Below are 57,671 nucleotides of genomic sequence, written 5' to 3'. Positions count from 1 at the left end.
CGCGTTTCCCAGATGCCTTCGTCGGGTTCCTGCCAGATCTTCTCGAGGTGGTCGAGCAGCGCGCACTGCACGGACCAGACCGTGTCGTCGGCCTGCAGGCCGCCTACGCGCGCGAGGTGCAGCGCGGCCATCACCTCGCCGAACACGTCGAGCTGGAGCTGGTTCGCGGCGCCGTTGCCGACGCGCACCGGCTTCGAATCCTGGTAGCCGGGCAGCCAGTCGAGCTCCATTTCCGGCAGCCGGCGCTCGCCGGCGATCCCGTACATGATCTGGATCTGCTCGGGCGAGCCGGCCATCACGCGACCGAGCCACGTGCGCCATGCGCGCGCCTCGTCGTAGTAGCCGCCGCGCATCAGCGCGAGCAGCGTGATCGTCGCGTCGCGCAGCCAGCAGTAGCGGTAGTCCCAGTTGCGGTTGCCGCCGATCTTTTCGGGCAGCGACGTGGTCGGCGCGGCGACGATGCCGCCGGTCGGTTCGTACGCGAGCGCCTTCAGCGTGATCAGCGAGCGGCGCACGGCGGCCGCGTAGCGGCCCTGCACCTGGCAGCGGCCCGACCATTCGAGCCAGTAGTTCTCGGTGCGCGCGAGCATCGACAGCGGGTCGCGCGCCGGCGGCAGCCGCATGTGCGACGCCGCGTAGCCGAGCGAGAACGGCACGCGCTCGTCGGCGTTGACCGTGAATTCCGCGAGCGTATGGAGGTTCTTGCCGGTGAGCGGCACCGGCGTACGCAGCACGACGGTATCGGGGCCGGCGATGGCCTTCATGCCGTCCTCGCGGGTCAGTTGCGTGACCCACGGAATCGAGAAACCGTAGTCGAAGCGCAACACGAGCTCCATGCGCATCTTCATCGTGCCGTGGCGGCCGACGACGATCCGCACCAGTTCGGACCAGCCGTTGCCGGGCGGCATGAAGTCGATCACGGTGACGGCACCGTCGGCGCTTTCGTAATCGGTTTCGAGAATCAGCGTGTCGCCGCGATAGCGGCGGGTCGTGTGCGTGATCGTGGCGTCGGCGGCCGGAGCAAGCAGCCAGCGGCCGTGCTCGGGCGTGCCGAGCAGCGCCGCGAAGCAGGCGCCCGAATCGAAGCGGGGCCAGCACAGCCAGTCGACGGAGCCGTCTTTTGCGATCAGCGCGGCCGTGTGGCCGTCGCCGACGAGGGCGTAGTCTTCGATCAGGGCGGGCATGGGCAGGCGATCCTTGGGTATTCGAGTTCACAATGCGGACGTCGGCGGCCCGGACTTCACGCCCGGGCGCCGCGCCCCGTATACTCGGCCGGGCGGCGGAGCGCATGAACGGCCGGCGTTTCGTCCTATCTCAACACTTGAAGCGACTCGATGCAAGGAGGATTCAATGCCCAACCGTTTACGCGAGCGTGACGCACGCGCTTCGACACGAGGGTTCCCGCTTAGGCTCGCTCACTGGATGAAAGGTTTCGCGATCGTGCTTTCCCTGTCCGCGACCCACGCATTCGCGCAGCAATCGTCCGCCCCGGCCGACGGCGTCTACAACCTGCTCGTCGGCACCTATACGGGCGGCGGCAGCGACGGGATCTACGTTTACCGCTTCGATACGAAGACGGGCAGCGTCGCGCCGGTGTCGTCGGCGAAGACCGAGAATCCGTCGTATCTGTTGCCGAGCCGCGACGGTCGCACCGTGTACGCGGTCAACGAGCTGCCCGGCGACAACGGGCCGGCGACGCAGCGCGGCGGCGTCAGCGCGTTCGGCTTCGACGCGAAGACGGGCGCCCTCACGTTCATCGACCGCGTGTCGTCGGAAGGGAACGATCCTTGCTATCTCGCGCTGTCGCCGGACGGCAAGTACCTCGTCACCGCCAACTACTCGGTGGCGGCCGATCCGGGCGGCAGCTTCGCGGTGTTCCCGATCCGCGACGGCGGCGCCGTCGGCCCGGCCGTGCTGACGGTCCATCACGAGGGCACGGGGCCCGTGAAGGGCCGCCAGGACGGCGCGCACGTGCATTCGACGGTATTTTCGCCGGACGGCCGCTACCTGTTCGTGCAGGATCTCGGCGCGGACAAGATCTACGGCTACCGCTACACGGTGGACGGCAGCCGCGGGCTGATCAGCCCGACCGACACGCGCTACACGCCGGTGAAGGCCGGCTCGGGCCCGCGTCACATGGTGTTCGGCGCCGACGGCCGCTTCGCGTACGTGACGAGCGAGCTCAACGCGTCGGTCGAGGTGTTCGGCTATCACGACGGCAAGCTGACGCCGGTCGAGACGGTGCCGATGACGGCCCCGGGCTTCAAGGGCAAGGTCGGCGGCGGCGCGATCCACCTGTCGCCGGACGGGCGCTTCCTGTACGTGAGCAACCGCGGCGACGCGAACGACCTCGTGATCTACGCGGTGAACAAGGCGGACGGCCGGCTGAAGCGCGTCGGCCGCCAGTCGAGCCTCGGCAAGACGCCGCGCGAGTTCCTGATCGATCCGACCGGCAAGTGGCTGATCGTCGGCAACCAGGACAGCGACACGTTCTACGTGTTCAGTCGCGACGTCGAAACGGGGCAGCTCGGCGCGAATCCGCAGAAGGTCGCGGTCGGCAAGCCGGTCGATTTCAAGCTGGTGCCGGTGCAGTAAACGAGAAAGGCGCTGCCGAGGCAGCGCCTTTTTTTGCGGACGGCCCGTTGCGCGGCGCGCCCGTGGCGATGAATCGCGGCCGGCGGGCCGCCCGCTTCACTCGGCCGCGGCCGGCACGAGCACCTCGCGGCTGCCGTTGATGCCCATCGCCGATACGAGGCCGGCCGCTTCCATCTGCTCGACGAGGCGTGCCGCACGGTTGTAGCCGATGCGCAACTGACGCTGCACCGACGAGATCGACGCGCGTCGCGTGCGCACGACGAACGCGACGGCTTCGTCGTACAGCGGATCGGCTTCCGCGTCCGGCGCATCGCCGAACAGGTCCTGCGTCGCGCCGTCGGTGGCCGGGCCGTCGAGAATCCCTTCCTCGTACTGCGGCTCGCCGAACTGCTTCAGATACTCGACGATCCGGTGCACTTCCTCGTCGGCGACGAACGCGCCGTGCACGCGCTGCGGATAACCGGTGCCCGGCGGCAGGAACAGCATGTCGCCCATCCCGAGCAGCGACTCCGCGCCCATCTGGTCGAGGATCGTGCGCGAATCGATCTTCGACGACACCTGGAACGCGACGCGCGTCGGAATGTTCGCCTTGATGAGGCCGGTGATCACGTCGACCGACGGCCGCTGGGTCGCGAGGATCAGGTGGATGCCGGCCGCGCGCGCCTTCTGCGCGAGGCGGGCGATCAACTCCTCGATCTTCTTGCCGGCGACCATCATCAGGTCGGCCAGCTCGTCGATCACGACGACGATCAGCGGCAGCTTCGACAGCGGCTCCGGGTCGTCGGGCGTCAGCGAGAACGGGTTGCCGATCTTCTTTTCCTTCGCTTCCGCGTCGCGGATCTTCTGGTTGAAGCCCGCGAGGTTGCGCACGCCGACGGCCGACATCAGCCGGTAGCGCTTCTCCATTTCGCCGACGCACCAGTTCAGCGCGTTCGCCGCGAGCTTCATGTCGGTGACGACCGGCGCAAGCAGGTGCGGGATGCCTTCGTAGACCGACAGCTCCAGCATCTTCGGGTCGATCATGATGAGCCGCACGTCTTCCGGCGTCGCCTTGTACAGCAGCGACAGGATCATCGCGTTGATCGCGACCGACTTGCCCGAACCCGTCGTGCCCGCCACGAGCATGTGCGGGGCCTTCGCGAGATCGGTGACGACCGGGTGGCCGGTGATGTCCTTGCCCATCGCGATCGTCAGTTGCGACGGCGAATGCTGGTACGGGCGCGATTCGAGGATCTCCGACAGGCGGATCATCTGGCGCTTCGCGTTCGGCAGTTCGAGGCCCATGCAGGTCTTGCCGGGGATCGTCTCGACGACGCGGATCGACGTGAGGCCGAGGCCGCGCGACAGGTCCTTCATCAGGCCGACGATCTGGCTGCCGCGCACGCCGAGCGCGGGTTCGATCTCGAAGCGCGTGATCACCGGGCCGGCCGATGCGCCGACCACCGTCACCGGCACCTTGAATTCCTGCAGCCGCTGTTCGATCACCTGCGCGGTTTGCGCGAGGTGTTCCTCGGTGATCGTTTCGACGTCGTCGGATGCGGGCTCGAGCAGGTCGAGCGTCGGCAGTTCGACGCTGAACGACGCGGGTGCGTGGAATTCGAACGCGTTCGGGCGCGGTGGGCGGGCGGGGGCGACCGGGGCCGGTTCGGCTGCCTCGATGGCTTCGGCGGCGTCGGCGGCCGGTGCGCCGATCGACGGGGTAGCGGGCAATGTCGGCGCGGAAAACGCGGCTGCCGGCGTGGGCGAGAGGTTCGCGGCGGGGAGGGGCGTCGCTTGCGGTGTCGCGGTCGGCGTTGCGCCCGCGTCATGCGACATCGACCCGCTTGCCGACGGCGCGGCAGGGGCGGGCTGTGTCGTCGACGTCTGGGCTGCAGCTGCGGCGGGGACGAACGCGATCGACGGAGCCTGCGTCGCAGCGGTCGCGCCCATCGAGGTCGGCGATCCGGCGGCAGCGGCAGGCGAGCCCGCGATCGAGTGGGCCGGCGTGGCGGCGGCCGTGGTCGTCGACGCGATCGTGCTGAAGGACGGCGACGTCGGGGCGGACGCGGTGGGCGACGCGAGCAGGCCGCTTGCCGGCTGCGGACTGACTGCGCTCGATGAACCCGATGTCGCGAAAGTCGTGGTGCCGGTCGACGGGGTTGCCGTGTCGACCGGAAGCGTCGATGCCGGCGCGTAAGACGGTGCGGCGACGGGCGCGGACGCGAAAGTCGCGGGCGTCACGGTGGCGGGTGCCGGCGTTGTAGGCGCCTGCGCAGTCGAACCGAACGACGAACCCGATGCGCCGGTCGCCGATGGCGTCACGGCGGGCGCATCGATCGATGCGGGCGTCGAAGTGCGCGAAAGCGAACCGTAGGTCAGGCCCGTCACACTGGCCGGCGACGCCGACGCGGCGGAAGTAGCGGGTGGTATCGACGCGGTCGGTTGCGACGGCGACGCGGACGCCGTGCCGGTTACGCCGACCGACGAAACTGCGGCGGCGACGGGCGCGATGCTCGATGTGGAGGCGAGTGCGGACGCGTGTGCAGTCGAACCGTCAGCCGTGCCGGCCAGCGGCGACGCAGCGGCGGTCGAAGCCGCCGAGGTGGCGGCAAACGGCTGAACCGCCGGTGATTTCGGCAATTCGGCGGAGACGGTCGACGAGGCCGCGGTGGGCTGCACCGTCGAAGGTGTCCAATACGTGGCGGCGGGCGTCGCGCGTGGAGCGACAGCCGGCAACGGCGCCGCAGGTTCCACCTCGACCGGCTTGGCAGCGTCCGGTGCGGGATGCGATACGGCCGGTGCGGACGTTGCCGCAATCGACGAAGCGGGCAGGGCAGCGAACGAAACGATGCTGTCGGCCGGCGGCTTCACGTCGGCGTGCGGATCGGCAGCCGCTTGACGCAAGTGGACCGGTGCCGCGCGATCGATTGCAGGCGCCGGTCGTGCGTCGTCCTCGTCGTCGACATCGACGGATGCGGTCGGCTTGCCGGCGCCGAGATCGTGAGCCGCTGCATTGCCTGCTTGCGCGAACGCCGAATGAGCGGACTCCGATCCCGTGGCGTGCGCGGGCACATCGGCCATCGGGTTTTCGGTCGGCACGTCGAGCGCGGAAACCGGCGGGCTGACGACGTCGTCCCAAGGCGCGACGTCGAGGGGTGCGTCGAACGACGGCGCAGCGGCCGCATCGTCCACACGACGGATTTCGTCGTCGGCGCGATGCGCGAACGCGCGATCGTCGATGCCGGTATCCGGCGGCGTGGGCGGTGCGGCGTCGTCGAGCGCCCGGGTGGGCGAATCGACACGCGGGGCCTGCGCGATACCGGATTGCACCGGCATGAAGGCGTCGAGCACGATCGGCGCGCCGTCGTCGCGAGCAGGCGCGGCATCGTGTGCGGCCGGGACATCGCCGTCCTGGGCTGCGATGTCCTGCGCCGCGGGGACGAACGCGTTCGACGCGGCCGCGGATGCCGGCGCGGCCGCGCTGCCTGCCGTCGCGGCGACGCCGGCCACGGCGGCGGCAGCGGTCGCCGCGCGCGTGGCATCGGCCGATTGCGCGCCGCCCAGCGACGCCCATTGCGCGGTGCTGGCCTCGATCGAACGCAGCGTGTCGTGAACGCTCGGCGCCGGCGTGATCGGCGCGGCTGGCTGCTCGTTCCATGCATAGAGCGGTGCACGCGCCGGCGCGGGCGGCGTCGGGCGACGTCGTGCCGCGTCCGACGGGCCGGCGGCCGCCGTGCCCGCGACCGGCCGCACCGGCGGACGCTGCGGCGGCGTACCGGCCGGGCGCGGGGTGACCGTCGCGCGCGGCGCCGTCTGCGTCAGCGCGGCGGTGGCCGGTCGCGCGGCGGTCGGACGCGGCCGGACGGGTTCGAATCCGACCGGAAGCGGTGCGGGCGCGGGGCGCGGCACTTGCGCGTTCGCCGCGGCGCGCGCGAGGCTGGCGGTGCTGCCGGTCGTCGGAGGCGGCATCGCGCTGGCCGGGATCGGCGCGGGCGGCGCGGGCGTGCGCGGCGGGGCGGTCGGCTTCAGCCAGCCCGACGGCGCGACGGGCTCCGCGAGCGGGCGGGGCGGCGTCTTGCTGCGCGGCTTCGGGCGCGCCTGCGGATCGGGTTTCCACACCGTCGGGCGCGAATACCGGCCGTTCTGGCGCGGCGCCATCGAATTGACGGTGTGCGCGGTGGTCGGCTGCACGACGTCGTCGTCGCGATGCAGCGCGCTGCGCGGCAGGTCGGCGATCCCGCGCGCGTCGTCGTCGCCGCCGTCGCGCGACAGCTTGACGCCGAACGACGTGTCGACCCACGCGGCGAACTGCCGCCAGCCGATGCCGGTCAGCCACGGCAAGCCGGCGAACAACAACACGACCATCGCGACCGGCGTGCCGATCGGGCCGAGCACATGGGCGAAGCCGGCCGAGCACGCATGGCCGAGCGCGTTCGTGTCGGGGCCCGACAGCGGGCTCGTCAGCGTGCAGCTTGCGACGAATACCGCGGCGAAGCCGAGCCACAGGCGGATCGAGCCGCGGCCGGCGAGCCCGCCGCCGCCGGGCAGCATCGCCTGCACGAGACGCCAGAAGAGAAGGAGAAACCAGACGGCGGAGATGCCGAACCAGCCGAAGACAACCGTGTGCATGCTTTGAAACAGGAGTGGGGCGGGGCGCGCGGGGCGCGACCCGCCGAGTTTAACCGGCCGGCGAACAAGACTCTGACGCGGCGTGATTCCGATTCATGCCGCGCGACGCACGTGGGTGGCACGTGCGCGTGGCGCGCCGCGCGAAGGCGGTCGGTCGGCCTTCGCGCGCGCCGTCCATCAGGGGCTCCGTTGCGTGAACGTCAGCGTCGCGCCGGCTTGGGTCACGATCTGCAATTGCTGCGGCGCGCGCATCTGCACGCCGGTTTTCTCGATGTGGGCGAGCGCGTCGAGGTACGCGGATTCGAGCTGGCCGCCGAGCGTGTTCGGGCACGCCATTCGCGTGCCGGCGAGCGGGCCGAAGCTCAGCAGGCCGTTCTTGATCGCGTAGGTGCCCATGTAGCGGTTGCAGCCCGAGAACCCGCTCGCGCGGCGGATGCCCGAGTCGGTCGACAGCGCGAGCTTGATCGGCTCGCCGTTGTCGCCGTGCGGGATCGCGCGCGGCGTGCCGTCGGCGTTCACCCAGCTGGTGAGCTCCCAGCTCGTGTCGTCGAGCAGCTGGACGGCGGCCGGGTTGTACGGGTCGGGTGCGGGGGCGGCGGAATCGGGATGGGTCGGCATCGCGCAGGCGGCGAGAAGCGTGGCAAGCGTCAACGCGCAAAGCGGCGCGCGCAACGGGCGAAGCAGGCCGGTGCGTGCGCGTGCGGCCGCGGACAGGTGGGACATGAGCCTCGTTCCTCTTCGGATTCTGATCAAGGCGTAAGAGTAACGCACCCGCCCCGCGGCAGGCGAGCCGACACTTCGCGCGCGAAAACGTTCGCGGCCCGCCCGCGGGCCTCGCGCGACCACGCGCGGGCGCGGCCAAACCGCCCAAACCGGCGCGGATGCCCGTGTTAACATCGAAGCCGTTTTCGTCCTCCAACAGAACCAGCGGGAAATCACATGCAGATCGGTCAGCGGCTCGGTACGCCGCTTTCACCCTCGGCCACGCGCGTCATGCTGCTCGGCGCCGGCGAACTCGGCAAGGAAGTCATCATCGCGTTGCAGCGTCTCGGCGTCGAAGTCGTCGCGGTCGATCGCTATCCGGACGCGCCGGGCCACCAGGTCGCGCATCGCGCGCACGTGATCGACATGACGGACCCGGCCGCGCTGCAGGCCATCGTCGAAGCCGAACGGCCGCACCTGATCGTCCCCGAGATCGAGGCGATTGCCACCGACGCGCTCGCGGCGATCGAGGCGGCCGGCCTCGCCGAGGTGATCCCGACCGCGCGCGCGACGCAGCTCACGATGAATCGCGAAGGGATCCGCCGGCTCGCAGCCGAGGAACTCGGCCTGCCGACTTCCCCGTATGCGTTCGCGGATTCGTTCGAGGCCTTCGGCGCGGCCGTCGCGACGATCGGCATGCCGTGCGTCGTGAAGCCCGTGATGTCGTCGTCGGGCAAGGGGCAGTCGGTCGTGAAGACCGACGCCGACGTGAAACCCGCGTGGGACTACGCGATGGCGGGCGGGCGCGTGAACCACGGCCGCGTGATCGTCGAGGGCTTCGTCGATTTCGACTACGAGATCACGCAGTTGACCGTGCGCGCGATCGACCCGGCGACGCTCGACACGCGCACCTATTTCTGCGAACCGGTCGGCCACGTGCAGGTGGCGGGCGACTATGTCGAATCGTGGCAGCCGCAGCCGATGAGCGCGGCGGCGCTCGAGAAATCGCGCGAGATCGCGCACAAGGTGACCGAGGCGCTCGGCGGGCGCGGGCTGTTCGGCGTCGAGCTGTTCGTGCGCGGCGACGACGTATGGTTCTCCGAGGTGAGCCCGCGGCCGCACGATACGGGCCTCGTCACGCTCGCCTCGCAGCGCCAGTCGGAATTCGAGCTGCACGCACGCGCGATTCTCGGCCTGCCGGTCGATCCGGCGCTCGGCACGCCGGCCGCGTCGGCGGTGATCTACGGCGGGCTCGACGAGCGCGGGATCGCGTTCGAAGGCGTGCGCGACGCGCTCGCGGTGCCGGGCGCGGACCTGCGCCTGTTCGGCAAGCCGGAAAGTTTCGCGAAGCGGCGCATGGGCGTCGCGCTGGCGACCGGCGCGACCGTCGACGAAGCCCGCGAACGCGCGAAGCGCGCTGCCGCGGCCGTCCGGCCCGTGTCGGCGCGCTGACGGAACGAGGAGAGGACGATGGCGTCGCGATGGTTGCGTATCGGAAAGCTGGGCGCCGCGCTGGCGCTCGTCGCGAGTCTCGCCGGCTGCGGCGTCGCGGCCGCGCCGTGCCGGGTGGCGTCGGCCGGACTCAAGATCGTGCCGCTCGTCGGCCATCTCGCCGCGGCGCCGACCGATGCGTGCGCAGACGTGATCGATCCCTGATTCTGGCGATCGGCGCGATTTCCCGCCGGTCCCGCAAACACTAACCGCGCGTCCCGCAAGGGCGCGTTTCCACCGTCTCGTGAGAGGACCTGCATGATTCGCCACACCCTCGCCGCGCTTGCGCTCGCCGGCACCGCCGTTTCGGTCGCGCACGCCGCGCAACTGACCGTCGAGGAGATCGACGCCGACGCGCGCCAGCAAACCCTCTACCAGTGCGCGAACCACAAGCAGCCGGTGCGCGTGTCGTACTGGCTCGCGGGCAACGGCCAGAGCTTCGCGCTCGTGCCGGTGGACGGCAAGCAGATGCTGTTCGTCGATACGGTGTCGGCGTCGGGCGCGCGCTACCAGGCCGGCCGCTATACCTGGTGGACGAAGGGCAAGGAAGCGACGCTGCGCGACGAGATCGCCGACCCGCAGTCGCCGCCGCTGCTGGGCGACTGCGTGCAGGTCGAGAAGAATAAGAAGAAGGGCTGAGCGGCGGACGCGCGCGCAGCGCGTATTCGCCTGCGTGACCTGCCGTCGGGTTGACGGCCGGGCGCACGGGCAGGCGGCGGGCAGGCCGGTGTGGGATTCCAGGATCGAGCCCCTAATATGGTTCGCTGGCCGATACGGATAGTCCGATCGGCCAATCGCCCGGTCGCGCGGGGCGGACGGGCATGCCGCGCGAACCGCGGTCGCGGCCGTTCGCGGCGTTGTCACGGACAGATGCGCGCACGGTGCTACAATACGGCCCTTTCCGCCGGCATTCGCGCCGAACGGAGTCCGCACGGCCTGGCGTCCGGCGTTCGCATCGAACCGGTCCCAAGCGCCAGAGCGGCGCCGCGCGGCGCGCCGCGGCTCCGTCTATTTCCGAATTGTGATGAGCGCAGGCCCGGCCGGCCTGACGCACGATGTCCCCGCCGCGCCTTTTGAGCGAAACGCCACCATGTCCGATTCTGTCGCCAAGCCCGTCGACGCAACCTTCGACCAATTCGGCCTTGCCGCCGATATCCTGAAAGCCATTGCGGAGCAGGGCTATACGACGCCGACGCCGATTCAGGCTCAGGCCATTCCGGTCGTGCTCGCCGGCCGCGACGTCATGGGCGCCGCGCAAACGGGCACCGGCAAGACCGCGAGCTTCTCGCTGCCGATCATCCAGCGTCTGCTGCCGCAAGCCAACACGAGCGCGTCCCCGGCGCGCCATCCCGTGCGGGCGCTGATCCTCACGCCGACGCGCGAACTCGCCGACCAGGTCGCCGCGAACGTGCACGCGTATGCGAAGCACACGCCGCTGCGCAGCGCGGTGGTGTTCGGCGGCGTCGACATGAACCCGCAATCGGCCGAACTGCGCCGCGGCGTCGAGATCCTGATCGCGACGCCGGGCCGCCTGCTCGACCACGTGCAGCAAAAGACGGCGAACCTCGGCCAGGTCCAGATCCTCGTGCTCGACGAAGCCGACCGGATGCTCGACATGGGCTTCCTGCCCGATCTGCAGCGCATCCTGAACCTGCTGCCGAAGGAGCGTCAGACGCTGCTGTTCTCGGCCACGTTCTCGGGCGAAATCAAGAAGCTCGCGTCGACCTACCTGCGCAACCCGCAGACGATCGAAGTCGCGCGCAGCAATTCGACGAACGCGAACGTCACGCAGATCGTCTACGACGTCGCCGAAGGCGACAAGCAGGCGGCCGTCGTGCAATTGCTGCGCGATCGCGGCCTCAAGCAGGTGATCGTGTTCTGCAACAGCAAGATCGGCGCGAGCCGCCTCGCGCGCAATCTCGAGCGCGACGGCGTGGTCGCGTCGGCGATTCACGGCGACAAGACGCAGATCGAGCGGATGCAGGCGCTCGACGCGTTCAAGCGCGGCGAAATCGAGGCGCTGGTCGCGACCGACGTGGCCGCGCGCGGTCTCGACATTGCCGAGCTGCCGGCCGTGATCAACTTCGACCTGCCGTTCAGCGCGGAAGACTACGTGCACCGGATCGGCCGTACCGGTCGCGCCGGGGCGACGGGTGACGCGCTGTCGCTGTGCAGCCCGAACGAGCGCAAGCAGCTCGCCGATATCGAGAAGCTGATCAAGCGTCCGCTCGACGTGCAGACGCTCAAGCTCGACAAGCCCGCGCGCCAGCGTCACGACGAGCGCGGCGGCGAGCGCAGCAGCGAGCGCGGTGGCGAACGGGGTGGCCGGCGCGAGCGCGACGAGCATCGCGGTGCAGCGGGTCGCCGCTCGGGCAGTTCCGAGCGTGGTGGCCATCATCGCCGCCACGAAGCGCCGGTCGACGATTTCTTCCTGAAACCGTACGAGCCGTCGGCGCCGGCGAAGCAGCCGGACGACACGCAGGCCGCGCAGCAGCCCGAGAAGAAAGGGCCGAAGCGTCAGGTCGCCGCGCTGCTCGGCGGGTTCGGAATGCCGCGCAAGCCGTCGGCGTAAGCCGGGCGAAGCGGCAGGGCGGCGCGGGAGCGCTGCCGGACAGGCGGGTACATGCGACGAGCATGTGCCCGTTTTTCATTGGGCGAGCGGTCGGGACGGGGCGTGCGTGCGCGGGCAATTGAGTGCCGTGCCGGGGCGGATATTTCGATGCGATGCCGTTGCGCATTGCGCAACGACGGTAGCGGACGGGGCGCTCAGGCCTGCGTCACGCTTTCATGCGATCGGATTCGACGCCGACGGATGCAGGAACGTCGTCGGCATGGGCCGGAGTCCTGCCGGCGATTCAACCGGCGCGCGGCCCGAAGCGACGCGCCCACGCATCGGTGGCGGCCGCGTAGAACGCGTCGATCGTATCGCCCGGCAGCTCGCCATCGTTCGACAGTCCGAGATGCGCGGCCGCGGCCCGCAGCGCCGGCAGCGGATCGTTGCGTTCGAGCGCCGTCGCGCCGGTCTGCTTGCTGAGCTTTTCGCCGTTGGCGTCGACGACGACCGGCACGTGCAGGTACGCGGGAGTCGGCACGCCGATGCAGCGCTGCAGATGGATCTGGCGCGCGGTCGAATCGAGCAGGTCGGCGCCGCGCACGACGTGCGTGATGCCGGCGTCGGCATCGTCGACGACGACCGCGAGCTGATACGCCCATTGGCCGTCCGCGCGTTTGAGCACGAAATCGCCGACTTCGGTCGCGAGGTTCTGCGATTGCGTGCGCTGCCAGCGATCGTCGAACGCGATGAGCGCGTCGTCGCCGTCCGGCACGCGCAGCCGCCATGCGCGCGCGGGTTTGCCGTGCAGGCCGTTGCGGCAGGTGCCCGGATACGCGAGCGTCGTGTGGCGTTCGTGGGCGGCGCGCAGCGAATCGGCGATTTCCTTGCGCGTGCAGCCGCACGGATACACGAGCCCCGCCGCGACGAGCCGCTCGAGCGCGGCCGTGTAGGCCGCGTCGCGCGTACTCTGCCAGACGGGCCGCTCGTCGGGCGTCATGCCGAAATGCGCGAGCGTCGCGAGGATGTCGTCGGCCGCGCCGGGCACCGCGCGCGGGCCGTCGAGATCCTCGATGCGCACGAGCCAGGTGCCGCCGTGCGCGCGTGCGTCGAGCCAGCTCGCGAGCGCGCCGACCAGCGAGCCGAAGTGCAGCGGGCCGGTGGGCGACGGCGCGAAGCGGCCGCGATAGCCGTGGTTCATCGGCGGAGCGCGGTGCGACGTACGGTTACGCGGCGGCGCTGGCGGCCGTTGCGCAGGCCGGGCACGACTTGCCGGGCACGTAGTGCGGCGATTGTTGCGCTTCCGCCGTGACGACCGCGCGGCACGCGAAGCACGTGACGTTGTCGGTGGGCTGGAGCTGCGGGTTCAGCGCGGTGCGGTAGTCGAACACGAAGCAGTCGCCGTGATAGTGCGCGCCGCCGACTTCCTCGAAGTACTTCAGGATCCCGCCTTCGAGCTGGTACACGTTCTCGATGCCGATTTCCTTCATGTGGATCGCGGCCTTCTCGCAGCGGATGCCGCCGGTGCAGAACGACACGACCGTCTTGCCCTCGAGGTCGGCGCGATGCGCGTCGATCACTTCCGGGAATTCGCTGAACTTGTCGATCCGGTAGTCGAGCGCGTTGTCGAACGTGCCGACGTCGACTTCGAACGCGTTACGCGTGTCGAGCATCACGACCGGGCGGCCCGTATCGTCGTGACCGCGGTCGAGCCACGTCTTCAGCGTGCGGGCGTCGACGAACGGCGCACGGCCGAGTTCCGGCTTGATCGCGGGCTTCTTCATCGTGATGATCTCGCGCTTCAGGCGCACGAGCATGCGGCGGAACGGCTGCGAGTCGGACAGGCTTTCCTTGAACTGCAGCGTCGCGAACTTGCCTTCGAACAGCGGATCGTGGCGGATGTACGCGATGAACGCGTCGGTGGCTTCGCGCGTGCCGGCGATGAACAGGTTGATGCCTTCCGGCGCAAGCAGGATCGTGCCGCGCAGCCCGAGTTCGTTGCAGCGGGCGGTGACGAGCGGGCGCCATTGTTCGTTCGCGTCGAGCGAGACGAAGTGGTAGGCGGCGAGGTTGACGATGGTCATGATGGTCCGACGGGAAAACGGCCGCACGGCGGCCCGCAAAAAAGGGTGCGAAGCCGGGGCGTTGATTCGAAAAACCGTATTATCCCGCAAACGGCGGGCGCATCGGTACCCGGCCGATCGGCCAACCGCGCGGCGCGTCGCCGCGTGCATCGGCCGAACGGCCGAAGCGGGCATTTTTTGGGCAGCCTGCGCGGCGACGCGGCTACAATAGCGCCCATGTCAGATCCTCGCTTCGTCCATCTTCGCGTTCACTCCGAATTCTCGATCGCCGACGGCATCGTGCGCATTGACGACATCGTCAAGGCGGCGGCCGCGGACGGTCAGGGTGCGCTCGCGCTCACCGATCTCGGCAACGCATTCGGTCTCGTCCGTTTCTACCAGGAAGCCCGCGGCAAGGGCATCAAGCCGATCGCCGGCTGCGACGTCTGGATTGCCAATCCCGACGACCGCGACAAGCCGTCGCGGTTGCTGCTGCTGGTCAAGGACAAGGTCGGTTACCTGAATCTCTGCGAGCTGCTGTCGAAGGCGTGGCTCACGAACCAGTACCGCGGCCGCGCGGAACTCGACGCGAGCTGGCTCGACGGCGAGCGCGCGCAGGGGCTGCTCGCGCTGTCGGGCGCGCAGCAGGGCGATATCGGGCTCGCGCTGGCCGCGGGCAACGAAGACGCCGCGCGCCGTCACGCCGAGCGCTGGGCGCGGGTGTTTCCGGGCGGCTTCTACATCGAACTGCAGCGTTACGGCCAGCCGGGCGCCGAGGCGTACATCCAGCAGGCCGCGACGCTCGCCGCGTCGCTGAAGCTGCCGGTCGTCGCGACGCACCCGACGCAGTTCATGACCGACGACGATTTCACCGCGCACGAGGCGCGCGTGTGCATCTCGGAAGGCGACATCCTCGCGAACCCGCGGCGCCAGAAGCGTTTCACGACCGACCAGTATTTCCGCACGCAGGACGACATGGTCGCGCTGTTCGCCGACCTGCCGTCGGCGATCGCGAACACGGTCGAGATCGCGAAGCGCTGCAACCTGAAGCTCGAACTCGGCAAGCCGAAACTGCCGCTGTTTCCGACGCCGGACGGCATGTCGCTCGACGACTACCTCGTCCAGCTGTCGAAGGAAGGGCTCGAGACGCGCCTCGCGCAGTTGTATCCGGTCGAAGCCGAGCGCGACGCACAGCGCGACACGTACTACAAGCGCCTCGAATTCGAGTGCGGGACCATCACGAAGATGGGCTTCCCCGGCTACTTCCTGATCGTCGCGGACTTCATCAACTGGGCGAAGAACAACGGCGTGCCGGTCGGGCCGGGCCGCGGCTCGGGCGCCGGCTCGCTGGTCGCGTACGCGCTCGGCATTACCGATCTCGATCCGCTGCGCTACAACCTGCTGTTCGAGCGCTTCCTGAACCCGGAACGCGTGTCGATGCCCGACTTCGACATCGACTTCTGCCAGCACGGCCGCGATCGCGTGATCCAGTACGTGAAGGAGAAATACGGCGCGGACGCCGTATCGCAGATCGCCACGTTCGGCACGATGGCCGCGAAGGCGGCCGTGCGCGACATCGGCCGCGTGCTCGACCTCGGCTACATGTTCACCGACGGCGTCGCGAAGCTGATCCCGTTCAAGCCCGGCAAGCACGTGACGATTGCCGACGCGATGAAGGAAGAGCCGCAGTTGCAGGAGCGCTACGACCACGAGGACGAAGTGCACCAGCTGCTCGATCTCGCGCAGCGCGTCGAGGGCCTCACGCGTAACGTCGGGATGCACGCGGGCGGCGTGCTGATCGCGCCCGGCAAGCTGACCGATTTCTGCCCGCTGTACACGCAGGGCGACGACGGCGGCGTGGTCAGCCAGTACGACAAGGACGACGTCGAAGCCGTCGGCCTCGTGAAGTTCGACTTTCTGGGTCTCACGACGCTGACGATCCTCGACTGGGCCGAGCGCTACATCCGCCGCCTCGATCCGTCGAAGGCCGACTGGTCGCTCGCGCAGGTGCCGCTCGACGATCCGGCCTCGTTCCAGATCCTGAAGAAGGCCAACACGGTCGCGGTGTTCCAGCTGGAAAGCCGCGGGATGCAGGGCATGCTGAAGGATGCGCAGCCCGACCGCTTCGAGGACATCATCGCGCTCGTGTCGTTGTACCGTCCGGGCCCGATGGACCTGATCCCGAGCTTCTGCGCGCGCAAGCACGGGCGCGAGAAGGTCGACTATCCGGATCCGCGCGTCGAACCCGTCCTGAAAGAGACCTACGGCATCATGGTCTATCAGGAGCAGGTGATGCAGATGGCGCAGATCATCGGCGGCTACTCGCTCGGCGGTGCGGACTTGCTGCGTCGCGCGATGGGCAAGAAGAAGCCCGAGGAGATGGCCAAGCATCGCGAGATCTTCGCCGAGGGTGCGGCGAAGAACGGCCTCACGCGCGAGAAGTCCGACGAGATCTTCGACTTGATGGAGAAGTTCGCGGGCTACGGCTTCAACAAGTCGCACGCTGCCGCGTATGCGCTGCTCGCGTATTACACCGCGTGGCTGAAGGCGCACCATCCGGCCGAATTCATGGCGGCCAACATGACGCTCGCGATGGACGACACCGACAAGGTGAAGATCCTGTTCGACGATTGCATCGTGAACAACCTCGTCGTGCTGCCGCCGGACATCAACCAGTCGCATTACCGGTTCGAGCCGGTCGCGCAAGCCGACGGCAAGCGCTCGCGCACGATCCGCTACGGTCTCGGCGCGGTGAAGGGCAGCGGCCAGAACGCGATCGAGGAAATCCTGCGCGCCCGCGAGGAAAAGGCGTTCACCGACCTGTTCGACTTCTGCGAGCGGATCGACCGGCGCATCGTCAACCGCCGCACGGTCGAGGCGCTGATTCGCGCCGGCGCGTTCGATTCGCTGAACCCGAACCGGGCGCAATTGATCGCGTCGGTGCCGCTCGCGATGGAGGCGGCCGAGCAGGCCGAAGCGAATGCGATGCAGGCCGGCCTGTTCGACATGGGCGCCGAGTCGCCGCATGCGCACGCGCTCGTCGACGAACCCGCGTGGGACGACAAGCGTCGCCTGCAGGAAGAAAAGGCCGCGCTCGGTTTCTACCTGTCCGGCCACCTGTTCGACGCGTATCGCGACGAAGTGCGCCGCTTCGTGAGGCAGAAGATCGGTGACCTGAAGGAAGGGCGCGACAAGCTCGTCGCCGGCATCATCGCGTCGCTGCGCACGCAGATGACCCAGCGCGGCAAGATGCTGATCGCGCTGCTCGACGACGGCACGGGCCAGTGCGAGATCACGATCTTCAACGAGCAGTTCGAGGCGAACAAGGCGCTGTTCAAGGAGGACGAGCTGCTGATCGTCCAGGGGCAGGCGCGCAACGACGCGTTCACCGGCGGCATTCGCTTCACGGCCGATACCGTGATGGATCTCGAACGCGCGCGCAGCCGCTATGCGCAGGCCGTGCGGCTGACGATGAACGGCAACGCCGACGCGCTCGCGCTGCGCCGCGTGCTCGAGCCGCACGTGTCGAAGGACGATCCGGCCGCGGCGAACGCGGTCGACGTGCCCGCGCCGCGCGGCGGCGGCCGCGATGGCGGGCGGCGTCCGCCGCCGCCGCTGCCGAACGGGCTTGCGGTCCAGATCCACTACAGCAACGCACGCGCGCAAGGCGAAATGCGGCTGGGCGACGCATGGCGCGTGAAGCCGAGCGACGTGCTGCTGGCGGAATTGCGCGCGGCGTTCGACGGCAGCGTCGTCGAGATCACGTACTGACCGCGCCCGCTTCGGCGGGTGTCGCGTCCAGGCGGCCCGTCGCATCGCCATCGTGCGGTGCGGCGGGCCGTTTTTACGTGCGACGGTAATCGGACTTGGGCTGGCCATCCGGACGCTATACAATCCCGCGCTGACCGTCCGAACGCCGCGCCGGGTTCGCACGGCGAGCGACGCCGCGCCGGTGGCGCGCGAATAAACAGGGGCGGATCCATGCGGGGTGCGGCAACGCGCGGCGGTGTAGCCCCCGAACGGGATGCCGTGGAACGGCCCGTCTCGACGATAAAAACGGATTGTCACCACATGACCATGGCCAATGGGAACCCGACGCAGCGGATCCTCGTGATCCGGATTGATTTTCTGGGCGACATGCTGTGCACGACGGCGTTTCTCCGCGCGCTGAAGGCGCGCTGGCCGGGCGCGGAGCTGCATGTGGTCGCGAACCGCTACAACGCGGCCGCGCTGGCCGGGAACCCGAACGTGCACGCGATCCACACCTACGTGTACAGCCGTCAGTGCGAGCGCAACGACCGTCCGGGGCGGATGCGCGCATTCTTCGACCGGTTGCGGCTCGTGCGCCGTCTGCGCCGCTTGCGGTTCGACCTCGTGATCGTGCCGAACGGCGGCATGCATCGCAGCAGCATGCAGTTCGCGCGCCAGCTTCGCGCGAAGGATTGCCGCTGGCACGATGCCAGGACCGAATTCGACGATCGCAAGCCCGAGCATGTCGCGCAGCGGCCGATGTGCCATGAAGCGTTGTCGGGCTTCCGGCTCGTGCCCGAACTCGGCGATGCCGATCTCGACGGTCTCGAGCTGTCGGTGCATCCCGATTCCACGCTGCAGGAGGCGTGGCATCGCCTGCTCGGCGCGCGGACGAAACCGCGCATCGGGCTGTTCGTGTCGAACAAGGCCGTCGAGCGCCGCTGGCCGGCCGACCGCTGGCGCGATCTCGGCGAGCGGCTCGCACCGATCGCCGACGTGATCGTGTTTCGCGATCCGGCCATCGGCCGGGCTGTCGAAGACGAAGTATGGCGCGACGTGAATGCACGGCATGTCGCGCCTGCGTCGATCGCCGAACTGGTGGCGGCCGCGAGCCTGCTCGATATGATCGTCTCGGCCGACAGCGCACCCGTCCATCTGGCGTCGGCGCTCGGCGTACCGGTGGCCGCCCTGTTCGAGGACCGTCCCGAGAAATACCTGCGCTGGCATCCGCTTGGCGTGCCGCACGTGATCCTGCGCGCGGGCCCGACCGTCGAAGCGATCGGCGTCGATGCGGTCGAGCGCGCGGTGCGCCACCTGCTGCCGCAGGCCGGCCATCGCGACGACGCTGCGGCCGATGCGACGCGTGAGCCGCCGGCCGCCGCCACGGCGGCCGCGATCGTGACGACCGCTTCGTAGTGCCGGGCGCGCCGTGCGGCCGCGTACCGCGCGACGCCCCCGCGGGCGGGGCCGCATCGCGGCAGCCGGCGCGGCCGGTGCGCGACGCCGCGCCGGCCGCGGCAAAATCCTGTACATTGCCAGCCTTGTTCAGCCAGCCAGACGATCGCCGTGGCCCTGTTTTCTTCCGCCCGTCCGCCCCGAACCATCCTCGTTGCCGCGCCGCGCCGTATCGGCGACGTGCTGCTGACGACGCCGCTCGTCCGATCGCTGAAGGCTCGCTGGCCGGACGCGCAGATCGACATGCTGGTGTTTCGCGGCACCGAGGGCGTGCTCGAGCACAATCCGGACGTGCGACGCGTGATCGTGGTCGCGCAGCGCGCGGGGTTTCGCGAGCGGTTGCGCGACGCGCTGTCGATGTGGCGCCGCTACGATCTCGCGTGCGCGGCGCTGAGTTCCGACCGGCCGCGTTTCTATAGCTGGTTCGCCGGCCGCAAGCGGGTCGGTCTCGTCGACCCGAACCGCGTCACGTGGCTCGCGCGGATGATGCTGAACGGGATCGCGATCAATCACCACGAATCCGCGCATACGGTCGTCAGTACGCTCGCACTCGCGCCGGTGATCGGCATCGAGCCGGTATCCGAGGTCGTCGCACCCGGCATCGGCGACGATCCCGCGCGACGCGCGCGTTTCGACGCGTGGCTCGCCGAGTCGCCCGCGATCCGCGCCGGCAAGCCGCTGGTCGTGCTGCATCCGTATCCGATGTTCCGTTACAAGCAATGGCGGCTCGACGGCTGGGTCGACATGATCGGCTGGCTGCGCGAGCAGGGCTTCGCGGTCGCGCTGTCGGGCGGCCCGGCCGACCGCGAGCGCGAGTATGCGGAGCAGGTCGCGACCGAGGCGGGCGGCGACGTGCTGAACCTGGTCGGGCGCCTGACGTTCGGCGAGAGCGCGGAGCTCGTGCGGCGCGCGCGGCTCTTCATCGGGCCCGACACCGGCGCGACGCACGTCGCGGCCGCGACCGGCACCGACACGATTGCACTGTTCGGGCCGTCCGACCCCGTGCGCTGGGGGCCGTGGCCGCAGCACTGGCCCGCGACCGAGAATCCGTGGCCGCTGCGCGGCTCGGGCCGGCACGGGAACGTGTGGCTGCTGCAAGGGGAGGGGGATTGCGTGCCGTGCCGGCACGAAGGCTGCGAGCGTCATGTCGACAGCCGCAGCGACTGCCTCGTTCATCTTGGGGCGCAGCGCGTGAAGGCCGCGGCTGCCGAGATGCTCGGGCTGAATCCGCCGGGCCCGGCCGACGTCATCGTCGACACGTCGCGGCTGGGCCGCGCCGGACCCGCTTGACGCCCGGCAAACGCGCGTTTTTCTTCGTTGGCCGGGGGCTTTGTTTCGCGGAGAACCACGCGGCTCGCCCGTATCGGCTGCGGAGGTCCGCTGCCGCCGAACCGGTCGGCGCGGGCAGCGGAACGTAGGCCGGCGGGTGTTACACGCTGCGTCGGATTGCCGACGTTTCGCGCGGTAGCGCTTCGCTGCGCTCGCCGCAGCCGAGCAGGATGCCGGCCAGCAGCACGATCAGGTGCCCTTCGGCGAAATCCAGCAGCAGCGAATTCGCGAGACTGCCGATCGCGAAGATCGCGAGCCATGCGAGCAGCAAGTGTCGCGAGCGCGGATCGAGCGCCCGGCTGCCGCGCGCGATCTGCACGATCAGGTTGACGAACAGCAGCACGCCGAGCGAGCCGAGTTGCACGGCCATCAGCAGGTATTCGTTATGCGGGTTCGACGTGAGCTGGCCTTCGGCCGCCGTCTTGCCGGCCGTGAGCTTCTCGAATTCGGATTCGAGGCCGCCCGCGCCGTAGCCGAGCACGGGGCGCTGGCGATACAGCTCGAACCCCTTCTTGTACCACTCGAGGCGCAGCCCGGTCGACGTGGCCGCATCGCTCTGCCGGTATTGCTGCACTTCCGTCACGACCTTCGTCAGCCGGCCGTTGTGAACCGTGCAGGCGGCGACCACGAGTGCGGCGCCCGCGAGGACGAGCACGCCGGCGGCGAGCCCGGCGCGCAACGCGGACCGCCGGCGCAGCAGCAGCACGAAACGCACGGCGACGACGAGGATCAGCAACAGCGCGATGACCTGCCCCGTGCGTCCTTGCAGCATCACGAACACGTTGACGAGCGACCACGCGGCGACGCCCGCATACGCGGCGCGGGACAGCATCGTGCGGGCCGCCAGCGCGAGATCGGCTGCCTGGTAAAAGAGCAACGCCCCGAACATGCCGGCGGCGATATGGTTCTTGAACACCCACGCGCGCGACAGCGGCAACTGGGTCGCATGCGCCGGCCCGATCGCGGTCAGCCCGAGGTAGTTGGTCGTCGACAGCAGCAGGATCGCGCACAGCGTGGCGAACCAGCAGCGCCGCACGATCGGCGCCCAGTTCGAATGACGGAACGCGAGCACGGCGAACGGCAGCAGCAGCAGCTTGTCGTACTTCGCGACCCAGTTCCACGCCTTGTTGTGCGGCGCGACCGTATAGGCGACGCTCACGGCCAGCGCGGCCAGGATCAGCAGCGCCGCCAGCGAAGCCGGGTCGGCGACGAGCGAGCGCAGGTTGCGCCAGAATTCGGGGGAGATCACGAGCGCGACGGCGAACAGCCCGCAGAACACGTTGGTCAGCGCGGTCGAGACGGGCACCATGCAGAGCGCGGCGACGGCGAATGCACGGGCGGCGGTCAGGCGCCGCGTGGCGGGAGTGGAAAACGAAAGCATCGGAACCTGGCGTATGGACGAATGCGGCGCGCGAACGGCGTGCACCGCGCCGCGTCGCGCCCCCGGCGAGAGACCCGGGACGAACGGCGCAGTATACGCGAAGCAGGACAGGTTTCCGTGCGGTTTTCGGGGCTCGATCAGCTGAACGCGCGCTTGATTCGCGAGCGCAGCAGTGCGCGCTTGAGGCGGCCTTCCACGGCCGGCGCATCGAGCGCGATCCGGGTGCCTGCCGGCTCGCCGCGATGCAGGTAGTAGCGATCGAACGTCGCCTGGGTCATGCCCCATTTGTTCAGGAACTGACGGCGGCCGTCGTTCTTGACGATCTTGCCGGTGCTCTTCTGCTGGAAGTGATACACGAGGCTGTCGCCGACGCCGATGAAGATCCGGCAGCCGGCGTCCCAGAATTTCATCGAGAAGTCGTTGTCGCTGCTCATGCCCGGCGACAGCTCGCTGCTGTAGCCGCCGATGCGGTTCCACCAGTCGCGGTGGACGAGCGTCGGCGGCCAGGTCGAGCCGAGCCAGTCCGCGCGCGCGAGCTTCGGCGTCGCGGCGACGAGGCCCGCCGCATCGAATTGCTCGGCGTCGCGGCCGAAATCGCTGACGACTACGCACGGATTGCGCGTGTCGACCGGCTCGATCATCGTGCCGGACAGCATGAACAGGTCGGTCGGCATCCGTTCGATGCGGCGCACGAGCGCCGTGTCCCAGCCCGGGCAGCAGAACATGTCGTCGTTCATGTAGACGACGTAGTCGCGCACGGCGCGCGCGGCGGCCAGGTTGACCGCATGGCAGATGCCGATATTGGTCGGCGACGCGGTGTGTTCGATCCCTTCGCTGCGCACCCAGTCGAGCGTGCCGTCCGAGCCGTCGTTTACGTGCACGACGATCTGGTGGTCGTACGCGGAATACCGGCGCAGGCTGTCGACGACGAGCTTGAGGTACGGCAGGTTGTTCCAGGTCGGGATGATGATGGAGAACATGGCGGTCGGATTCGGTGGTCGTCGTGGCGGGCGGCGCGCGGCGCAGCCGTTCGGGCGGGCACGCGCGGTGCGCGCAACCCGGCATTGTAACGCCGGGCCGGCCGCGCGCCGGCGGGTGCCTAGCGGGCCGGTTCGTGACCGAGCTTCAGGAAGCGGTAATACACGGTTTCCGCGTTGAACACGGCGATCATGAAGCCCGCGCGGCCGTCGAGGAACCCGCGCCGCAGCACGTAGGTGCGCACGAACGCCCAGGCGCCGCGGCCGAGCGCCTTGCCGAAGCCGCCGCGCTGGCCGGCCGCGCGGCGCTGGCGCGCGCCGGCCGTCGAATACGCGTCGAGCTTGCGCACGACCGTTTCGAAATCCTCGTACGAGTAGTGCATCAGCTTGCCGGGCAGGCGCTGCGCGGCGGCCTCGAATACCAGGCGTTCGTGCACGAGATCGTCCGAGAACCGCGCGGCGCCGCGCCTGAACAGCCGCGGCACCCAGTCTGGATACCAGCCGCTGTGATGGATCCACTGGCCGCAGAAGCTCGACAGCCGATCGAGCGCATACACCTGCGCGGCCGGCGCGCGGATCGCGTCGCGGATCGATTGCGCGAGTTCCGGCGTGACCACTTCGTCGGTGTCGAGCGACAGGATCCAGTCGGTGCCGAGCGCGTCGAGCGCGCGGTTTTTCTGCGGCCCGAAACCCGGCCAGTCGCGCTCGACGATCACGCGCGCGCCGTGCGCCTGCGCGATCGCGACGGTATCGTCGGTGCTGCCGCCGTCGATGACGACGATATCGTCGGCGAACGACAGCGCATCGAGACACTGCGCGAGCCGCGCGGATGCGTTGAGGGCGATGAGGGCGACGCCGAGGGAGGGTTCAGCCATGAAATCGTCGAAAAGGCGGAGAAAACGGTGAGCGGCAGTATACCTTCGGGGCGGCCGCGGGCAGCATCGGCGCCGACCGTGCCGGCGAGGGCGGTGCAGCTATAATGTTGAGCCCTTTTCGGCAGTCGCCCGACCAGGGCGCACACCCGGGCGGCCACGCGCCGGGCGCCGCATCGCGGCTCAAGAAGGATTGCCTTGGAAACCCAGAACACTCTTCGCAAACCGATGGACGGCAGCGGCACTTCGCCGGTGACGGTCCTCAAGCGCCTGTGGCCGTATATCCGGCCGCTCATCGGCATCGTCGTGCTCGCCGTGGTAACGATGGGCGTCGTCGCGGCCACCGAAGCCGGTATCCCGGCGCTGCTCAAGCCGCTCCTCGACCACGGCTTCGGCTCGCACGGCAGCGACCGCGCGAAATGGTACGTGCCGATCGCGGTGATCGGCCTCGCGCTCGTGCGCGGCGTGTCGCAGTACGCGTCGAATTACCTGCTCAACTACGTATCGAACCGCATCCTGCTGCAGCTTCGGCTCGAGATGTTCCGGCGGATGATCCATACCGGCGCGTCGTTCTTCCAGCGCGAAACCGCGAGCACGGTGATCAACGCGATCGTGTTCGAGGTCAACCAGATCCTGTCGGTGCTGACGGGCGTGATGGTCACGCTCGTGCGCGACTCGCTGACGGTGATCTTCCTGCTCGGCTACCTGTTCTACCTGAACTGGCGGCTCACGCTGATCGTCGCGGTGATCCTGCCGGGCATCGGCTGGCTCGTGAGCAAGATCAACCGCCGGCTGCGCCGCCTGAACCGCGAGCACCAGACGCTGACCAACGAGCTGTCGTACATCGTCGAGGAGACGGTCGGCGGCTACAAGGTCGTCAAGGTGCACAACGGCGAAGCGTACGAGATGGACCGCTTCACGACGATGAGCAAGCGCCTGCGCGGCTACGCGATGCGCATGACGATCTCCGGCGGCCTCGCGCAGCCGCTCACGCAGTTCCTTGCGTCGATCGCGCTCGCGGTCGTGATCACGATCGCGGTCGTGCAGTCGTCGAACGACCAGACGACGGTCGGCGGGTTCGTCGCGTTCGTCACGTCGATGCTGCTGGTGATCTCGCCGCTCAAGCACCTGATCGACGTCAACCAGCCGCTGCAGCGCGGGATGACGGCCGCCGAACTGATCTTCGGGCTGATCGACGAGCCGGCCGAGCCGCAGGGCGGCGGCCGGCCGCTGCCGCATGCGCGCGGCGAGATCGAGTTCCGCGCGGTGTCGTTCGACTACGGCGCGGCCGAACGGCCGACGCTCGACCGCATCTCGTTCAAGGTCGCGCCGGGTGAAATGATCGCGCTGGCCGGCCCGTCCGGAAGCGGCAAGACGACGCTCGTGAACCTGCTGCCGCGTTTCTTCGACCCGACGGACGGCACGATCCTGGTCGACGGCGTGCCGGTGTCCGACTACGACCTCCACGCGCTGCGCAGCCAGATGGCGATGGTCAGCCAGGACGTCGTGCTGTTCAACGACACGATCGCCGCGAACGTCGCATACGGGCAGACCCCCGATCGCGCGCGCGTCCAGGCCGCGCTCGAGGCCGCGAACCTCGCCGATGCGGTCGCCGCGATGCCCGACGGGCTCGATACGCTGGTCGGCGGCAACGGGATGCGCTTGTCCGGCGGCCAGCGCCAGCGGCTCGCGATTGCGCGTGCGATCTACAAGGACGCGCCGATCCTGATCCTCGACGAAGCGACGTCGGCGCTCGATTCGGAGTCGGAGCGCCACGTGCAGGCCGCGCTCGAGCGGCTGATGGAAGGCCGCACGACGCTGGTGATCGCGCACCGGCTGTCGACGATCGAGCGCGCGGACCGCATCCTCGTGCTCGAAGCCGGCAAGATCGTCGAAGAGGGCAGCCACGACGAGCTGCTGCGCCACGGCGGCCTCTACGCGCACCTGCACCGGATCCAGTATCAGCAGCAGGCGGCGTAACGCGCGGTGAGGCGGCCGCGATGCCGTGTGCTAGTCTTCGTCGGGCAGTCCCGGTCGTTTCTTGTTCGACGTGACACCACGGAGGGAAGGACAATGAAGAGGATGCACGGCATGATGCTGGCCGCACTGATCGCCGCAGGCTGCGCGGCTACCGCGGCAATGGCGCAGGACCACGACAATCGCGATGACCGCGGCGGCCACGGGATGCAGCACGGCCATGGCCCGAAACACGTGCCGCCCGGCCACGCGATGCATCGCGACGACGACGTACCGCCGCGCTGGGCCGACCAGCCGCGCCGCGAGTGGCACAAGGGCGATCGGCTTCCTCCCGAGTTCCGCGATCGCCAATACGTGATCGACGACTGGCGTGGCTATCATCTGAGCCCGCCACCGCGCGGCTATCAATGGGTCGGCGTCGGCGGGGATCACCTGCTGGTGCAGATCGGGTCCGGCATCGTGCTGCGGATCGGCGACTGATCCGGCCCGCGGCCCGGCATGGATCGCGATGCCGCGATGCGCGCCGGGCCGCCGGCTCCCAGCGTCACTTTGCCGCCGCCCGGCGGAACCAGCGCCGCTCGATTCTCGACATCAGCCAGCACACGCCCAGCGCGCACACCGTGCCGAGCGTCACTTCGCCGAGCCGGATCAGCGGAACGTCCCACAGCGGGCCGTTGCCCGGGAACAGCAGCACGATCGTCGCGGTCACGCCGCCGAGCCGTGCGGCGCTGCCGACGTTCAGGCACCAGCAGCAGACGATCGCGACCGCGACCGTGATCGCATACGCGACGAGGCGATCGCCGCCCAACGCCGCACCGGCGAAGCCGAGGATGCCGCCGACCATCGCGCCGATGAACTGGTCGCGCGACAGCGACATCGTGTCCGAGTAGTTGTGCTGCGTGACGGCGATCGCGGTGATCGCCGCCCACACGGCCTGCTCGGTATGCATCGCGCGGCCGATCGCATACGCGAGGCACGCGCCGCAGACGGCCTGCAGCGCCATCAGCGCGCCTTGCGCGAGCCGCTCGCCGAATGACAACCCCTTGAACAGATCGAAGATCGACTGCTGGATCTGCTGGCGGGCTTCGTTGAGTGTCCTGATCGTATCCATCGTGCGTCGGCCAAGAAGCGGGTAGCGGCGGCGCGCCGCCGTCAATGCGCCTGTTCGGGCGAGGCGGCCGCCGGTTCGGCGGCCGTCGCGTCGCCGTTCTCGACGCGGGTTTCGGGCATCACGAGCCAGACCAGCAGCACCGCGAGCGCGCCGGCGGCCGCGAGCCCGAAGAAGCTGACCGCGTTGCCGAAGTGATCGGCGACGTAGCCGGCCACGGCCGTGCTGAGCGTGGCGCCAATCCCGGCCGCGAGCCCGAACAGCCCGATACAGAGGTTGTAGCGGCCCTTGCCGCCCGCGACGTCGGCCGCGATCAGCGGCAGCATCACGCCGAACACGGCCGCGCTGATGCCGTCGAGCATCTGCACCGGCACGAGCAGGTACGGGCTGCTGACGCCGGCGAACAGCAGCGCGCGCACCGGCAGCGCGGAGAAGCCGAGCAGCAGGATCGGCCGGCGCCCCCAGCGCTGCGCGGAGCGGCCGACCCACGGCGACAGCATCGCGACGATCGCCTGCGGCACGATGATGCACGCGGCGATCACGAGCTGCACGTTCTCGCCCATCCCGGCCGTGACTTCGCCGGCCGCGAGGTTCAGCATCGCGGCGTTCGACAGGTGGAACAGCACGACGCAGGCCGCGAAGATCAGCATCCGGCGGTCGCGCAGCAGCTCGAGCAGCGTTTCGCGTTCCTCGCCTTCGTCGGTGTCGTCGTGCTTCGACGACTGCGGAATCACCTCGTGCGTCGGCTGGATCATCGCGAGCGCGAACAGCGCGGGCAGCGCCAGTACGGCGGTCAGCCAGAACACCGCGCGCGCGGAGAAATATTCGCCGGTCAGCCCCATCAGGCCCGCCGCGACCGCACTGCCGATCGACGCCCAGCGCGCGTTGCGGCCGAGCCGGTCGCCGAGATCGGCGCGGCCGACGAGCGAGAACGAGATCGCGGCCATCGCCGGCACCAGCATGCAGCTCGCGAAGCCGTGGAACACCTCGGCGGCGATCACCGGCACGATCGTCGGGCTCGACGCGAGCAGGACCGCGGACAGGATGATGGCCGCGATCGCCCACGCGGCCGCGCCTTTCTTGTTCTTCAGCGCGTCGACGGCCGCGCCGCCCGGCACCTGGCTGACCATCGCGCTGATCGTGCCGATCGACAGCACCATGCCGATCTCGCCCTGCGTCCACTTGTGCGACGCGAGATAGGACGCGATGAACGGACCGAACCCGGTTTGAACGTTTGCAACGAAAAAGTTGAGCCAGTCGAGGGAGCGCAGACTGCGAACGCTGACGGAATGCTTGGTCGTCATCGGATGGCACTCGCAGACGAAGCCGGCGCGGCCGGGGCGACAGGCGGGAAGACGGCGACGATCGGCTTGTCGGCCGCGTACGGCGGCGACGCCTTGATCTGGGCGTCGTCCAGGTCGAGCTGCGGGTGCAGCGCCTTGTCGCGCGTGACGAAGCGCAGCGCGCCCCAGCTCGCGGCGATCGAACGGCGGTCGGTATTGACGAGCCCGCCGAGGTCGAGCACGACGGCCTGCGGCTGGGCGCCGCGGTCGATCAGCACGTCGACGATGCGGCCGATCTTCGTGCCGTTCGGGCGCTCGACGTCGCTGTCGAGCATCGGCAGCCGCGTCGCCGGCGACGCCGCGGCCGACCCCGACAGCGGCGCCGCCTTCGGCCGCGCGGCGGGCGGCAGGTCGCCCGACGGCACGTCGAGCACGATCGGCTCCTGTTTGCCGCCCGGCGTGAAGCGGAACACGTTCCACGGGAAGATGACCTTGCGGTCGCCGATCCCCATGAAGCCCTGCAGGTTGACGATCATCTCGCGCGGCTTGCCGCTCGCGTCGACCACCATGTCGACCGCGCGGCCGACCACCTTGCCGTTGCGGCGCGCGACCTCGCTGTCGAGCAGCGCATGGATCTGGGTGCGGTCGAGCGCGCGCGTCGCGACGAGCGGCGCGGGCGGCGGCGGCGGCGGGGTCGGCGATTCGGGGCGCTGCACGGGCTTCGGTCGTGCCACCTCGCGGTGCGGCTTCTTCGGCGCTTCCGGTTCCTCCGGTTGCGTCGGCGCGGGCACGGGCGGCATCGTCAGCGGCTCGCCGGCGGTCTCCTCGACGGGCTCGACGAGCGCCTCGCTGATCGGCGCGGGCGGGTTCTGGACCGGCAGCAGCCCGCAGCCGGACAGCAACGCGGCGACGGCGAGAATCAGGAAGACCGTCGAGGACGGCAACGACTTGCGGGATGCGGGAAACGGGAGTCCGCCGCTCATTGACACTCACTCCATGGGTCGGGGGCGGCCCGAGGGCACGCGGCTGGCGATGGATGGCGGGTGCGGGCGGCGCACCACGCGAGGTGAGAGTTTAACGTGTCTTGCTTTCAGGTCCGATTTCGATGGCCGGTTGCAAGCGGATCGTGGGGGAAAGGAAGGGAGCGGGGGAGGGCGGTCCGGCCGCGGCGCCCGGGCCGCGACGACGTGGTGCAGGCACCGCCGGCGCCCTGGCTCAACGGGCCTGAGCCGCCATACGCGGACGGCGACATCGGCCCGGCGACGCGAGCGGCCGTCACGATCGTTCGGAAGAAGCGGCGCCGGCCTGGCTCGCCGTGACGGCGGGCAGGCTCGGGCGCCGTTTGACGCAGCGCGAAACCGGGAAATCAGGCGTCCGGATACCACGCGTCGGTGAATTCGCTGACCTTGACGTCGGTCAGCTCCGGACGGGCGGCCAGCCATCCGCGCACGAGTTCGCGGTCGGCGTCGGTCGTCGTGCCGCGCGGCGCGCCGGAGATCACGTATGCGCCGATGCCTTCGTCCGCGGACGCGACGGTCAGCAGCCCGTTCGCTTCGACGAAGTCGATGAACGCATCGATCAACTGGCCGCGCTCGAGGTCGGTCATGTCGTTGCGGTAATGCGCGGTGGCGTTGAACGCGAGTTCCTGGAATTCGCCGATGTGGAGTTTCTTGCGCTGGCGGCGGTTGTGGCGTTGGCTCATGGTCTGGGGGTGAATGCGAAAAGGATCGATGAAAGGGCGGCGGCGGTGCCGGCGCGGCATACGCGAACGGCCCGGCCGCCGCATCGGGGCGCCGCGCGGCGCTGCCGGCGGCGGATGGGCGCAACGTTACATCAGCACGATGTCGTACTGCTCCTGGCTCAGGTTCGACTCGACCTGAAGCGACACCGGCTTGCCGATGAAGTCGATCAGCATCGCGAGATGCTGCGACTCCTCGTCGAGGAACAGGTCGATCACCTGCTGCGCGGCGATCACGCGAAACTCGCGCGGGTTGAACTGCCGCGATTCGCGCAGGATCTCGCGCAGGATGTCGTAGCACACGGTGCGCGACGTCTTCACCTGGCCCTTGCCCTGGCAGGTCGGGCACGGTTCGCACAGCACGTGCGCGAGCGACTCGCGCGTACGCTTGCGTGTCATCTCGACGAGCCCGAGCTGCGAGAAGCCGTTGACCGTCACGCGCGTGCGGTCGCGCGACAGCGCCTTCTTCAGCTCGGACAGCACCGCGTCGCGATGCTCGGCGTTCTCCATGTCGATGAAGTCGATGATGATGATCCCGCCGAGGTTGCGCAGCCGCAACTGTCGCGCGATCGTGTGCGCGGCCTCGAGGTTGGTCTTGAAGATCGTGTCGTCGAAATTGCGCGCGCCGACGTAGCCGCCGGTGTTCACGTCGATCGTCGTCATCGCCTCGGTCTGGTCGATCATCAGATAGCCGCCCGACTTCAGGTCGACGCGGCGCGACAGCGCGCGCTGGATCTCCGTCTCGATGTTGTACAGGTCGAACAGCGGTCGCTCGCCCGTGTAGTGATGCAGCTTCGGGCTCACGGCCGGCGTGAACTCGCCCGCGAATTCCGCGAGGCGCTGGTACGTCTCGCGCGAATCGACCTGGATGCGCGTCGTGTCGTCGTTCGCGAAATCGCGCAGCACGCGCTGCGCGAGATCGAGGTCCTGGTACAGCAGGCTCGTCGCCGGCAGCCGCTGCGCTTGCGCGACGATCGTCGCCCAGGTCTTGCGCAGGTAGGTGACGTCGCCGGCCAGCTCGTCGGAGGTGGCGTCCTCGGCGATCGTGCGCACGATGTAGCCGCCTTTCTCGTCCGCCGGGATCACGGCCGTCAGGCGCGCGCGCACGGCCTCGCGCTCGGCCTCGCTCTCGATCTTCTGCGAGATGCCGATATGCGGCTCCTGCGGCAGGTAGACGAGCGTGCGTCCCGCGATGCTGACCTGCGTCGACAGCCGCGCGCCTTTGGTGCCGATCGGATCCTTGATCACCTGCACCATCAGCGTCTGCCCCTCGAACACGATCTTCTCGATCGGCTGGTGCGGCGCGCCCGACTGCGGCTCGCCGGCGAGGCGCGGATGCCAGATGTCGGCGACGTGCAGGAACGCCGCGCGCTCGAGGCCGATGTCGATGAACGCCGACTGCATGCCGGGCAGCACGCGCACGACCTTGCCGAGATAGATGTTGCCGACCCGCCCGCGCGACAGCGTGCGCTCGACGTGAAGCTCCTGCACCGCGCCTTGCTGGACGAGTGCGACGCGCGTTTCCTGCGGCGTGAGGTTGATCAGGATTTCTTCGTTCATGGTGCGGTTCAGAAGGCGACGCGTGCGGTACGCAGCAGCGCGGCAGTCTCAAAAAGGGGCAGACCCATGATACCTGAATGGGATCCGTCGATTCGCTCGATGAATTCGGCCGCGCGGCCCTGGATCGCGTACGCGCCGGCCTTGCCGAACGGCTCGCCGGTTTCGACGTAGCGCGCGTACGCATCGCGCGACGCGGCCGCGAAGCGCACCGACGAGCGCGACAGCGCGGGCGGCAGCAGTGCGCCGCCGGCGTCGATCACGGCGACGGCGGTCAGCACCGCGTGCTCGCGGCCGGCGAGGCGGGTGAGCATCGCGAGCGCATCGTCGGCGTCGGCCGGCTTGCCGAGGATCGCGCCGTCGATCGTCACCGTGGTGTCGGCCACCAGCACCGGCGCGGCCGGCTTGCCGCTCGCGACGAGGCGCGAGCGCGCGGCCTCGGCCTTCGCGACGGTCACGCGCCGCACGTACGCGTCGGCGGCTTCGCCGGGCAGTTCGGCCTCGAGCGCCTCGGCGTCCTCGTCGGGGCGCGGCAGCAGCAGCTCGAAGCGCACGCCGATCTGCTGCAGCAGCTCCTGGCGGCGCGGGCTTTGCGAAGCGAGGTAAAGGATCGGGAAAAGCGCGGGGGACGTGCTGGACGGCATGGTGTCGTTATCTCGTTGAGCGCGCGCGGCGCGCGTCTCGAGGACGACGCGTCATGCGCGGTGGTAGGGGTGATTCTGCGTGATGCTCCACGCCCGGTAAAGCTGTTCGGCGAGCAGCACGCGCACCATGCCGTGCGGCAGCGTCATGCTCGAGATGCGCAGCAGCACGTCGGCGCGCGCTTTCAGGTCCGGATCGAGCCCGTCGGCGCCGCCGATCACGAACGCGACGTCGCGGCCGTCCTGCTGCCAGCCGGGCAGCGCCTGCGCGAGCTGCATCGTGGTCCAGTCGCGGCCGCGCTCGTCGAGCGCGACGATGCGTGCGCCCTTCGGCAGCGCGGCCTCGATCTTCTGCCGCTCGGCCGCCATCACGCTTTCGGCGCTGCGGCCGCCCGAACGCAGTTCAGGCTTGATTTCGCGCAACTCGATGCGCAGTTCGGGCGGCATCCGCTTCGTGTATTCGTCGAAGCCGGATGCGATCCAGCCCGGCATCTTGTGGCCGACCGCGAGGATGAAAAGCTTCATCGGGAGACGCGTGACGGCTTAGCGGCGCCGGGCGGCCGTCTTGCGTGCCGGGCGTGCGGGCGCTTCTTCCTCTTCTTCGTCGTCTTCGCTCGCCGTGGCGAAGCCGTTGGCCTTGCCGCCGCCGAGCTTCATCCGCACGGGCTTGTCGCCCCAGATTTCCTCGAGGTTGTAGTACTGGCGCAGCGCCGGTTGCAGGATGTGTACGACCGCGTCGCCGCAGTCGACCAGCACCCATTCGCCGGTGTCCTCGCCTTCGGAGCTGACGACGTCGCCGCCGGCTTCCTTGACCTTGTCGCGCACGTTCGACGCGAGGGCCTTGGTCTGGCGGTTGGAGGTGCCCGAGGCGACGACCACGCGGTCGAACAATTCGGTCAGGTGGCTGGTGTTGAACACCTTGATGTCTTGCGCCTTGACGTCTTCGAGGGCGTCGACGATCACGCGCTGCAGTTTGCGAATATCCATGGATTCAGGAATGGTAGAGGCGATGTTGAAGAATATAGGCCCATACGGCGGCCGGCACATGTTCGGCCGACGCATCGGGCATTTGCGCATGGCGTGCGATGCATTCGCGCAGGTGCGCGCGGATGTCGGTCGCGGCGATGTCGAACGAAAGGGTCGTATCGATCAGCAGGCGGCCCGCCGGCGTGGCCTTGAGCACGTCGGCGCCGGCCTGCCGCGCGGCGATTTCGCGCGCGACGTCCGGCGGCGCCGCGTCGAGTTCGAAGCCCGGGCGCGTCGACACGCCGATGTGCGCGTAGTCGAACAGCGTGCGCCAGTCGCGCCACGTATCGAGGCGCACGAGCTGGTCGGCGCCGATCAGCAGCGACAGCGACGCATCCGGGCCGATCCGCTCGCGCCAGCGCGCGAGCGTCTCGACCGTGTAGGTCGGGCCGGCATGCTCGATCTCGTCGGTGGCGACGGTCACGGTCACGCCCGGCATCGACAGCGTGCCGGCGGCCGCGCGCGTCATCGCGAGCCGGTGCTCGGCGGCCGACACGTCGCGCTTCTGGTATGGCTGCCCGGCGGGCAGCAACACGAGTTCGGTCAGGTCGAGCAGCCCGGCGAACCGGCGCGCGAGCGCGAGATGGCCGTCGTGGATCGGGTCGAAAGTACCGCCCAGCAAGCCGATACGGCGCGGCAGCGGGGCGGGGCGGGCGATGGTGTCCAGAAACGCGTCCTTTCGTTGGGGCAGCGGGGCGCGCGGGCTCACACCCAGTCGCGCGGCACGAGGAAGTCGCTAGTCAGGCGCGCTTCGGGCGAACCCGGCTCGGGCTGCCAGTTGTAGCGCCAGTTCGCGACCGGCGGCATCGACATCAGGATCGACTCGGTCCGGCCGCCGCTTTGCAGGCCGAACAGCGTGCCGCGGTCGAACACGAGGTTGAATTCGACGTAGCGGCCGCGGCGGTAGGCCTGGAAGTCGCGCTCGCGCTCGCCGTACGGCAGCCCGGCGCGGCGCTCGACGATCGGCAGATAAGCGTGCAGGAACGCATCGCCGACGCTTTGCATCATGTCAAACGAGCGTTCGAAACCGGGTTCCGAGAAATCGTCGAAGAAGATCCCGCCGATGCCGCGCATCTCGTTGCGGTGCTTCAGGAAGAAATATTCGTCGCACCATTGCTTGAAGCGCGGGTAGAGCTCGACGCCGAACGGGTCGAGCGCGTCCTTGCAGGTCTGGTGGAAATGCCGCGCGTCGTCCTCGAAACCGTAAACCGGTGTCAGATCCATGCCGCCGCCGAACCAGAACACGGGCGCCTCGCCCGGTTTCGTCGCGATCAGCATCCGCACGTTCATGTGCACGGTCGGGCAGTACGGATTGCGCGGGTGCAGTACGAGCGACACGCCGAGCGCCTCGAAGCCGCGGCCCGCGAGCTGCGGGCGCGCCGCGCTCGCCGACGGCGGCAGCGCGTCGCCCGCGACGTCGGAAAAGCCGATTCCCGCGCGTTCGAACACGCGGCCGCCTTCGAGAATCCGCGTGCAACCGCCGCCGCGCAGGCGTTCGGCCGGCCCGCGCTGCCACGTGTCGGTCGCGAGCGGCGTGCCGTCGAGCGCGCCGAGCGCGTCGGCGATACGTGTCTGCAGGCCCTGGAGGTACGTGCGCACACGCGCCACGTCGTAGGTCGAATCGGTCATGTCTGGACTGGCTGCCCCCGCGCTGAGCGAGGGCCGTAAAAAAAGCGTCTGCCGGGCATTCTATCGAACCCCGGCAGACGGGCCGCCGCCGCGCGGGCGCGGGGCGGCGATGGCGACGTCACGCGCTCTTGCGGTTGAGCGCGCGAAAGCCGATGTCGCGGCGGTACTGCATGCCTTCGAAATTGATCTGGTTGATCGTGTCGTACGCATGCTGCTGCGCCTCGCGCACCGAATCGGCGAGGCCGACCACGCACAGCACGCGGCCGCCGGACGTCACGAGCTTGTCGCCGTCGGCGAGCGTCGTGCCTGCATGGAACGTCACGGCCTGTTCGGTTTCGGCCGGGATCCCGTTGATGCGGTCGCCCTTGCGCGGCGCGTCCGGGTAGCCGTGCGCGGCCAGCACGACGCCGAGCGCGGTGCGGCGATCCCAGTCGAGCTCGACCGTATCGAGCGTGCCCGCGATCGCCTGTTCGACGACCTTCGAGAAATCGCTCTTCAGGCGCGCCATGATCGGCTGCGTTTCCGGGTCGCCCATCCGGCAGTTGAACTCGAGGGTGCGCGGATTGCCGTCCTTGTCGATCATCAGGCCGGCGTACAGGAAGCCCGTGAAGCGAATGCCGTCCTTCTCCATCCCGCGCACGGTCGGCATGATGATTTCGCGCATCACGCGTGCGTGCATCTGCGGCGTGACGATCGGCGCGGGCGAATACGCGCCCATGCCGCCGGTGTTCGGGCCGCGATCCTCGTCGAGCAGGCGCTTGTGGTCCTGGCTGGATGCCAGCGCCAGCGCGTGCTTGCCGTCGACCATCACGATGAAGCTCGCTTCCTCGCCGTCGAGGAATTCCTCGATCACGACGCGTGCGCCGGCGTCTCCCAGCTTGTTGCCCGACAGCATCATGTCGACGGCCGCATGCGCTTCGTCGAGCGTCATCGCGACGACGACGCCCTTGCCGGCCGCGAGGCCGTCGGCCTTCACGACGATCGGCGCACCCTTCGCGTCGATGTACGCGTGGGCAGCGGCCGCGTCGGCGAAGGTTTCGTAATCGGCGGTCGGGATGCCGTGGCGCTTCATGAACGCCTTCGCGAAATCCTTCGAGCTTTCGAGCTGCGCGGCTTCGCGGGTCGGGCCGAAGACCTTCAGGCCGCGTGCGCGGAACAGGTTGACGATGCCGGCCGCGAGCGGTGCTTCCGGCCCGACGAGCGTGAACGCGACGCCTTCGCGTTCCGCGAAATCGGCGAGTTCGTCGAGCGACGTGATGTCGACGTTCTTCAGACGCTCGTCCTGCGCCGTGCCGCCATTGCCGGGCGCGACGTAGACCATCTGGACGCGCGGCGACTGCGCGAGCTTCCACGCCAGCGCATGTTCGCGGCCGCCGGAACCGACGACGAGTAGTTTCATGGGATTCCCCGCAGACTAGAAAACAGGGCGGCCGGCACGCTCAGGCGCGCCGGCCGCGGAATCGGTCGGGCCGCCGCCGCGACAGGTGCGGCGGCCGGCATTTCATTCCTCGACGATGACGGCGTTCGTATACACGTCCTGCACGTCGTCGAGGTTCTCGAGCGCGTCCAGGAGCTTCTGCATCTTCGCCGCGTCGTCGCCGGTGAACTCGACTTCGTTCTGCGGCTTCATCGTCACTTCGGCGAGTTCGGCCTTGAAGCCCGCGGCTTCGAGCGCGTCCTTCACCGCCGAGAACGCCTGCCAGTCGCACAGCACTTCGATCGAGCCGTCGTCGTTCGTGTTCACGTCGTTCGCGCCGGCTTCGAGCGCCGCTTCCATCAACGCGTCTTCCGAGGTGCCGGGTGCGAACAGGAACTGGCCGACGTGATCGAACATGAACGCGACCGAGCCGTCGGTGCCCATGTTGCCGCCGAACTTCGAGAATGCGTGGCGCACTTCCGCGACCGTGCGGGTGCGATTGTCGGTCAGCGTGTCGACGATGATCGCCGCGCCGCCGATGCCGTAGCCTTCGTAACGGATCTCTTCGTAGTTCGCGCCGTCCGCGCCGCCGACGCCGCGGTCGATCGCGCGCTTGACGTTGTCCTTCGGCATGTTCGCGTCGGCTGCCTTGTCGACCGCGAGACGCAGGCGCGGGTTCGAGTTGACGTCGCCGCCGCCGAGGCGCGCCGCGACCTGGATTTCCTTGATCAGGCGGGTCCAGATCTTGCCGCGCTTCGCGTCGGCCGCCGCTTTCTTATGCTTGATGTTGGCCCATTTCGAATGACCAGCCATACCTTTCTCCGTGCCCGGGCGCGCAGCGCGGGCGATTGTTGCAGTGTGTCGTTGAATCGGCGGCCGTGTCGGCGGGCATGAAGCCGCGGGGCCGCGCGTGTCGAGTGGAGCGTGATTTTATCACGCGGCGACCGCCGGTTCGGGGCCGCCGCGCATGGCCGAACGACCAGGGCGGCCGTCGCGGCCGCTCGCTGCGGTCAGTTCTTGGTGCCGAACAGGCGGTCGCCGGCGTCGCCCAGGCCCGGCACGATGTACGCGTGCTCGTTCAGGTGCGAATCGAGCGACGCGACGAACAGCTTCACGTCGGGGTGCGCGTCCTGGAACACCTGCACGCCCTCGGGCGCGGCGACGAGCGCGACGAACATGATGTTCGCGGCCGGCACATTGCGGCGCTTGAGCACGTCGACCGCGTGCACGGCCGAATAGCCGGTCGCGACCATCGGGTCGCACAGAATGAAGATGCGGTCTTCCAGGTCCGGCAGGCGCACCAGGTATTCGACCGGACGGTGGTCGTCGGCGCGGTACACGCCGATGTGGCCGACGCGGGCGGACGGCACCAGGTCGAGCAGGCCGTCCGACATCCCGATGCCCGCGCGCAGCACGGGGACGATCGCGAGCTTCTTGCCCGCGATCACCGGCGCGTCGACCGCCACCAGCGGGGTTTCGACCCGCTTGGTCGTGATCGGCAGGTTGCGGGTGATCTCGTAGCCCATCAGCAGCGTGATCTCGCGCAGCAGTTCGCGGAACGTGCGCGTGGACGTGTCCTTGTCGCGCATGTGCGTGAGCTTGTGCTGGATCAGCGGGTGATCGGTGATGAAGAGGTTCGGGAAACGGCTGTCCTGTTTCATGACGGGGTGCCTTGGCGGCGAAAGGGGATCGGGGGGCGGCGGCGGGCGCGTGCCGGCCGCCGCCGATGGCCGCAATTTTACCAAGGCGCGCCGCGCGATCCGGATATTATCGACGTCTCACGACAATCCGCGTGCCGCGCACGCCCGTTCGCCCGCCCGCCGGCGGCAACGCGGGGCCGCGCCGGCACGCGCGCCACCAGGGAAGCGACGATGGATCTCGGCATCGAAGGAAAGACCGCGCTCGTGTGCGCGGCGAGCAAGGGCCTCGGGCGCGGCTGCGCGGAAGCGCTGGCCGCGGAGGGCGTGAACCTCGTGATCGTCGCGCGCACGCGCGACACGCTGGAGGAAACCGCGGAAGAGATCCGCGCCGGCGCGAACGTGTCGGTCACGGCGGTCGCCTGCGACATCACGACGCCGGACGGCCGCGCGGCCGCGCTCGCCGCGTGCCCGCAGCCGGACATTCTCGTGACGAATGCCGGCGGCCCGCCGCCCGGCGATTTCCGCGATTTCTCCCACGACGACTGGATCCGTGCGCTCGAGTCGAACATGCTGACGCCGATCGAGCTGATCCGTGCGACCGTCGACGGGATGATCGGCCGCGGCTTCGGCCGGATCGTCAACATCACGAGTTCGGCCGTGAAGGCGCCGATCGACGTGCTGGCGCTGTCCAACGGCGCGCGCTCGGGGCTGACCGGCTTCGTCGCGGGGCTGTCGCGCAAGGTCGCGGGGCAGGGCGTGACGATCAACAACCTGCTGCCGGGGCTGTTCGACACCGACCGGATCGCGACGACGCTCGCCGCATCGGCGAAGGCGCAGGGCGTGACGGTCGACGAGATGCGTGCGCGGCGCACCCGGGACATCCCGGCCGGGCGCCTCGGCACGCGCGCCGAATTCGGCGCGGCCTGCGCATTTCTGTGCAGCGTGCACGCCGGCTACATCACCGGGCAGAACTGGCTGCTCGACGGCGGCGCGTATCCGGGCACGTTCTGACCCGCGCTTTGCGATTCAAGACCACGACACAACGACCGAACAACCGAACGACGAAGGAAACGGAGATGAGCAAACCCCGCATCGCATTGATTGCGCACGACGCGAAGAAGGACGAGATCGTCGCGCTCGCGGGCCAGTATCGCGAGACGCTCGCGCAATGCCGGCTGGTTGCGACGGGCACGACGGGCGGCCGTATCGCCGCCGCGCACGGGCTCGAGGTCGAGCGCAAGCTGTCGGGGCCGCTCGGCGGCGACCTGCAGATCGGCGCGGAACTGGCCGACGGCCGCGTCGACATCGTCGTGTTCCTGCGCGATCCGATGACCGCGCAGCCGCACGACCCCGACATCACCGCGCTCGTGCGCGCCTGCGACGTGCACGACGTGCCGGTCGCGACCAACGTCGCGACCGCGCGGATGCTGCTCGACGATCTGGCGCGGAACATGCAGGACGTTTGCTAGGCGCGGGCGCCGGCCGATTGTCCCTGCCGACGGCAGGGCCATGCACGGACGGCGGCGACGCGCGAGAATCGTGCGTCGCCATGCGCGCCTGCCGGCTCCCGTACGAATCGGTGCGGCGCGCGCATCGGCGATCCGGATTTCCCTGACCGACAGACAGACGAGGAGCAAAACGATGCCGAAAGCAATCCGATACGACCAGCCGGGCGGCCCGGACGTGATGAAGTGGGTCGATGTCGACGTCGACGCGCCGAAGGCCGGCGAGGTGCGCATCCGCCAGCACGCGGTCGGGCTCAACTACATCGACGTGTATTTCCGCACGGGCCTGTATCCGCAGCCGCTGCCGGCGGGCCTCGGGATGGAGGCGGCCGGCGAAGTGACGGCCGTCGGCGACGGCGTGAGCGCGCTGAAGGTCGGCGATCGCGTCGCCTACGTCGCGCAGCCCCCGGGCGCGTATGCGCAGGAGCGCGTGCTGCCGGCCGAGAAACTCGTGAAGCTGCCCGACGGTATCGGCTACGACGATGCGGCGTCGGTGATGCTGCAGGGGCTGACCGCGCACTATCTGCTGCGTCGCACGTACCCGGTGAAGGCCGGCGACACGATCCTGATCCATGCGGCGGCCGGCGGCGTCGGGCTGCTCGTGTGCCAGTGGGCGAAGGCGCTCGGCGCGACCGTGATCGGCACGGTCGGCTCCGACGAAAAGGCCGAACTCGCGAAGGCGCACGGCTGCGATCACCCGATCGTCTACACGCGCGAAAACTTCACGCAGCGCGTGAAGGAGATCACCCACGGCGCGGGCGTGCCGGTCGTCTACGATTCGATCGGCAAGGACACCTATGTCGGCTCGCTCGACAGCCTCGCGCCGCTCGGCTACTTCGTCAGCTTCGGCAACGCGTCCGGCCCGCTGCCGCCGATCGACTCGAAGGAGTTCTCGTCGCGCGGCTCGCTGTTCTTCACGCGGCCGACGCTGTTCTCGTACATCGCGAAGCGCGCCGATCTCGAAGCGGCGGCCGCCGAGCTGTTCGACGTGATCCTGTCGGGCAAGGTGAAGACGAGCATCAACCAGCGCTATCCGCTCGCGGAAGTCGGCCGCGCGCATGCGGATCTGGAAGCGCGCAAGACCACCGGCTCGACGATCCTCGTTCCCTGACCGTTCCTTTCCGTGCCGGCGCCATGCCGGCACGCGCCTTCGCGGGCGGCGCTGCGGCGCCGCCCGTCCTGCCTCCGTTCTGCTCCCGCCTCGCGTTTACACGTTTTTTATATCCGCCCCGATACCTTTGACCCGCCCTTTACGTGCGTTCCCATAACGTTGCAGTCGTCTGATTTCGACGACGGAGAACACAAAAATGGATGGGGTATTCATCGGCGCCCTGGTGCTTTTCACCGTGCTGATCCTCGGTCTGGTTGCCGGTTGCGAGAAGCTCGTGCAATACGGTCGCGGGGGGCGAGCATGACCTGGATGCTTTGGCTGGCGGGCGCGTCCACCGCGCTGCTGTTCGCGTATCTCGTCTTTGCGCTGCTGCGCGCGGAGGACATCGAATGAACGCGAACAACCTGTTGCAGACGCTGCTGTTCATCGTCGTGCTGCTGGCGGCGGCCGTGCCGGTCGCGCGCTATCTGACGGCGGTGATGGACGGCAGCGCGCGCGTCGTGCGCGTGTTCGGGCCGCTCGAACGGGTGCTGTACCGCGTCGCGGGCGTCGACGCCGGCACCGAGATGAACTGGAAGCAATACGCGGTCGCGACGATCGCGTTCAACGCGCTCGGCGTGCTGTTCCTCTACGGGCTGCTGCGCCTGCAGGGCTTGCTGCCCGGCAACCCGCAGCAGTTCGGCGCGATGACGGCCGACGGCGCGTTCAACACGGCCGTCAGCTTCGTCACCAACACGAACTGGCAGGACTACACGCCCGAGCAGACCGTCAGCTACCTGACGCAGATGCTCGGCCTGACCGTGCAGAACTTCCTGTCGGCGGCGACCGGCATCGTCGTCGTGATCGCGCTGATCCGCGGCTTCGCGCGCCACACCGCGCAGACCATCGGCAACTTCTGGGTCGACCTGACGCGTGTGACGCTGTACGTGCTCGTGCCGATGGCGGCGCTCGTCGCCGCGCTGCTGATGAGCCAGGGCGTGCTGCAGAACATGACGGCGTACCAGGACGTGCCGGTGTTGCAGGCGAGCACCTATGCGGCGCCGAAGCTCGACGCGCAGGGCAACCCGGTGAAGGACGACAAGGGCAACGCGGTCACGGTGCCGACCCCGTTGACGAAGCAGACGCTCGCGATGGGCCCCGTCGCGTCGCAGGAAGCGATCAAGATGCTCGGTACCAACGGCGGCGGCTTCTTCAACGCGAACTCCGCGCACCCGTACGAGAACCCGACGCCGTTCGCGAACTTCGTGCAGATCTTCGCGATCCTGATCATCCCGGCCGCGCTGTGCCTCGTGTTCGGCCGAATGATCGGCGACCGGCGGCAGGGTATCGCGGTGCTCGCGGCGATGACGGTCGCGTTCGCGGTCGCGACCGGCGTCGAGGTGAGCGCCGAGCAGGCCGGCAACCCGACGCTCGTCGCGCTGCACGTCGACCAGTCGGCGAGCGCGCTGCAGCCGGGCGGCAACATGGAAGGCAAGGAAACGCGCTTCGGGATCGCGCAGACCGGCATCTTCACGGTCGCGACGACGGCCGCGTCGTGCGGCGCGGTCGACGCGATGCACGATTCGCTGACGCCGGTCGGCGGCCTCGTGCCGATGCTGCTGATGCAGCTCGGCGAGGTGGTCTACGGCGGGGTCGGCTCCGGCCTCTACGGGATGCTCGTGTTCGCGCTGCTCGCGGTGTTCGTCGCCGGCCTGATGATCGGCCGCACGCCGGAATACGTGGGCAAGAAGATCGAGTCGTACGAGATGAAGATGGTGTCGATCGTCGTGCTGCTCACGCCGCTGCTCGTGCTGGTCGGTACGTCGATCGCGGTGCTGGCGGACGCGGGCAAGGCCGGCATCGCGAACCCCGGCCCGCACGGCTTCTCGGAAATCCTCTATGCGTTCAGCTCGGCCGCGAACAACAACGGCAGCGCGTTCGCGGGCCTGACGGTCGGCACGCCGTTCTACAACTGGATGACCGCGATCGCGATGTGGTTCGGCCGCTTCGGCACGATCGTGCCGGTGCTGGCGATCGCCGGCTCGCTCGCGGCGAAGAAACGCATCGCGGTGACGAGCGGCACGCTGCCGACCCACGGCCCGCTGTTCGTCGTGCTGCTGCTCGGCACCGTGCTGCTGGTGGGTGCGCTGACCTACGTGCCGGCGCTCGCGCTGGGCCCGGGCGTCGAGCACCTGATGATGTGGCTGGGCGCGTGACGCGTGCCCGCACGGCGACACATTTGAAAAGACTGAAGAGCTTGAAGAGATCGCAATGACTCAACATTCCGCAACACGGTCCATGTTCGATCCGGCGCTGCTGCGCCCGGCGATCGTGGATTCGTTCAAGAAACTCACGCCGCGCACGCAGTTCCGCAACCCGGTGATGTTCTGCGTGTACGTCGGCAGCATCCTGACCACGATCCTGTGGATCGCGGCGCTCGCCGGCCAGGCCGAGGCGCCCGCGGGCTTCATCCTCGCGGTCGCGCTGTGGCTATGGTTCACGGTGCTGTTCGCGAACTTCGCCGAAGCGCTCGCGGAAGGGCGCTCGAAGGCGCAGGCCGCGTCGCTGCGCAGCGCGAAAAAGGACGTGATGGCGAAGAAGCTGAACGAGCCGCATCCGAAGTCGCCGATCCGCATCACGACCGCGTCCGACCTGCGTAAAGGCGACGTCGTGCTCGTCGAGACCGGCGACGTGATCCCGGCCGACGGCGAGGTGCTCGACGGCGTCGCGTCGGTCGACGAATCGGCGATCACCGGCGAATCCGCGCCGGTGATCCGCGAGTCGGGCGGAGACTTCTCGTCGGTGACGGGCGGCACGCGCGTGCTGTCGGACTGGATCGTCGTCAAGGTCACCGCGAATCCGGGCGAGGCGTTCCTCGACCGGATGATCGCGATGGTCGAAGGCGCGAAGCGCAAGAAGACGCCGAACGAGGTCGCGCTGACGATCCTGCTCGTCGCGCTGACGATCGTGATGCTGCTCGCGACCGCGACGCTGCTGCCGTTCTCGATGTTCTCGGTCGAGGCGATGAAGGCCGGCCACGTGGTGACGATCACCGCGCTCGTCGCGCTGCTCGTGTGCCTGATCCCGACGACGATCGGCGGCCTGCTGTCCGCGATCGGCGTGGCCGGGATGAGCCGGATGATGCAGGCGAACGTGATCGCGACGTCGGGGCGCGCGGTGGAGGCGGCCGGCGACGTCGACGTGCTGCTGCTCGACAAGACCGGCACGATCACGCTCGGCAACCGCCAGGCGTCGACGTTCGTGCCGGCGCCCGGCGTGACCGAGGAAGCGCTGGCCGATGCCGCGCAACTGTCGTCGCTCGCCGACGAAACGCCGGAAGGCCGCAGCATCGTCGTGCTCGCGAAGGCGCGCTTCGACATTCGCCAGCGCGACATGGCGCAACTGCACGCGACGTTCCTCGGCTTTTCCGCGCAGACGCGGATGAGCGGCGTCGATCTGCCGGGCCGCGAAATCCGCAAGGGCGCGGCCGATGCGATCCGCCGCTACGTCGAGGCGCACGGCAGCCGCTTTCCGGAAGACGTGCGCCGCGCGGTGGACGACGTCGCGCGCCGCGGCAGCACGCCGCTCGTCGTGGCCGACCTGCAGGACGGGGCGGCGCGCGTGCTCGGCGTGATCGAGCTGAAGGACATCGTGAAGGGCGGCATCAAGGAGCGCTTCGCGGAGCTGCGCAAGATGGGCATCAAGACGGTGATGGTGACGGGCGACAACCGGCTGACGGCCGCGGCGATCGCGGCGGAAGCGGGCGTCGACGATTTCCTCGCGGAAGCGACGCCGGAAACCAAGCTCGCGACGATTCGCGAGCACCAGGCGGCCGGGCGCCTCGTCGCGATGACGGGCGACGGCACCAACGACGCGCCGGCGCTCGCGCAGGCGGACGTCGCGGTCGCGATGAACACCGGCACGCAGGCGGCGAAGGAGGCCGGCAACATGGTCGACCTCGACTCGAACCCGACCAAGCTGATCGAGATCGTCGAGATCGGCAAGCAGATGCTGATGACGCGCGGGTCGCTGACCACGTTCTCGATCGCGAACGACATCGCGAAGTACTTCGCGATCATTCCGGCCGCGTTCGTGACGACGTACCCGCAACTGCGCGTGCTCGACATCATGCACCTGAGCTCGCCGGCGTCCGCGATCCTGTCGGCGGTGATCTTCAACGCATTGATCATCGTCGCGCTGATTCCGCTCGCGCTGAAGGGCGTGACCTACCGGCCGCTCGGCGCCGCGTCGCTGCTGCGCCGCAACCTGCTGGTCTACGGGCTCGGCGGCGTGCTGCTGCCGTTCCCGTTCATCAAGCTGATCGACATGACGCTCGCCGCGCTCGGCTGGGCCTGAGCCGGCTGCATCTGAACCGGCCCCACCTACGCCGGCCGCACCCGAAGGAACCATCATGAAATCGTTGATTCGCCCGCTCGTCGTACTGTTCGTCGTCCTGACCGCCGTGACGGGGCTCGCTTACCCGGCCGCGATGACCGTGTTCGGTCAGGCCGTGTTCCCGTCGCAGGCCAACGGCAGCCTGATCGAACAGGACGGCAAGGTCGTCGGCTCCGCGCTGATCGGCCAGCCGTTCGACGCACCGAAGTATTTCTGGGGCCGGCTGTCGGCCACCGCGCCGATGCCGTACAACGCGGCCGGCTCCGGCGGCTCGAACCTTGGCCCGCTCAACCCGTCGCTCGCCGATCAGGTGAAGGCGCGCCTCGCCGCGCTGCGCGACGCCGGCACCGACCTGTCGAAGCCGGTGCCGGTCGATCTCGTGACGGCGTCGGCGAGCGGCCTCGATCCGGAGATCACGCCGGCCGCCGCCGCGTACCAGGTCGAGCGCGTCGCGAAGGTGCGCAACCTTGCGCCGGACGCGGTCGCGCAACTCGTCGCCGCGAACACGACGGGCCGCCAGTTCGGCGTGCTCGGGGAGCCGCGCGTGAACGTGCTGAAGCTGAACCTCGCGCTCGACGCGGCGCAGGTCGCGCACTGACCGATCGCGCGTGCCGACCGGCATCCGGCGCGCCTGAACCGCGCCGGATGCGCTTTTGCCGACGGCGCGCGCGCCGTCTTTGCCTTTTGCGGCGATTTGGAACCACAATGCTCGTACCTGCGCGCAACCGGGCGCTCCGCTTTCCTCACGCATGAACCGTCCCGATCCAGACCAACTTCTCGACAAGCTGCAGCGAGACGAAGAAAAGCAGCGGCGCGGCCAGCTCAAGATCTTCTTCGGCGCGTCCGCCGGCGTCGGCAAGACCTACGCGATGCTGCAGGCCGCGCGGCAGCGCCGGCAGGAAGGCGTCGACGTCGTCGTCGGCATCGTCGAGACCCACGGCCGCGGCGAGACCGCCGCGCTGCTCGACGGCCTCGACGTGCTGCCGCTCGCCCGCATCGACCATCGCGGCCGCACGCTCGCCGAATTCGACCTGGACGGCGCGCTCGCGCGTGCGCCGCAACTGATCCTCGTCGACGAGCTCGCGCATTCGAACGTGCAGGGCGCACGGCACCTGAAGCGCTGGCAGGACGTCTACGAGCTGCTCGACGCGGGCATCGACGTGTATACGACCGTCAACGTCCAGCACCTCGAGAGCCTGAACGACGTGGTCGGCGCGATCACCGGCATCCGCGTGTGGGAAACCGTGCCCGATCGCGTGTTCGACGCGGCCGACGAAGTCACGCTCGTCGACCTGCCGGCCGAGGAGTTGCTCGAGCGCATGCGCGACGGCAAGGTCTATCTTGCGCAGCAGGCCGAGCGCGCGGTGCGCAACTTCTTCCGCAAGGGCAACCTGATCGCGCTGCGCGAGCTGGCGCTGCGGCGCACGGCCGATCGCGTCGACGCGCAGATGCGCGAATACCGCGCCGACCGGTCGATCCAGCGCATCTGGCAGGCGCGCGAGCGGCTGCTCGTGTGCGTCGGCCCGGGCGCCGAGGCGCCGACGCTCGTGCGCGCGGCGGCGCGCCTGGCCGCGAGCCTGAAGGCCGACTGGATCGCCGTGTACGTCGAGACGCCGCGCCTGCAGCGGCTGCCCGACGCGCGGCGGCAGCGCACGCTCGACGCGCTGAAGCTCGCGGCCGAGCTCGGCGCGGAGACGGCCACGCTCGCCGGCGCCGACGCGGTCGCCGCGCTGATCGGCTATGCGAAGGTGCGCAACGTATCGAAGCTGGTCGCGGGCGGCTCGCCGAAGGTCGGGCTCGCGCGCCGCTTCGCGCGGCCGTTCGGCGAGCAACTGGCGGAACGCGCGGGCGACGTCGACCTGATGCTGATTCGCGCGTCCGCGAGCGACGAGGCGCGCGCCGCGCCGCTCGACGCGCGGGCGCGCGACTGGCGCGATGCGTTCGCGCAGTTCGGCACGCATCGTTCGCCGCCGCGCCATTACGCGTATGCGGCCGCGATCTGCGCGGCGATCACCGTCGTCGCGAGCGTCGTGTCCGGGCGGCTGGACCTCACGAATCTCGTGATGCTGTACCTGCTCGGCGTGGTGTTTTCGGCCGTGCGGCTCGGGCGCGGCCCGGGCGTGCTGCAGTCGTTCCTGTCGGTGGCCGCGTTCGATTTCTTCTTCGTGCCGCCGCGCATGTCGTTCTCGGTCAGCGACACGCAATACCTGCTGACCTTCTTCGGGATGCTGCTGACGTCGCTCGTGATCAGCCACCTGACGTCGACGCTCACGCGTCAGGCGAGCGTCGCGCAGCGCCGCGAGCGCCGCACCGGCGCGATCTACGCGATGGCGCGCGAGCTCGGCGCGGCGCTGACGACCGAGCAGATCGTCGAGATCGGCAGCCGCCACGTGGGCGAGGTGTTTCGCGCACGCGTCGCGTTCCTGCTGCCCGACAGCGCGGACCAGGTGCGGCAGAAGATCGAGGAGCCCGATGCGGCCGTGACGCTGACGGGCGCGGCGCTCGACCGCGACGTCGGCCAGTGGGTGTACGACCAGCAGAAGCCGGCCGGGCGCGGCACCGATACGCTGCCGGCGACGGCCGCGCTGTACCTGCCGCTGAAAGCGCCGATGCGCACGCGCGGCGTGCTCGCGGTCGCATCGCGCGAGCCGCGCGAACTCGAGGTGCCGGAGCAGCAGCGGATGCTCGACGCATTCGCCGCGCAGATCGCGCTCGCGCTCGAGCGCGTGCATTACGTCGAGATCGCGCGCGACGCGCTCGTCAACATGGAGTCCGAGCGGCTGCGCAACTCGCTGCTGTCGGCGATCTCGCACGACCTGCGCACGCCGCTCACGACGATCGTCGGCTTTTCGTCGATGCTCGCGAACGGGCGCGCGGCCGCCGACGCGGGCGACGCCGCGGCGGCCGCGCGGCTCGCGCAGCGCGAGGGCGAACTCGTCGACGCGATTCACGACGAGGCGCTGCGCATGACGGGCATCGTCACGAACCTGCTCGACATGGCGCGGCTGCAGGGCGGCAGCCTGCAGCTCAAGCGCCAGTGGTCGCTGCTCGAGGAAACCGTCGGCGCCGCGCTCGCCGCCTGCCGGCGGGTGCTCGCGCGTCATCCCGTGCGTGTCGCGCTGCCGGCCGACCTGCCGTTGCTGCAGATGGACGCGGTGCTGATGGAGCGGCTGTTCACCAACCTGTTCGAGAACGCGGCGAAGTACACGCCGCCCGATACGTCGCTCGACATCGGCGCGGAGCGCGTGACCGACGACGGGAGCCCGTTCGGGACCCCGTTCGTGCGCGTGCACGTCGACGATCACGGTCCCGGCCTGCCGGTCGGCATGGAAACGCGGATCTTCGACAAGTTCACGCGCGGCGAGAAGGAGTCGGCGACGCCCGGCATCGGGCTCGGGCTCGCGATCTGCCGCGCGATCGTCGAGGCGCACGGCGGTAAAATCGGCGCGCTCAACCGCACCGCGCCCGACGGCCGCGTGACGGGCGCGCGCTTCTGGTTCACGCTGCCGGTCGACACGCCGCCGGCCGCGCCGGCCGTGCCCGACGACGAATCCGACCTGCCGGGCGCATCGCCCCCATCCGAGCCATTGCCAGACCATGAGTGAACCCAGCCTGACCGTCGTCCTGATCGAGGACGAAAAGCAGATCCGCCGCTTCGTGCGCGCCGCGCTCGAGGAGGAGGACATCGCGGTGTTCGAGGCCGAGACGGGCAAGCAGGGGCTGATCGACGCGGCGACGCGCAAGCCCGACCTCGTGATCGTCGACCTCGGCCTGCCCGACACCGACGGCCTCGACGTGATCCGCGAGCTGCGCGGCTGGTCCGAGGTGCCGGTGATCGTGCTGTCCGCCCGCACGCAGGAAGAGGAGAAGGTCGCGGCGCTCGACGCGGGCGCCGACGATTACCTGACCAAGCCGTTCGGCGTGTCCGAACTGCGCGCGCGGATGCGCGCGCAACTGCGCCGGCGCAACCAGGGCGGCGCGAACGCGTCGCCGAAGGTGACCTTCGGCGCCGTGACCGTCGATCTCGCGCTGCGCCAGGTGTGGCGCGACGACGCGATCGTGCACCTGACACCGCTCGAGTACCGGCTGCTCGCGACGCTCGTGCGTCACGCGGGGCGCGTGCTCACGCACCGCCAGCTGCTGCGCGACGTGTGGGGGCCGTCGCACGTCGAGAGCCATCATTACCTGCGCATCTACATGGCGCACCTGCGCCAGAAGCTCGAGGCCGATCCCGCGCAGCCCGAGCACATCGTCACCGAGACGGGCGTCGGCTATCGGCTCGTCGGCGCGGTGTGACGGGCGGTGCGCGGCAGGGCATGCGGCCCGGAGCCGCGCACCGGCAGGGTTGTGCCGGCGCGACAGTTTCGCGACCGCCGCCGCCCTTGCACACCGGCTGCGCAATCCCCGCTATCCTGACCGTTCCCCGAACGAAAACGAGGAGCGTGCAATGTCCGTCCGTCTGGTCGTCAGCTGTGCGCTGGCGCTGGCTGCGCCCGGCGCGTTCGCCCAGCCGCTGCCGCCCGGGCAGCAGCCGCCCGCGCAGGCGGCGCTGGCCAATCCCGCGTCGGTCAACTGCGAGAAGCTCGGTGGTCGCCACGTGATCCGCAGCCTGCCGCGCGGGCAGGTCGGCATGTGCGTGTTCAAGGATGGCCGCGTGTGCGAGGAGTGGGCGCTGTACCGCGACGACCGCTGCGTCGGCGGCGTCGCGCCCAAGCGCGTGGCGAACTGACCGCGTCCGGCCGGTCGCGCCCCGCATCGGCCGCCGAGGCGGCCCACAGCCGCCAGGTCCGTAAGCCTCTTGTTATACTCGGCGCCGCCCGGGGACGACCCCGGGTCATTCGCTTCAACGGGGACGGCCCCATCCGATACGGAGTACGTCGAGATGGCGTGGGTATGGTTGTTGATCGCCGGTTTGCTGGAAGTGGCCTGGGCGGCCGGCTTGAAATCGTCGGACGGCTTCACGAAGCTCGGTCCGTCGCTGTTTACGATCGTGACGGCGCTGGCCAGCTTCGGGTTGCTCGCGGTCGCGATGCGCCAGTTGCCGCTCGGCACCGCGTACGCGGTGTGGACGGGCATCGGCGCGGTCGGCGCGTTCGTGTTCGGGATCGTGATGATGGGCGAGGCGCTGACCGTCGCGCGCGTCGCGAGTGCGGCGCTGATCGTCGCGGGGCTGGTCGGCCTGAAGCTGTCGTCGGCCGCCTGACGACGGTCTGCCGGATGCCGCGCCGCCGCGGAATTGCGCCGGTCGGCCGTCCGGCCTGTCTATAATGGAACGCATTCGGGCCTGAATGCCGTCGTGCCGCTCGTGGTACGCGGTGCCGGTCGCCACGCGCCGCGGCCGGTCTGTCCGACCCGATCCGATCAATCGGCAAAACGCACGGAAAGTGCAAGGAGAGGGCCATGATCGAAGCCATTTCGCTCGGCGCGGGACTCGCGTGGGCGAGCGGCCTGCGCCTGTACCTGACGGTGCTGATCGCCGGCGTGCTGGCGCGGTTCGGCTGGCTTCACCTGCCCGACACGCTGGCCGTGCTGACGTCGCCGTGGGTCATCGGCGCCGCGGCCGTGCTCGCCGTGACCGAATTCCTTGCCGACAAGATCCCCGCGTTCGACTCGCTGTGGGATGCCGTGCACACCTTCATCCGCATTCCGGCCGGCGCCGTGCTCGCGGCCGGCGCGCTCGGCCATGCCGATCCGACCATGCTGGCGGTCGCAGGGCTCGCCGGTGGCTCGCTCGCCGGCGCCGCGCACGTGGCGAAGGCCGGCACGCGCGCGCTGATCAACCTGTCTCCCGAACCGATTTCGAACTGGGTCGCGTCATCGACCGAGGACGGTCTCGTGGTCGGCGGGCTGGGCCTCGCGTTCTTCGTTCCGCTCGCGTTCCTCGTGCTGCTCGCCGCGTTCGTCGCGGCGTCGGCATGGGCGCTGCCGCGCCTGTGGCGCGGCGTGTCGGGCGGTTTTCGCGGGATGGCGAACCACATGGTGTCGCGGCTCAACTCGATCGGAGGAAAACGCGATTGAAGGGGCCGCAACACGCGGGGCAGCCGCCGGCCGGGCAACCCGGCCATGACGGGCGCGCGCATGCGGGCCGCTTCGGCCTGCGCGACCTGATCCACCAGGCCGCCCGGATGACCGCGCGCGACTGGCGCGCGGGCGAACTGACGCTGCTGGTCCTCGCGCTGGTGCTCGCGGTCGCGGCGCTGACGAGCGTCGGCTTTCTCGCCGATCGGCTGCGCCAGGGGCTCGAGCGCGACGCGCGCCAGATGCTCGGCGCCGATTTCGTCGTGCGCGCCGATCGCCCCGTCGATCCGTCGTTCGACCGGCAGGCTCGCGCGCTCGGCCTGCGTACCGCGACGACGGCCATCTTCCCGAGCATGATCGCGTCCGCCGTGGGCGGGCAGGCCGCCGACGCGGCGCCGTCGCGCCTCGCGGCCGTGAAGGCCGTGTCGCCCGGCTATCCGCTGCGCGGCGCGGTCGAGATCCTGCCGGCCGGCGCGACGGTCGCGCAAAAGGCGACCGCGATTCCCGCGCCCGGCACCGTATGGGCCGACCCGGCGCTGCTCGATGCACTGCACCTCAAGGCGGGCGATACGGTGCGCGTCGGGCTGCGCACGTTTACCGTCGCCGCCGCGATTGCCCGCGAACTCGATCGCGGCTTTTCGTTCGTCAATTTTTCCCCGCGGCTGATGATGCGCGCGGACGAACTCGCCGCGACCGGGCTCACGGGCTACGGCAGCCGCGTCACGTACCGGCTGCTGGTCGCCGGCGACGCACCGGCCGTCGCGCGCTTCGAAGCGTATGCACACGCGCGCGTCGACGGCGGGAAGCTGCGCGGCGTCGGGCTCGAGTCGTTGCAGGAAGGGCAGCCGCAGGTGCGGCAGACACTGGATCGCGCGCGCCATTTCCTGACGCTCGTCGCCTTGCTGACCGCGCTGCTCGCGGCGGTCGCGATTGCGATGGCCGCGCAGCGCTACATGCGGCGCCATCTCGACGGCTGCGCGACGATGCGCTGCCTCGGCGTGAGCCGCCGCACGCTCGGCGCGCTGTTCGCGCTCGAATTCGCCGGCGTCGGCATCGTGTCGGGCGCCGCGGGCGCGGTGCTCGGCTATGGCGGCCACTGGGCGTTGCTGGCCGCGCTCGGCAGCCTGATCGACGTCGTGCTGCCGCCGCCGACGCTGTGGCCGGCGCTGATCGGCATGGGCGCGGCGCTCGTGCTGCTGCTCGGTTTCGCGCTGCCGCCGCTCGTGCCGCTCACGCGCGTGCCGCCGGTACGCGTGTTGCGGCGCGAGTGGGGCGACGCGTCGCGCACCGCGTGGGCCGCGTATGCGATCGGTGTCGTGCTGTTCGCGGGGCTGCTGATCGCGGCCGCCGGCAACCTGAAACTCGGCCTCATCGTCGCGGGCGGCTTTGCCGGCGCGCTGGTCGGGTTCGCGCTGATCGCCCGGCTCGTGCTGTTCGCGGCCGCGCGCGCGGTGCGCGATGCGCGCGTGGCCGCGGGCGTCGGCTGGCGCTACGCGCTGGCGTCGCTGCACCGGCGCGGCACGGCCAGCGCGCTGCAGATCACCGCGCTCGCGCTCGGCCTGATGTGCCTGCTGCTGATCGCGATCACGCGCAACGACCTCGTGGCGGGCTGGCGGCAGTCGACGCCGCCCGACGCGCCGAACCAGTTCCTGATCGACATCCAGCCCGACCAGCGCGCCGATGTCGCCGCCTATCTGGCCGCGCACGGCGTGCGCGACGCCGTACCGGCGCCGATGGTGCGCGGCCGCCTCGTCGCGATCAACGGCAAGCCGGTGAATCCGGACGCGTATCCGTCCGAAGAGGCGCGCCGGCTCGTCGATCGCGAATTCAACTTGTCGTACACGACCGAACTGCCGTCGGACAACCGGATCGTCGAAGGCGACTGGTTCGGTACCGCGGCCGCGCCGCAGATCTCGATCGAAGCCGGCCTGGCGAAGACGCTGAACGTGAAGCCGGGCGACACGCTGCGCTTCGACGTGACGGGGCTGACGGTCGACGCGCCCGTCACGAGCGTGCGCAAGCTCGACTGGGGCTCGTTCCGCGTCAACTTCTTCGTGCTGATGCCGCCGCCGATGCTGAAGGATTTTCCGGCCGTCTATCTGACGAGCTTCCATCTGCCGGCATCGGACGCCGCGCTGCTCGATCCGCTGATCGCGCGCTACCCGAACCTGACCGCGATCGACGTCGCGCCGATCCTCGCGCAGTTGCAGCGGATGATGCTGCAGGTGGTCGGGGCGGTGCAGTTCCTGTTTGCGTTCACGCTCGCGGCCGGCGTGCTCGTGCTGTACACGGCGCTCGCCGGCTCGCGCGACGAGCGCGTGCGCGAGGCCGCGCTGCTGCGCGCGCTCGGTGCGTCGCGCGCGCAGGTCAATGCGGTGCAGCGCGCGGAATTCATCGTGGTCGGCGCGCTGGCCGGCGCGCTCGCGTCGGCGGGCGCGATCGCGGTCGGCTGGGTGCTCGCGTCGCGCGTGTTCGATTTCCGGCTCGCCGTCGATCCGTGGCTCGTGCCGGCCGGCATCGCGGCCGGCGTCGTCTGCGCCGGTGCGGCCGGCTGGCTGAGCCTGCATAATGTGTTGCGGCGCCCCGCGCTGCAGTCGCTGCGCGACGCCTGAGCGTCGCCCGCAGCCCGAAGATCCCGTTTTCCGACTATCCGTATGACCGATGTGAATGACGATGCGCCGTCGCAACCGACGGCGTTCGAGCTCGTGGGCGGCGAAGCCCGCGTGCGCGACATGGTGGACCGCTTCTACGACCTGATGGACCTCGAACCCGAGTTCGCGCAGATTCGCGCGCTGCATCCGCCTTCGCTCGACGGGTCGCGCGACAAGCTGTTCTGGTTCCTGTGCGGCTGGCTCGGCGGCCCCGACCACTACATCAGCCGGTTCGGCCATCCGCGGCTGCGCGCGCGGCACCTGCCGTTCCCGATCGCGTCGGTCGAGCGCGACCAGTGGCTGCGCTGCATGGCGTGGGCGATGGAGGACGTCGGGTTGCCGGAGCCGCTGCGCGAGCGGCTCATGCATTCGTTCTACGACACGGCCGACTGGATGCGCAACCGGCCCGGTTGATCCACCTGTACGCCGCTGCCCGCGCGCGAGACGATCTGCGTCTGGGCGCACGTGCGGCCCGGCGCGACACTGGCCGTTTCCCCCATCGACACGAGGCTCCCCCGATGACGACACAAGCGCTGTTTCGCGAAGACGCGTACCTCACGCAATGCGAGGCGATCGTCCAGGCCGTCGGCGACGATGGCATCCGGCTCGATCGCACGGTGTTCTATCCGCTCGGCGGCGGCCAGGCCGGCGACGCCGGCACGCTGACGCTGCCCGACGGCAGCACGATCGCGATTGCCGATACGCGCAAGGCGAAGTTCGACGGCGCGACGCCCGACGACGCGGTGCACGTGCCCGCGCCGGGCGAGGAGGCGCGCGTCGCGACGCTTGCGCCCGGCACGCGCGTGGTCGCCGCGATCGACTGGGTGCGCCGCTACCGGCACATGCGCCTGCACACGGCCGCGCACCTGATGTGCGCGGTGCTGCCGTACGCGGTCGACGGCTGCAGCGTGACGGCCGACTACGTGCGGCTCGATTTCGCGACGTCCGACGCGATCGACCGCGACGACGTCGAGCGGCGCCTCGCGGGCCTCGTCGTCGGCGCGCATCCGGTCACGACCGAATGGATCACCGACGACGAGATGGCCGAGCGGCCCGAGCTCGTGCGCACGATGAGCGTGAAGCCGCCGATGGGCCTCGGCCGCGTGCGGCTGCTGCGCATCGAAAACGTCGACCTGCAGCCGTGCGGCGGCACGCATGTGCGCAACACGTCCGAAATCGGCGGGCTGCGGGTCGCGAAACTGGAAAAGAAGAGCGCGCGCACACGGCGCCTCGTACTGGAGTTTGCATGACGATCGATACCGGGACAGCGGGCGCGGCGGCGCTCGATCCGCAGGCACGGGAGATTCTCGATTTCTGGTTCGGCGAGCCGGGCTCGGCCGAATTCGGGCAGAACCGCAAGGTCTGGTTCAACGGCGGCGCGGCGTTCGACGACGTGCTGCGCACGCGTTACGGCGCGCTGCTCGACGCCGCGTGCGACGGCGCCTGCGATCACTGGGCCGGTTCGCCGGAGGGGGCGCTGGCGTTGATCGTCGTGCTCGACCAGTTCTCGCGCAACATCCATCGCGGCACGCCGCGCGCGTTTGCCGCCGATCCGAAGGCGCTCGCGCTCGCCCGTCGCGTCGTCGCGGCCGGTTGGGACGCGCAGTTGCCGAGCGGACATCATCGTGCGTTCGCGTATCTGCCGTTCGAGCACGACGAATCGGTCGAGAGCCAGCGCGAGGCCGTGCGCCTGTGCGCGGGCATCCGCGACGAGGCCGGGTGCGAGAGCTATCACCGCTTCGCGTTGCTGCATGCGGCGGTCGTCGAGCGCTTCGGCCGCTTTCCGCACCGGAACGCGATTCTCGGTCGCGTGTCGACCGATGAGGAAACGGCGTTTCTGCGGGAGCCCGGCTCGTCGTTCTGACGATCGGACCTGGGCGCGACGAGGAAACGGGCGGCGAGCCCGCGCACGCTGGCGGGTTCGTGCCGGCCGGCGTCGCGCAACGCGTGCGGCCGGTGCCGAAGAGGGCAGTCAAGGCGGGCGGGACGGCGCATCGCGCCGCCCCGTGTCACTGCAGGTGCTGTTCGGGCGTGCGTACGTAGACGCGCAGCAGTTCCGCGTTGTCGCCCGGGCGGGCGCCGGTCCAGAACAGCTTCCATTCGTTGCCCGGCGCCGGATCGACGGCCCGTACGCCCTGCACGATCATCCACGTGCAGCGCGTCGTCTTCGCGTCGTCGATCGGCGTGTGCTGGATGCCGGAGAAGTAGTACAGCATCGGCGCTTCCGATTCGCCGAGCCCGTGCAGGCTCGCCATGCAGTCGCCGTCGTTCCATTCGAGCGCGAGATGCGCGTTCAGGTCGTCGAACACCGAGCGATAGCTCTTCGCGACGTCGAGCCAGGGCAGCAGCAGCGTATAGATCAGCCCCCACGCGACGAGCGCGCCGGCGCCCCACGACAGCGCGCCGCGCCACAGGCCCGTCGTGCGCAGCGACGGCAGCAGCGTCAGCCAGCCGACCGTCAGCGCGAGCGCGCCGGTCACGAGCGCGGGCTGGATCGGCATCGTCCAGTCGAGCGGCAGCCAGCGGCCGAGCAGCGCGAGATCGGCATGCGACGCGGCCGGATCGGCCATCACCGCCCAGATCGCCCATGCGAGTACGACGACCGTGCCGAACAGGATGCGGCTCAGGTAATCCCACGCGAGATGCAGCCGGCGCGGCAGGCGGTCGATCGCCTGCGCGGCGACCAGCGCGAGCGGGGCGAAGAACGGCAGGATGTAGAGCTGGCGCGACGTCGCGGACACCTGCAGCACCACGAGCCCGATGCCGGCGAACAGCACGGGCAGCGCGATGCGCGGCGCGCGCCAGTCGCGCCATGCGCCGCGGGCGAGCGCGACGATCGCGAGCGGCGCGACCGGGAAGCCGACGAGCAGGAACGCGCGCAGGATGAAGAACGGCTTGTCGTTTTCGGCGCCCAGTTCGGGAACGGAGAAGCCGAAGAAGCGGCCGACGTTGTTGTCCCAGAACCACGTCATGAACAGCGTTTCCGAGCGCAGGAACAGGGCGGTCGGCCAGATCAGCGCGAACGGCGCGAACACGAGTGCGGCAATGCCGAGCGCGCGTGCGAACGAGCGGGTGCGGCAGGCCGGATAGAGCGCCAGCGTGCAGACGAGCGTGGCCGCGAACACGAGCGGCACGAACAGCCCCTTCGCCATCAACGCGACGCCGACGCCCGCGCCGAAGATCGGCGCGGCCCAGCGGCTCGCCGGCTGCGCCGGCAGCCCGTGCCGCATCGGCTGCGCACGCGCGACGTGCTGCATCACGAGTTCGAGCAGCCCGCAGAACCCCATTGCCGTGCCGGCAAACAGCGCGACGTCCGTCATCATGTCGTGCACGTGCTTGATGACGACGAGCGTGCCCGCGCTCAGCACGACCGGGCCGAGCACACGCAGGTCGAACCAGTCGTTGGCCCGGCTGGCCGCGCGGGCCGCGCGCGCGATGAAGCCGAACGCGAGCGCGGCGAACAGCGCGCTCGCCAGGCGCGCCGCGTCGTGCAGCGGCATCACGCGCTGCAGCAGCCACGCGAGGCTGGTCGCGACCCACGCGTAAAGCGGCGGTTTTTCCATGAACGGCAGGCCGGCATTGGTCGGCACGACGAAGTCGCCGGTTTCGAGCATGTGCTGGATGATGCCGAACGTGTAGGTTTCGTCCTGTTTCCACGGATCGTGCCCGAGCACGCCGGGCAGCGTGTACGCACACACCAGTGCGGCGACGAACAGCCATGCGCGCCAGCCGAGCAGCAGCGAGCGCTCGCGTGGGGGGCTGGTGACGGCGATCGAGGCGGAGACGGGCGTGCCGGCGACATCCAGCGTCGCGATGGCGTCGGTATCGGCGGTCGAGCGGGTGTGCGCGGCCGGGGCGGGCACGGGCGTGCGTCGCCGGCTGGGCGCTGCGGTTCCAGGCATGGAAAAGATCTCGGGTCGAGTCGAGCCGGTCCGGCGACATGGGCTGGACCGATAAGGGGCTACATCCGGGTAACGGACAGCGTGTCAAGACACCTGTCTGAATGTCCGCTAGTAGAACACGGAATTGTTACGGACGTTTACTGAAACTGTCACGGAATTGTGGAGATTTGTGGCGCCGTGACCACGGCGCGGTTTCGACCGCCGAATTGTTGCGCCGCGCGTCAGCTTAGCGGCCGCCGCCGACGTCGAGCAGGGCGCCCGTCGTATAGGACGCCGTATCGCCGAGCAGCCAGACGATTGCCTCGGCGATCTCCTGCGCT

Annotated in this window: 49 protein-coding genes (2 of these 49 running past the window's edge); 26 read left to right on the top strand and 23 right to left on the bottom strand. The window is 69.6% G+C overall.

Annotated features, from left to right (window positions below; translation table 11 throughout):
- Positions 1-1,184: the 5' portion of a glycoside hydrolase family 15 protein gene (locus WS96_RS14910; RefSeq protein WP_059833416.1), read on the bottom strand. The gene continues 646 nt to the left of window position 1, outside the view; only the first 1,184 of its 1,830 coding nucleotides appear in the window; the start codon lies at positions 1,182-1,184; its stop codon lies off the left edge, out of view.
- 166 nt (positions 1,185-1,350) lie between these two features.
- Here WS96_RS14910 and WS96_RS14905 point away from each other — a divergent pair, with 166 nt between their 5' ends.
- Positions 1,351-2,595, top strand: coding sequence for a lactonase family protein (locus WS96_RS14905; protein ID WP_156443634.1), 1,245 nt, complete (start codon positions 1,351-1,353; stop codon positions 2,593-2,595).
- Between the two features lie 96 nt (positions 2,596-2,691).
- Here WS96_RS14905 and WS96_RS34510 read toward each other — a convergent pair whose 3' ends face one another.
- On the bottom strand, positions 2,692-7,203 hold the full coding sequence (locus tag WS96_RS34510; RefSeq protein WP_059833413.1) for a DNA translocase FtsK: 4,512 nt from the start codon (positions 7,201-7,203) through the stop codon (positions 2,692-2,694).
- Between the two features lie 177 nt (positions 7,204-7,380).
- Complete coding sequence (locus WS96_RS14895; protein WP_059781278.1) at positions 7,381-7,926, bottom strand: META domain-containing protein; 546 nt, start codon at positions 7,924-7,926, stop codon at positions 7,381-7,383.
- Between the two features lie 216 nt (positions 7,927-8,142).
- Here WS96_RS14895 and purT point away from each other — a divergent pair, with 216 nt between their 5' ends.
- The 4 genes from purT to WS96_RS14875 all read left to right on the top strand — a co-directional run bounded on the left by purT (position 8,143) and on the right by WS96_RS14875 (position 11,968).
- Positions 8,143-9,357 (top strand): formate-dependent phosphoribosylglycinamide formyltransferase, encoded by a 1,215-nt coding sequence (gene purT / locus WS96_RS14890; protein ID WP_059833411.1) that lies wholly within the window; start codon positions 8,143-8,145, stop codon positions 9,355-9,357.
- An 18-nt stretch (positions 9,358-9,375) separates the two neighbouring features.
- Positions 9,376-9,561 carry a DUF6726 family protein gene (locus WS96_RS14885; RefSeq protein WP_034208025.1) on the top strand — a complete coding sequence of 62 codons (186 nt, stop codon included), beginning with the start codon at positions 9,376-9,378 and terminating at the stop codon, positions 9,559-9,561.
- A gap of 93 nt (positions 9,562-9,654) precedes the next feature.
- Positions 9,655-10,035: an MliC family protein gene (locus tag WS96_RS14880; protein ID WP_059833409.1), complete on the top strand. Its 381-nt coding sequence runs from the start codon at positions 9,655-9,657 to the stop codon at positions 10,033-10,035.
- Between the two features lie 385 nt (positions 10,036-10,420).
- Entirely contained in the window at positions 10,421-11,968 is a 1,548-nt protein-coding gene (locus WS96_RS14875; protein WP_059833407.1) for a DEAD/DEAH box helicase, read from the top strand.
- Between the two features lie 283 nt (positions 11,969-12,251).
- On the opposite strand, the gene gluQRS is transcribed toward WS96_RS14875, so the two are convergent.
- Positions 12,252-13,148, bottom strand: a complete 897-nt coding sequence (gene gluQRS, locus WS96_RS14870; RefSeq protein WP_059833405.1) for a tRNA glutamyl-Q(34) synthetase GluQRS — start codon at positions 13,146-13,148, stop codon at positions 12,252-12,254.
- Positions 13,149-13,173: 25 nt separating this feature from the next.
- Positions 13,174-14,031 (bottom strand): sulfurtransferase, encoded by an 858-nt coding sequence (locus WS96_RS14865; RefSeq protein WP_059833403.1) that lies wholly within the window; start codon positions 14,029-14,031, stop codon positions 13,174-13,176.
- 216 nt (positions 14,032-14,247) lie between these two features.
- Here WS96_RS14865 and dnaE point away from each other — a divergent pair, with 216 nt between their 5' ends.
- The 3 genes from dnaE to WS96_RS14850 all read left to right on the top strand — a co-directional run bounded on the left by dnaE (position 14,248) and on the right by WS96_RS14850 (position 20,505).
- Positions 14,248-17,781, top strand: coding sequence for a DNA polymerase III subunit alpha (gene dnaE, locus WS96_RS14860; RefSeq protein WP_059833401.1), 3,534 nt, complete (start codon positions 14,248-14,250; stop codon positions 17,779-17,781).
- Positions 17,782-18,087: 306 nt separating this feature from the next.
- Entirely contained in the window at positions 18,088-19,176 is a 1,089-nt protein-coding gene (locus WS96_RS14855) for a glycosyltransferase family 9 protein (RefSeq protein ID WP_059833399.1), read from the top strand.
- 150 nt (positions 19,177-19,326) lie between these two features.
- Positions 19,327-20,505, top strand: a complete 1,179-nt coding sequence (locus WS96_RS14850) for a glycosyltransferase family 9 protein (RefSeq protein ID WP_059833397.1) — start codon at positions 19,327-19,329, stop codon at positions 20,503-20,505.
- A gap of 139 nt (positions 20,506-20,644) precedes the next feature.
- On the opposite strand, the gene WS96_RS14845 is transcribed toward WS96_RS14850, so the two are convergent.
- The 3 genes from WS96_RS14845 to WS96_RS14835 all read right to left on the bottom strand — a co-directional run bounded on the left by WS96_RS14845 (position 20,645) and on the right by WS96_RS14835 (position 23,777).
- Positions 20,645-21,925: an O-antigen ligase family protein gene (locus WS96_RS14845; protein ID WP_059833396.1), complete on the bottom strand. Its 1,281-nt coding sequence runs from the start codon at positions 21,923-21,925 to the stop codon at positions 20,645-20,647.
- Positions 21,926-22,062: 137 nt separating this feature from the next.
- Positions 22,063-22,905, bottom strand: coding sequence for a glycosyltransferase family 2 protein (locus WS96_RS14840; RefSeq protein ID WP_059833394.1), 843 nt, complete (start codon positions 22,903-22,905; stop codon positions 22,063-22,065).
- Positions 22,906-23,024: 119 nt separating this feature from the next.
- Positions 23,025-23,777: a glycosyltransferase family 2 protein gene (locus WS96_RS14835; RefSeq protein WP_059833392.1), complete on the bottom strand. Its 753-nt coding sequence runs from the start codon at positions 23,775-23,777 to the stop codon at positions 23,025-23,027.
- A gap of 225 nt (positions 23,778-24,002) precedes the next feature.
- On the opposite strand from WS96_RS14835, the gene msbA reads away from it, so the two are divergent.
- Both msbA and WS96_RS14825 read left to right on the top strand, forming a co-directional pair.
- On the top strand, positions 24,003-25,754 hold the full coding sequence (msbA, locus tag WS96_RS14830) for a lipid A export permease/ATP-binding protein MsbA (RefSeq protein ID WP_059833390.1): 1,752 nt from the start codon (positions 24,003-24,005) through the stop codon (positions 25,752-25,754).
- 93 nt (positions 25,755-25,847) lie between these two features.
- Complete coding sequence (locus WS96_RS14825) at positions 25,848-26,231, top strand: RcnB family protein (RefSeq protein WP_034208014.1); 384 nt, start codon at positions 25,848-25,850, stop codon at positions 26,229-26,231.
- 64 nt (positions 26,232-26,295) lie between these two features.
- On the opposite strand, the gene WS96_RS14820 is transcribed toward WS96_RS14825, so the two are convergent.
- From WS96_RS14820 to upp, 13 genes are all read right to left on the bottom strand, one after another.
- Positions 26,296-26,862, bottom strand: coding sequence for an FUSC family protein (locus WS96_RS14820; RefSeq protein WP_034208013.1), 567 nt, complete (start codon positions 26,860-26,862; stop codon positions 26,296-26,298).
- A 41-nt stretch (positions 26,863-26,903) separates the two neighbouring features.
- Positions 26,904-28,163 carry an MFS transporter gene (locus WS96_RS14815; protein WP_059833388.1) on the bottom strand — a complete coding sequence of 420 codons (1,260 nt, stop codon included), beginning with the start codon at positions 28,161-28,163 and terminating at the stop codon, positions 26,904-26,906.
- Positions 28,160-29,125 carry a PRC-barrel domain-containing protein gene (locus tag WS96_RS14810; protein ID WP_059833386.1) on the bottom strand — a complete coding sequence of 322 codons (966 nt, stop codon included), beginning with the start codon at positions 29,123-29,125 and terminating at the stop codon, positions 28,160-28,162. Before WS96_RS14810 ends, WS96_RS14815 begins: the two co-directional genes overlap by 4 nt.
- Before the next feature lie 383 nt (positions 29,126-29,508).
- Entirely contained in the window at positions 29,509-29,844 is a 336-nt protein-coding gene (locus WS96_RS14805) for a YggL family protein (protein ID WP_034208010.1), read from the bottom strand.
- Positions 29,845-29,970: 126 nt separating this feature from the next.
- A complete protein-coding gene (gene rng, locus WS96_RS14800; RefSeq protein WP_059833384.1) occupies positions 29,971-31,440 on the bottom strand; it encodes a ribonuclease G in 1,470 nt (489 codons plus the stop codon).
- A gap of 8 nt (positions 31,441-31,448) precedes the next feature.
- A complete protein-coding gene (locus WS96_RS14795) occupies positions 31,449-32,081 on the bottom strand; it encodes a Maf family protein (protein WP_059833382.1) in 633 nt (210 codons plus the stop codon).
- A 51-nt stretch (positions 32,082-32,132) separates the two neighbouring features.
- Positions 32,133-32,603 carry a 23S rRNA (pseudouridine(1915)-N(3))-methyltransferase RlmH gene (rlmH, locus tag WS96_RS14790; RefSeq protein WP_034208007.1) on the bottom strand — a complete coding sequence of 157 codons (471 nt, stop codon included), beginning with the start codon at positions 32,601-32,603 and terminating at the stop codon, positions 32,133-32,135.
- 18 nt (positions 32,604-32,621) lie between these two features.
- Complete coding sequence (rsfS, locus tag WS96_RS14785; protein ID WP_059833380.1) at positions 32,622-33,065, bottom strand: ribosome silencing factor; 444 nt, start codon at positions 33,063-33,065, stop codon at positions 32,622-32,624.
- A 4-nt stretch (positions 33,066-33,069) separates the two neighbouring features.
- Positions 33,070-33,795, bottom strand: coding sequence for a nicotinate-nucleotide adenylyltransferase (locus WS96_RS14780; RefSeq protein ID WP_179949007.1), 726 nt, complete (start codon positions 33,793-33,795; stop codon positions 33,070-33,072).
- 14 nt (positions 33,796-33,809) lie between these two features.
- Positions 33,810-34,733 (bottom strand): oxygen-dependent coproporphyrinogen oxidase, encoded by a 924-nt coding sequence (gene hemF, locus WS96_RS14775; protein WP_059833378.1) that lies wholly within the window; start codon positions 34,731-34,733, stop codon positions 33,810-33,812.
- 118 nt (positions 34,734-34,851) lie between these two features.
- Complete coding sequence (gene purD, locus WS96_RS14770; RefSeq protein WP_059833376.1) at positions 34,852-36,132, bottom strand: phosphoribosylamine--glycine ligase; 1,281 nt, start codon at positions 36,130-36,132, stop codon at positions 34,852-34,854.
- A gap of 102 nt (positions 36,133-36,234) precedes the next feature.
- Complete coding sequence (locus WS96_RS14765) at positions 36,235-36,963, bottom strand: YebC/PmpR family DNA-binding transcriptional regulator (RefSeq protein ID WP_059583669.1); 729 nt, start codon at positions 36,961-36,963, stop codon at positions 36,235-36,237.
- A 197-nt stretch (positions 36,964-37,160) separates the two neighbouring features.
- Complete coding sequence (gene upp, locus WS96_RS14760) at positions 37,161-37,811, bottom strand: uracil phosphoribosyltransferase (RefSeq protein ID WP_006481871.1); 651 nt, start codon at positions 37,809-37,811, stop codon at positions 37,161-37,163.
- 210 nt (positions 37,812-38,021) lie between these two features.
- Between upp and WS96_RS14755 the strand changes: the two genes are divergently transcribed.
- The 16 genes from WS96_RS14755 (at position 38,022) to WS96_RS14675 (ending at position 55,313) form a co-directional block, all read left to right on the top strand.
- Positions 38,022-38,801, top strand: coding sequence for an SDR family oxidoreductase (locus WS96_RS14755; protein ID WP_034208003.1), 780 nt, complete (start codon positions 38,022-38,024; stop codon positions 38,799-38,801).
- Between the two features lie 65 nt (positions 38,802-38,866).
- Positions 38,867-39,259 carry a methylglyoxal synthase gene (locus tag WS96_RS14750; protein ID WP_006478230.1) on the top strand — a complete coding sequence of 131 codons (393 nt, stop codon included), beginning with the start codon at positions 38,867-38,869 and terminating at the stop codon, positions 39,257-39,259.
- 172 nt (positions 39,260-39,431) lie between these two features.
- Positions 39,432-40,406, top strand: coding sequence for a quinone oxidoreductase family protein (locus tag WS96_RS14745; protein ID WP_059833374.1), 975 nt, complete (start codon positions 39,432-39,434; stop codon positions 40,404-40,406).
- Positions 40,407-40,706: 300 nt separating this feature from the next.
- A complete protein-coding gene (gene kdpF / locus WS96_RS14735) occupies positions 40,707-40,799 on the top strand; it encodes a K(+)-transporting ATPase subunit F (protein ID WP_006752209.1) in 93 nt (30 codons plus the stop codon).
- On the top strand, positions 40,796-42,601 hold the full coding sequence (kdpA, locus tag WS96_RS14730) for a potassium-transporting ATPase subunit KdpA (protein ID WP_059833372.1): 1,806 nt from the start codon (positions 40,796-40,798) through the stop codon (positions 42,599-42,601). The genes kdpF and kdpA overlap by 4 nt, the downstream gene beginning before the upstream one ends.
- 55 nt (positions 42,602-42,656) lie before the next feature.
- A complete protein-coding gene (gene kdpB, locus WS96_RS14725; RefSeq protein ID WP_059833370.1) occupies positions 42,657-44,741 on the top strand; it encodes a potassium-transporting ATPase subunit KdpB in 2,085 nt (694 codons plus the stop codon).
- Between the two features lie 55 nt (positions 44,742-44,796).
- On the top strand, positions 44,797-45,378 hold the full coding sequence (gene kdpC / locus WS96_RS14720; protein ID WP_059833368.1) for a potassium-transporting ATPase subunit KdpC: 582 nt from the start codon (positions 44,797-44,799) through the stop codon (positions 45,376-45,378).
- 151 nt (positions 45,379-45,529) lie between these two features.
- On the top strand, positions 45,530-48,385 hold the full coding sequence (locus tag WS96_RS14715; protein ID WP_059833366.1) for a DUF4118 domain-containing protein: 2,856 nt from the start codon (positions 45,530-45,532) through the stop codon (positions 48,383-48,385).
- Entirely contained in the window at positions 48,378-49,076 is a 699-nt protein-coding gene (gene kdpE / locus WS96_RS14710; RefSeq protein WP_059833364.1) for a two-component system response regulator KdpE, read from the top strand. Before WS96_RS14715 ends, kdpE begins: the two co-directional genes overlap by 8 nt.
- Before the next feature lie 151 nt (positions 49,077-49,227).
- A complete protein-coding gene (locus WS96_RS14705; RefSeq protein ID WP_059833362.1) occupies positions 49,228-49,509 on the top strand; it encodes a DUF333 domain-containing protein in 282 nt (93 codons plus the stop codon).
- Between the two features lie 153 nt (positions 49,510-49,662).
- Positions 49,663-49,983 carry a quaternary ammonium compound efflux SMR transporter SugE gene (sugE, locus tag WS96_RS14700; protein ID WP_034208737.1) on the top strand — a complete coding sequence of 107 codons (321 nt, stop codon included), beginning with the start codon at positions 49,663-49,665 and terminating at the stop codon, positions 49,981-49,983.
- Between the two features lie 197 nt (positions 49,984-50,180).
- A complete protein-coding gene (locus tag WS96_RS14695; RefSeq protein WP_059833360.1) occupies positions 50,181-50,798 on the top strand; it encodes a DUF4126 domain-containing protein in 618 nt (205 codons plus the stop codon).
- Complete coding sequence (locus WS96_RS14690; RefSeq protein ID WP_059833358.1) at positions 50,795-53,410, top strand: ABC transporter permease; 2,616 nt, start codon at positions 50,795-50,797, stop codon at positions 53,408-53,410. Before WS96_RS14695 ends, WS96_RS14690 begins: the two co-directional genes overlap by 4 nt.
- 42 nt (positions 53,411-53,452) lie before the next feature.
- Entirely contained in the window at positions 53,453-53,863 is a 411-nt protein-coding gene (locus WS96_RS14685) for a group II truncated hemoglobin (protein WP_034207992.1), read from the top strand.
- Between the two features lie 104 nt (positions 53,864-53,967).
- Positions 53,968-54,699, top strand: coding sequence for an alanyl-tRNA editing protein (locus WS96_RS14680; protein ID WP_059833355.1), 732 nt, complete (start codon positions 53,968-53,970; stop codon positions 54,697-54,699).
- Positions 54,696-55,313, top strand: coding sequence for a DUF924 family protein (locus WS96_RS14675; protein WP_059833353.1), 618 nt, complete (start codon positions 54,696-54,698; stop codon positions 55,311-55,313). Before WS96_RS14680 ends, WS96_RS14675 begins: the two co-directional genes overlap by 4 nt.
- A 145-nt stretch (positions 55,314-55,458) precedes the next feature.
- Here the strand turns inward: WS96_RS14675 and WS96_RS14670 are convergent, their stop codons facing one another.
- The gene (locus WS96_RS14670) at positions 55,459-57,351 is read right to left on the bottom strand and encodes an ArnT family glycosyltransferase (RefSeq protein WP_059833351.1); all 1,893 of its coding nucleotides are present in this window, start codon (positions 57,349-57,351) and stop codon (positions 55,459-55,461) included.
- A 226-nt stretch (positions 57,352-57,577) separates the two neighbouring features.
- On the bottom strand, positions 57,578-57,671 hold the end of the coding sequence (locus WS96_RS14665) for an SDR family oxidoreductase (protein WP_059833349.1). Its footprint extends 668 nt past the window's final position; 94 of the gene's 762 nt are visible here — the last part of the coding sequence; the start codon falls outside the window, past its right edge; its stop codon occupies positions 57,578-57,580.

This window comes from Burkholderia sp. MSMB1835 (assembly GCF_001526365.1).
GTDB lineage: Bacteria > Pseudomonadota > Gammaproteobacteria > Burkholderiales > Burkholderiaceae > Burkholderia.
The sequence above is the reverse complement of the archived record's forward strand: the minus strand, read 5'-3'. Positions and strand labels throughout refer to the sequence as shown.

Coding starts and splice junctions, on each gene's coding strand:
- WS96_RS14810 (WP_059833386.1), bottom strand. CDS start 29,125: ATGAGCGGCGGACTCCCGTTTCCCGCATCCCGCAAGTCGTTGCCGTCC.
- rsfS (WP_059833380.1), bottom strand. CDS start 33,065: ATGGATATTCGCAAACTGCAGCGCGTGATCGTCGACGCCCTCGAAGAC.
- WS96_RS14845 (WP_059833396.1), bottom strand. CDS start 21,925: ATGCTTTCGTTTTCCACTCCCGCCACGCGGCGCCTGACCGCCGCCCGT.
- WS96_RS14820 (WP_034208013.1), bottom strand. CDS start 26,862: ATGGATACGATCAGGACACTCAACGAAGCCCGCCAGCAGATCCAGCAG.
- WS96_RS14675 (WP_059833353.1), top strand. CDS start 54,696: ATGACGATCGATACCGGGACAGCGGGCGCGGCGGCGCTCGATCCGCAG.
- WS96_RS14885 (WP_034208025.1), top strand. CDS start 9,376: ATGGCGTCGCGATGGTTGCGTATCGGAAAGCTGGGCGCCGCGCTGGCG.
- hemF (WP_059833378.1), bottom strand. CDS start 34,733: ATGACCGATTCGACCTACGACGTGGCGCGTGTGCGCACGTACCTCCAG.
- WS96_RS14705 (WP_059833362.1), top strand. CDS start 49,228: ATGTCCGTCCGTCTGGTCGTCAGCTGTGCGCTGGCGCTGGCTGCGCCC.
- WS96_RS14715 (WP_059833366.1), top strand. CDS start 45,530: ATGAACCGTCCCGATCCAGACCAACTTCTCGACAAGCTGCAGCGAGAC.
- WS96_RS14835 (WP_059833392.1), bottom strand. CDS start 23,777: ATGGCTGAACCCTCCCTCGGCGTCGCCCTCATCGCCCTCAACGCATCC.
- dnaE (WP_059833401.1), top strand. CDS start 14,248: ATGTCAGATCCTCGCTTCGTCCATCTTCGCGTTCACTCCGAATTCTCG.
- WS96_RS14765 (WP_059583669.1), bottom strand. CDS start 36,963: ATGGCTGGTCATTCGAAATGGGCCAACATCAAGCATAAGAAAGCGGCG.
- WS96_RS34510 (WP_059833413.1), bottom strand. CDS start 7,203: ATGCACACGGTTGTCTTCGGCTGGTTCGGCATCTCCGCCGTCTGGTTT.
- purT (WP_059833411.1), top strand. CDS start 8,143: ATGCAGATCGGTCAGCGGCTCGGTACGCCGCTTTCACCCTCGGCCACG.
- kdpB (WP_059833370.1), top strand. CDS start 42,657: ATGACTCAACATTCCGCAACACGGTCCATGTTCGATCCGGCGCTGCTG.
- WS96_RS14685 (WP_034207992.1), top strand. CDS start 53,453: ATGACCGATGTGAATGACGATGCGCCGTCGCAACCGACGGCGTTCGAG.
- WS96_RS14840 (WP_059833394.1), bottom strand. CDS start 22,905: ATGTTCTCCATCATCATCCCGACCTGGAACAACCTGCCGTACCTCAAG.
- WS96_RS14750 (WP_006478230.1), top strand. CDS start 38,867: ATGAGCAAACCCCGCATCGCATTGATTGCGCACGACGCGAAGAAGGAC.
- msbA (WP_059833390.1), top strand. CDS start 24,003: ATGGACGGCAGCGGCACTTCGCCGGTGACGGTCCTCAAGCGCCTGTGG.
- WS96_RS14755 (WP_034208003.1), top strand. CDS start 38,022: ATGGATCTCGGCATCGAAGGAAAGACCGCGCTCGTGTGCGCGGCGAGC.
- rng (WP_059833384.1), bottom strand. CDS start 31,440: ATGAACGAAGAAATCCTGATCAACCTCACGCCGCAGGAAACGCGCGTC.
- WS96_RS14905 (WP_156443634.1), top strand. CDS start 1,351: ATGCCCAACCGTTTACGCGAGCGTGACGCACGCGCTTCGACACGAGGG.
- rlmH (WP_034208007.1), bottom strand. CDS start 32,603: ATGAAGCTTTTCATCCTCGCGGTCGGCCACAAGATGCCGGGCTGGATC.
- WS96_RS14695 (WP_059833360.1), top strand. CDS start 50,181: ATGATCGAAGCCATTTCGCTCGGCGCGGGACTCGCGTGGGCGAGCGGC.
- WS96_RS14670 (WP_059833351.1), bottom strand. CDS start 57,351: ATGCCTGGAACCGCAGCGCCCAGCCGGCGACGCACGCCCGTGCCCGCC.
- WS96_RS14680 (WP_059833355.1), top strand. CDS start 53,968: ATGACGACACAAGCGCTGTTTCGCGAAGACGCGTACCTCACGCAATGC.
- kdpF (WP_006752209.1), top strand. CDS start 40,707: ATGACCTGGATGCTTTGGCTGGCGGGCGCGTCCACCGCGCTGCTGTTC.
- kdpA (WP_059833372.1), top strand. CDS start 40,796: ATGAACGCGAACAACCTGTTGCAGACGCTGCTGTTCATCGTCGTGCTG.
- sugE (WP_034208737.1), top strand. CDS start 49,663: ATGGCGTGGGTATGGTTGTTGATCGCCGGTTTGCTGGAAGTGGCCTGG.
- WS96_RS14815 (WP_059833388.1), bottom strand. CDS start 28,163: ATGACGACCAAGCATTCCGTCAGCGTTCGCAGTCTGCGCTCCCTCGAC.
- kdpC (WP_059833368.1), top strand. CDS start 44,797: ATGAAATCGTTGATTCGCCCGCTCGTCGTACTGTTCGTCGTCCTGACC.
- WS96_RS14805 (WP_034208010.1), bottom strand. CDS start 29,844: ATGAGCCAACGCCACAACCGCCGCCAGCGCAAGAAACTCCACATCGGC.
- WS96_RS14895 (WP_059781278.1), bottom strand. CDS start 7,926: ATGTCCCACCTGTCCGCGGCCGCACGCGCACGCACCGGCCTGCTTCGC.
- kdpE (WP_059833364.1), top strand. CDS start 48,378: ATGAGTGAACCCAGCCTGACCGTCGTCCTGATCGAGGACGAAAAGCAG.
- WS96_RS14825 (WP_034208014.1), top strand. CDS start 25,848: ATGAAGAGGATGCACGGCATGATGCTGGCCGCACTGATCGCCGCAGGC.
- WS96_RS14795 (WP_059833382.1), bottom strand. CDS start 32,081: ATGCCGTCCAGCACGTCCCCCGCGCTTTTCCCGATCCTTTACCTCGCT.
- WS96_RS14875 (WP_059833407.1), top strand. CDS start 10,421: ATGAGCGCAGGCCCGGCCGGCCTGACGCACGATGTCCCCGCCGCGCCT.
- purD (WP_059833376.1), bottom strand. CDS start 36,132: ATGAAACTACTCGTCGTCGGTTCCGGCGGCCGCGAACATGCGCTGGCG.
- WS96_RS14855 (WP_059833399.1), top strand. CDS start 18,088: ATGGCCAATGGGAACCCGACGCAGCGGATCCTCGTGATCCGGATTGAT.
- upp (WP_006481871.1), bottom strand. CDS start 37,811: ATGAAACAGGACAGCCGTTTCCCGAACCTCTTCATCACCGATCACCCG.
- WS96_RS14880 (WP_059833409.1), top strand. CDS start 9,655: ATGATTCGCCACACCCTCGCCGCGCTTGCGCTCGCCGGCACCGCCGTT.
- WS96_RS14745 (WP_059833374.1), top strand. CDS start 39,432: ATGCCGAAAGCAATCCGATACGACCAGCCGGGCGGCCCGGACGTGATG.
- WS96_RS14865 (WP_059833403.1), bottom strand. CDS start 14,031: ATGACCATCGTCAACCTCGCCGCCTACCACTTCGTCTCGCTCGACGCG.
- gluQRS (WP_059833405.1), bottom strand. CDS start 13,148: ATGAACCACGGCTATCGCGGCCGCTTCGCGCCGTCGCCCACCGGCCCG.